This window comes from Bdellovibrio sp. 22V (assembly GCF_030169785.1).
Classification (GTDB): domain Bacteria; phylum Bdellovibrionota; class Bdellovibrionia; order Bdellovibrionales; family Bdellovibrionaceae; genus Bdellovibrio.
In genome coordinates this window covers 1830678-1888348 of sequence record NZ_CP125854.1, presented here as the reverse complement: position 1 = coordinate 1888348, position 57671 = coordinate 1830678, and the positions used below count along the sequence as shown (strand labels likewise).

Genomic DNA, 57671 nt, shown 5'->3' with positions numbered 1-57671 from the left:
CGCCATTGCTACTTGAATCAGCTCACGCGGATAGAGCCAAAGCACTGTCGACTTCACAGCCTTTGCATGGCACTGCACCGGTGCACCTTTAACCAACGCTTTATAACCAAAATACTCTCCGGGAGAGACCAATTTAGTTACATATTCATTTGTGGTAGTGCGTCCGCGGGCATGAGAACGATTCACTACAACTTTAACACAGCCAGATTGCACGTAATACAGACCCTTCGCTGGTTCACCTTCTTTGAAAATCATTTCCTCTTCTTTGAGGTGAATGACTTCATAGGGAACGTTTGAAGTATTCGGAATGTTTAGGTTTTGATTGCCCATAAAACCAAGGGAGTTTACTCCGCCGTTGAGTATCGTTTGAGATTCCATACTCTATTTCCTCCGAGCTTTCTTCTTTGGGTTAAATGTTTAGGCCAATCCTAATCTGGTATTATACAGCCGCCTAATTGAAATTTCGACATAACTCACTTGTAACGGCACCTGGTAAAAGAGCTAACAAGGTTTTGACTTGACTCACATAGACGAGTCTCCTAATTTCAGGCGCACATAATTCAGAGAATTTTTTTGTGAAATCAACTGCTTACTTCGTGCCAAAAAGCACCGAGTTTAGATGCTGCAAGGGGGCCCACCGATGGTGAAAAGTATCCTTACCACCCTGATATTGATGTCAATTAACACAGTTTCCTTCGCAAATACGCTAAAAGTCGGCCTGGTCCTCGATAAGGGCGGAAAAGACGATAAATCTTTTAACTCCGCTGCGTACCTCGGCGCTACGAAAGCGCAAAAAGATTTAAAGATTGATCTTAAATTCGTCGAAGCAACGGATACAAACGCCATCGAAAATCTTCATCGCTCGTTTGCGCGCAAAAATTTTGATCTTGTGATCGGTATCGGCTTTGCGCAAAAAGAAGCCGTTAAAAAAGTTTCTGCCCAATTCCCGCAAGTTAAGTTTGCCGTTGTTGACGCCGAAGTCACGGCGCCGAACGTTCGTTCGCTTTTATTTCAAGAACATGAAGGCTCTTTCTTAGTCGGCGCTTTGGCGGCGATGACTTCAAAAACAAACTCAGTGGGATTCGTCGGAGGCATGGACATTCCTCTCATCCGCCGTTTTGCAATGGGTTACATTGCCGGAGCGAAATACGTAAATCCAAAAATCAAAACAAGCGAAAACTATGTGGGCGTGACCGGAGAAGCTTGGAACAATCCGGCTAAGGCCAAAGAATTGGCGTTGTCACAATTTGCACAAGGAGCCGATGTGATCTTTGCTGCGGCAGGTGCGTCTAACACAGGTGTTTTCGATGCTGCTGAAGAAAAGAAAAAATTCGCCATTGGTTGCGACTCCAATCAAAACTGGATTAAGCCAGGCACTATTCTTACAAGCATGTTGAAGGCTGTCGATGTCGCGGTTTACGACACAATCAAGGAAACTCAGGAAGGCAAGTTTTCTCCAGGTATCGTACATTTCGGTTTAAAGAACAAAGGTGTCGACTACACTCTGGATCAGTATAATGAAAAACTCATCACTTCTGATATGAAAAAGAAAGTCGAAGAGATTAAAAAGAAAATCATCGCCGGTCAGATTCAAGTTCCTGATTACTATAAAAAGAAATAGTGATGACAGTTTCCGCGGTCGAGTTTAAAGGAGTCTCAAAATATTTTGGCGAAGTGCGCGCCAACTCCGATATTTCTTTTTCTGTCGCGCCAGGAACCATTCATGCCATCGTCGGCGAAAACGGTGCTGGCAAATCAACCGCGATGAAAATTCTTTTTGGGATGTACCGGCCCGACGGCGGTCAAATCCTCGTCCATGGAAAGCCGGTGGAGTTTCACTCTCCTATTGACGCGATGGCCGCGCAAATCGGAATGGTCCATCAGCATTTCATGCTGGCCGAACCACTTTCAGCTCTCGACAATATTCTGCTTCAGCAAAAAGGTTCGGCGTTTTCTTTACTTCCGCGAAAAGAGCAGAAACAAAGACTCAGTGAAATTGCGGAAAAATATGGTTTTCACTTGGATCTCGATGCCAAAGTTGAAGATCTTTCCGTTGGTGAACAACAACGTTTGGAAATTCTCAAGATCCTTTCGCAAAACTCCGAGATTCTGATTCTTGATGAACCTACGGCTGTTTTAACTCCGCAAGAAGTTCAAAATCTTTTTAAAAATCTCAATCGACTGCGTGATGAAGGAAAAACAATTCTTATCATCACTCACAAGCTTAAAGAAGTGATGGCTCTTACTGACGCCGTGACTGTGTTTCGTCAAGGCCGTGTCGTCGGCAATAAAGTTACGACTTACACAAATACTGCCGAATTGGCAGAGATGATGGTAGGCCATCGTCCGCAAACACCGCGTGAGCGTAGCACGTCCGTGGATACAGATCAGACGTTGCTTAAGTTCGCTAATGTCAGCGCGCGACTGGGCAATCATCAAATTCAGAACATCCATCTTGAGGTTCGTGCACGTGAAATCGTCGGCGTCGCCGGCGTTGAAGGCAACGGACAAGATGTTCTTATCCGCGCGCTTTTAGATCGTCACGCTCTAGAGAAAAAATCCTTCTCGGGGAGCATCACAGTCAAAGGCTCTTTAGGTTCGTTTCCCGAAGACCGATTGCGTTTTGGCGTCCTTCCTTCCCGCCCCGTTTATGAAAACTTCATTCTAGGACAACAGAAATCGGGATCCTTCGCACAGGGTATCTTTTTAAAACTTAAGAATATCGTATCTGCGACTCAGGATGTGATGAATACCTATGACATTCGTCCCCACAACCCGCATTTGCCTTTTGAAAAACTCTCGGGCGGTAATCAGCAAAAACTTGTCGTCGCACGGACTCTTTTACAAAAGCCTTCCGTCGTCATCGCCGCACAACCCACTCGTGGGGTGGATATCGGGGCGATCGAGTTTATTCATAATGAATTGCGCAAGACACGTGACGAAGGCTCCGGCATCTTATTAATTTCTTCCGAGCTCGACGAGCTGATGGCTCTTTCTGATCGCATCGTCGTTTTATATAAAGGCAGTATCGTCGCCGAGTTCACGCGCGCCGAGTTCAACGAGATTTCTTTGGGCTGTGCTATGGGAGGCGGACAGTGAAGCGCTTCTTGGGTTTTATCATCGGTTTAACTGTCGCACTTCTTTTGACGCTCATTGCGGGGGAAAACCCTTTGAACATTTTCATGATCCTTATGCGAAGCGCGTTTGGCTCTGTCTATGATCTGGGTTTGACTTTATCTTACACGACTCCTTTGATTTTTTGTGGTCTTTCCGTCGCAATCGGTTTTCACGCCGGTCTTTTCAACATCGGCGCGGAAGGACAGATGACGATGGCGGTGGTGACAGCGGCGGCGGTCGGCGTTCTTTTTCCGCAGATTCCTTTCCCTGTGGCACCTCTTGTTGCATTCGCGGCGGCTCTGATGATGGGCGGTTTTTGGGGGGCAATCGTAGGCTGGTTGCGGGCATATCGCGGCAGTCACGAAGTTATCATCACGATCATGCTGAATTTCATCGCGGCAGGGTTAGCAAGCTGGTTTACTCTTAAAATTATTCCGAATCCGCACTCGCAGAATCCAGAGACAGCGCTTGTTTCTAGCAACTACATGTTTAAAGATTACGATCTGATCGCGCGTTTCTTTCCGGATACTCCAGCGAATGCGTCTTTGGGATTCGCCATCGCGTTTGCAATTTTGTTGTGGATATTTCTCTGGAAAACCACGTGGGGCTTTCAATTGCGGGCGGTCGGCTCGAATCCGGAAGCGTCTCATCGCGCGGGTATTTCTGAAAAGAAAGTGCAAATTCTAGCTATGACTTTGGCGGGGGCCTTCGCCGGTTGTGTCGCACTTTCGGAAGTCTTAGGAAGCTCAGGACAGTATCGTATCGGTTTTTCGCCAGACTATGGCTTCATCGGTATCGCCGTGGCTCTTTTAGCAAATAACAATCCTATCGGGATTATTTTCGCGGCTTTCTTGATGGGAGCTCTTCATAAAGGCGCTTCCGATTTAGATCTCGAAACTTCCACAATCACCCGTGATTTTTCCCGCATCATTCAAGCATTGATTATCTTGGGTGTCGCAGCTCAGGGTTATTGGGAGTGGATGAAATCGAAAAGGAGAAAAAGCTAATGGATATGATGGCTCTCCTTTTATCTTTAAGCTTGGCAACACTTCGCTTAGCAACGCCGCTGATTTTCGCTTCAATGGGCGGACTTATGAGCGAACGCTCTGGTATCGTGAACGTCGCCCTTGAAGGCTTTATGCTCACCGGAGCTTTCGCCGGCGCGGTAGCAGGACAATACTTCGCCTCGGCGTGGATGGGTTGGGCCGCAGCTCTTTTTGCCGGACTCGTTATCGGCGCTTTGTATGCTTTGTTTGTCATTGAACTTAAAGCAGATCAAATCGTGACTGGTATGGCCTTCAATCTTTTAGCGATGGGCGTGATTCCATTTCTCACGAAGATTTTTTATAACTCTACGGGCTCGACCCCGGCATTGTTAGTCGAAGACCGTTTTGCTTTTGAACCTCTGTTGATGGCATTTGCCTTAGTCGCCTTGATTAGCTTTTGGCTCTATAAAACGCGCTCGGGGCTTTGGCTTCTGTTTGCCGGAGAACACCCGGAAGCTCTTGTCGCTAGCGGTGTCAGCGTCCGCAAAGTTCGCTGGAGTGCCGTTTGTGCCAGCGGTGCTTTCGCCGCATGGGGTGGAGCCAGCTTGTCTTTGTTTTTAGCTTCCTCTTATTCTCCCATGATGACAGGCGGTCGCGGCTTCATGGCGTTAGCGGCGCTGATCTTTGGAAAATGGAAGCCCGTTCCTGCTTTAGCCGCGTGCCTTCTTTTCGCTTTTGCCGATGCCCTGCAAATTCGTTTGCAAGGGGTTCGCATTGGCGACATGGAAGTTCCCGTTCAATTTGTTCAAATTTTACCTTACGTCGTTACCATTGTGGCTTTGGCTGGCTTTATCGGTAAAAGCCGTGCTCCGAAAGCTTTGGGACGAGAGTAAGAAACTAGTGTGAGGTTTTATGAAACATCTATTGATCAGTTTGATTCTTCTTTCTTCAAGCCAAGTCTTCGCTTGGGGCGGTCGCGGACACGATACCATCTGCAGAGTCGCTTCCTTTTTAGTGAAAGAACCAGGTCTTAAAGAATATCTTCAGCACAAACCTCAGATGATGGGTCATCTGTGCAACATGCCGGACTTCTACTGGAAAAGTTTGGGTGGAGACGCAAACAAGTTAGGAAATCCCACGCACTTTATTGATATCGAAGTGATCGGTCTTCCCGTCAAGGACATCCCAACGGACTACAAAAAGTTGATCGCGGATTTCACCGGCAAGCCTAACAAATTCAAAAACGATGGCTCGACAATCAAGTCTATCCCTACAGAATTCGGATCTTCCTGGTGGAGAGTCGATCAATTCATGCGCATCATTGAAAATTTGGGGCAGCAGCTTGCAAAAGCGACTTTGCCTGCAAATTTCAAAGAAGAACAAAACAACGAGCTTCCATATAACAAGCTTGCTTACGAGATGGTTGTCTCGATGGGTTTGATGGGACACTTCGTGGGTGACAATTCTCAACCGTTCCACACAACAGCGGATTACGATGGCTATGCGACCGGACATGGCGGCATCCACGCTTACTTTGAAGATGCGGTCGTGGGGCAATTCGACGGCGATCTTGATTATCTTGTTTTGAAAGAAGCGAGAGCGATGAAAAATCCTGAGTTTTTGAAACCTGCGACACCGATCGAAAAAATGAAAGTTTTGAGTGTTATCTCTAATACGGAAATCCCAAAAATTTTGAAAGTGGATCCTGTTACGAAAAAGTCCACTCTCGTAAAAGAAAAAGGTATGGAGATCAAAACGGCTGCCGAACGCAAACCTGCTTCCGAGGCTTTCAAGAAAATGAAACCTTTGATCGTGAAAGAAATGGCCCGCGGCTCTGTTTTGTTAGCAAATCTTTGGGACGAAGCCTACGCAAAAGCCGGCAAACCCAAGCTAGGTGCTTACAAATCTTATAAGTATCCGTTCACGGTGGACTTCGTGGCTCCCGATTATTACGACACGACCACTCCGGCAGAGAAAAAGTAAAAATCTGAAAAGGGCTTTCTTCTTGGAAAGCCCTCTCCCATCGCCCGTCTCATTCTGAGAATCGAGCGCCCCTCTTCGGCCTCTGTCTTATCTCTAAACACCCAGCTCTTCAAGACCTGCTCCTCGCGCGGGCATGGCTCTGGCATTTCAACGTCATTGAAACAAAGGAGAGAAAAATGAAAAAGTCACTAGCAATCGCTTTTGCAGCCCTTACTCTTATAAGTTCGGTTAACTCAATGGCTTATGATGAATTCGATTTGGAACACACAAGAATCAGTGCTGCACAAGCTAATCAAATTGAATTAATGATTAAAGATATGACTGAGCTTCAGGAAGAGGTTGGCTTAACGTCAGACGGAAGCACAAATCAAGTCGGCTCTCTCACAAAAATAATTGAAGAAGCTCAAATTATTTATGGAGGTTTATCCGACTCCGCAAGTGAAGACGAAATTGATGCTGCCTGGGCCCAAGTGAACACGCTCAAAAGAACTGCGTGCAAGATCGCCACTGGCCAAGCCAACTGCAAATAACTAAAAATATTTATGTTGAAGATAAAAGCTCCCATTACTTATGCAGTTCTGATCTCGTGCTTAAGCATGGGGGCTTGTTCTTTTAAAAAGAATGATGAAAAAGCAGATAAAATATTCCAGATTGCCGCATCAAAGAATGAAACGGCCCTATGCAAGGACTATCAAAAGAAGTTAGAAAAGGTAGATTTCATTTCACTTAGCACAAGTACAAAGGAAAATGACTTGTGTCTAGTTTGGTTAAGCCTAAAAGAACTTGAAAAAGAGAATGCTATACTTCCTGTTCATAAAGTCGCTTTCTCAAATTTGCTAAATTCCACTACTATCTACTCCGAACAAATTTCACCGGAACAAAAAAAACACTATTTTAAGAACTTTCTAAAATGGGCATCGTCATTTTCGAAGTCTCTGTCAGGACCACCCGATCAACAATTGATTAATTTAAATAATCTGACTGGCAATTACCTCTTAAACGAAATTATTATTTCGGAAGATTTTGTACAAAAAGGTATTTTCGCTCTGGCTAAAACCGATCACTTGTCTATAGACGACTTTGCCCAAGCAACTGAAATTTTGGTTCAAAAAATCACATTGCAAAATTTTTGTACTAATAAATCTCTAGGGCTCATCTTCAGCAGAAAGACCATCAACTCTCACACTTCATATTTGCTACAAATGTGCAGAGCTTCCTATGACCTGCATGATCTCTTACTAAAACGTGCTGCCTATATTGTGCCCATTGATCAAACGGAAGTTCTTACGCTGGAAAATGCTTTGAATACTTCTCTCATAAAAAGAACTGAAAACCTTTCTTGGAAATCGATTACCGCCGTAGTCTCGATGGCTGTCAAACGTACTGACGTCAACTTACTTAAGCTTGCAAAGCTAGCTTATCAAGACGAAGGACAATTGCTTCGAGGTTTGGCATACTCACAAAAGCTACAGTATGACTTAGAAAAGTTAATTTCGGCTTCTGGGCAGCATTTTCTAACGAGCCTGCTGAGCCCAAATGAAATCATCAATGCCTTAACCTTGGAAGAAAGTTCGCATCTTTTTGCTCTCTTCTCTAAGCTCGACGTTGTTCCCTCAGACGAAACAACCCTCATTACTCTAAAAAAGATTAAAGAAACTCGCTTAATTCAGCCTAATTTCTTCAATGAAAAAACTTTATCGGCATTTTTAGCCTTGATAAAAAGCAATACTATCACAGGATTTCAAAATCATTTTGCAACATTAGAACTAGAAAACTTCGAAAGAGCTCTTATTGTTCAAGGAAAAGGGTCGCAATTGATTTTGGATACCCTAACTGGAAACTCCGGAAAAAACCTGCTTATAAATATAAACCCTGGCGGTACAATCCAATTTCTCACAGAGAGAAATTTAGGAAACGCCGCAGACTTAACTTTCTTTGCGACCACTGAACTAATTTTCCGTAAATTATACTTTGATAAACAGATCGAGTTACCATCTTTCAATAAACATAATGCAATTATTTATTCAGTTCCTGGAAAGATGTACTCCATTGCTGCTGAAGCTCTATGGAACTCACTCTTAACTTCAACAATTTCGGCTGAAGATATAAAATGCACAAAAGTGGATCTCTTTCAAGATTGTGACACCATAGTTAATGACGGCATTCGATCTAAATTTGAGCAAGTTATCCGTGCAATAAAAAAGTCCCAGGCTAAAATTTAGTTTTCTAATTTAGATATCAAATGAAAGATTCTATTTACTTGTAGCGGTACTTCCTACGGAGGCGGCGATGATGCACGCGATGGCGGACCACTGAGTGAGTGTTAGATGCTCTTGCAAGAGCAGAATTCCCATGAATGTCGCTACGACCGGCTCTAGACTCATAAGAATACCGAATGTCTTTGCGGGCATATTGCGCATGGCTTTCATTTCCAGAGAATAAGGCAGAGCGCTTGAAAGAATCGCGATCAAGAGTCCCATCGGCCACAAACCGGGATTTTTAATTTGCTCGACATTAATGAAAACCCCCACCGGAAAACTTACCAGCGCTGCGAACGCCATACCCCAAGCTGTGATGACAAGGCTGCCTCCATTCTTCGCGGCCTTTTTTCCGAAGATGATATAGAGACCCCAGAAGACTCCGGCGATAAGAGCTAAAGCAACCCCGGTCATATCCAAGGTCGTATTGGTTTCTCCTATTGGAAGAACAAAATATATTCCGAGTCCCGCGAGCACAGCCCACACGATATCCAGTGCTCGCTTGCTTGAAAGAAGCGCTACGGACAACGGACCTACGAACTCGAGAGCCACGGCCAATCCCAAAGGAATTCTTTCCAAGGCAAAATAAAAAAGGAGATTCATTAAACCTAATGAGACTCCATACGCAGCGATGCTCGGAATGCTTTCGCGGGAAATCTTATGTTTCCAAACCCGGGCGGCAACAAGAAGAAGAACGGCTGACATCGAGACACGTAAAGCTGTTGTGCCCGCAGCCCCTGCTTGCGGGAACAGGTGTTTCGCAATGGATGCTCCAAATTGAATCGAAAACATCGCCAAGAGAATCCACACAATGGATGACAAGACTTGATTTCGCAACGACGTTTTCTCCTCGTTTGCTGTTAGAAAAGTAACAGGTGCGCGCGCTGTCGGGCACTTCTTGTTACTGCGATCTCATCATGAGAATCCATTTTGCTAAGCTATTGATTCGTGGTCGCAAGAATCTCAGAACAGAACGGAGAGCCAGGCACGCTCTTAGCATTAGGGATATGTATACCGCTTGTGACAAAGGAGTCAAAATGACAATCAAGAATATCATCGCAGCAGCAATCATCACGATCTCTTCTTCAGCTTCTTTGGCAGCTACTAAATGTGATCACAAAGGTGCCGGTGGTCTTTTCGCTCACACAAACCCACCTGCAGTAGCTAAAACACAAGTCGCTAAAGGTTCTACGACTACAAACGTAGGTACTCGCTAATCCGCAACCGACACAAATTGAAATGCCCCCAAAAGCCCAGGAAATCCCCCTTCCTGGGTTTTCCCTTTTTCCGGTTTATCGAAACTAATTTCATATAGTTCCGTCTTCTATGGCATCAAAGAATTTGCAAAGAAGATAGGCATGCCGAGTTCGCAACTCAGCCTGCGACCCATTAAAAAATCTGTCGCTTAAAAAATAAAAAAAGCCCAGGGGTTGCCTGGGCTTTTTAGTTTTCACCTTTTCAGGATCAATTACTTAGCGATATCGCCTACGTATTTGAAACCAACAGTGATCATGTTTTTAGTCATGTCTTCAGTATTAGCACCGAAAGCTGCACCAAAATCTCTGTCTTTGATTGAAGTGTAAGCTACATGGTAACGGAAAGCGTCTTCAGCTTTTGGAGTCAACTCAAGAGCCAATGCCCAAGCATCACGCTTGAAGTTGTCTTCGCCTTGAAGTTTGTCTGTAGACATTTCGTACTTCAAGATTGGAGTCCACATACCCATTTTGTAACGAGCTTCTAGGATTGTAGAAGTAGTCTCGTCTTTTTCATCTGTAAGAGCAGTCTTGTCAGAGTTAGCCAAGTACTCTAGGTCGATGTTCAAGTTTTCCATTGGAGCGATACGGAAACCCGCAGCGATGTATGACAACTCATGACCACCAGTCACTCTGTCATCACCAGCACCCATGTTGTAGCTCAAGTATGTTTGGAACATTTTCTCAGCAAAAGAACCCCAGTAAGCAACGCCATAAGAGTGACGTTTGTTTGTTGCAGTCAACAAATCAGAGTCACGGTTAACTTGGTTGTAAAGTTGAACTTCAACTTTGTGGTTCTCAGCAATTTTGTAAGCAGCAGAGATACCAGAAGAGTTTTCTGGAGTCAAAACTGAACCAGTCAAGAATGGATTGATAGTAGCTGCGCCACCGATTCCACCGTTAGCCAAAGAAGTAAGGTAAGTATCGCCATCGTAGAATGCACGACGTTCGAAACCACCAACATTCATCCACAACTTACCACCAGAGAAAGACCAGTCACCGTGATTTTTCGTGATGAACAAGTGCTCAACGAAAGTATCTACAGTCATAACTTTTTGACCAGCAGTATCTTTAGTTGGGTCAAAAGCAAGTTCGCTAGAGAAAGAGCGAAGGTTGAACGCAGAGTCAATAACTGCATCACCTACGTTACCAGAGAAGTACATACGTGCTACGTCTGGAACAAATACAGAAGTAGATTCTACTTCAGCACCTGCGTTGTTGTCGTAGTTACCAGTGTAAACATAGTCAGAACGAACAACGAGTTTTACACCCGCCATTGCCTGAGTTGCTGCAAGAGACATTACTGCCATTGCTAGAAGCTTTTTCATTGTTGCATCCTTTCGTTTCGTTGCAAATCTATGAAACTTTTAAATCCATTAAAAGCTGTAAGCGTATACATAAAAAATGCTAATGAGGTGCTAGTCTAAGATCAACAACAAAAATTTTTGGACCTTTTCCGTTCCACCAAAACCGCGTGGAAAAAATTCTTCTTGTGGTCGCAAAGCCACAGATCCAGTTGATGAATTTTTCGCTTCACTCATCGCATTTTTTTTAAATTTTTATGCCGACGAAATCCGCTCCTGTCGCGGTTTTCATAGAAACAGATCCTCATTTAGCATCGAGGCGTTTCGTGTTTTACTGATGTGGATTTCATACCGTTTTTTGGTCCAAGAAACTCATCAAATCTGACCATTGACGCGAAATTTCAAAATAGAGTGCGGACACTAGATCATGGTCTAGCTTTATACATTTTTTACGTTACACACCTAGACCAAGGTCATAATCTTAACCATACTTAACAACTCAAAACCAATATAAAGGAGTTTCGTTGTGAACGTTTCTAAAATTTTGGCGTCTGTCATCTTTCTTGTAAGTGCATCAGCAAGTGCTGCTGACATTGCAGGAATCACAGTTAACGCCGAGGCAGCTTTTGACTATAACTTTGTGTCCTCAAAAGGCACTCCTATGCTCTACACGGGAGGAGCGACAAACGAGAACTATCGTTTGAATTACGTGCAAGCTCTTCTTAAGAAAGAAACAGACAAGCTCTCTTTCCTGACTCGCCTTAACTACACAACAACTTCTTATACAGATGCAGCCGTTCAGAAGAAAGCCAACTTCGGCACTCTTGATCAGCTTGAGATATTCTACAAACCAGCAGCTAATCTATATATTGGTTTCGGTCGTTTCTTGACGACAATGGGTTATGAGTCGCTTATGAAGTACGAAAACGCGACTTATACTAATACGATTGCCTACCAATCTATCGTGCCTGGTTACGGCGAAGGTCTTCGTGCGAAGTACATCGCTGGCGACTGGCTCACAGCCACGGTGTCGACATATAATCAGACGACTTACGGTGCTTTTGGCGATGACTACACACCGACTAAAACGACAGAGGCTTCAATCACAGGCGTTTTTGCCGGCATCACATGGTTTGCAGGCTACCTTACAGGAACAGATTCAGCGGTAGCGCCAGCTACCGGCAAAGTAGACAAATCTTCTTCCAGCGTTTGGGCTTCTTACAAGTTCACAGATAATTTCGGTCTTGCGATCACTTATGATTCACGCACATTTAAACCTGATGGAGAACACAATCATTGGGCCGATTCAACAAGCGCAGTTTTAACATATGGCCTTGGAATCAATAACTTAGCACTTCGCTACGAGTACGTTCGTGGTGCCAGCGAGATTGGTTACGGCGCGGGAGCGGAAACAATCAACTCTTTCATCCTTGCTGACAAAATTGCTCTGACAGAGAACTTCAATCTTTATGTTGAATACAGAAATGACTCTGCCGATGAAGACGCTTTTGTCGACGCCGATGGAGCGGCAACTGGTTCAGCACACCTTGTAACACTGGGTGCTCTTGCTTATTTCTAAAAATTGACACAACAAAAATAAAAAAGGCCGCCTCACGCGGCCTTTTTTATTTCTTCAGTTACGTTCGCGCCATTTTAGGTCCTGTGCCAATTTTCTGTTTATGGATTTAAGTTCTTTTCCTTTCTTATGTTGTGATACTCTGAGAAAGATAAAGGAAGAACATCCTGACAATGCAAAAGAAAAGACTTCTCAACGGTACAATCAAAAGACATCCTGACGGCTTCGGCTTTTTTATTCCTGATGATATAGAACATCCTGATGTATATATTCCCCGCCATTCGATGGAAGGAATTATGACGAATGATAAAGTGTCCATCGAAGTCTTTCCCGAAAAAGGTACAGATCGCTTCCGCGGCGAGATCATTCGTGTTCTTTCACGCGGCACAAAAACTATCGTAGGCCGTTTTTATCGAATGAACGACCGCCTGGGCGCTATTCGCGACGAGGGCAAAGGCTGGGGTCAAGATCTTAAAATCAAAATTGAAGACTCCATGAACGCCAAGGACAAAGAGCTTGTCGCGGCAGAAATCACGTCCTATCCCGAAGAGGGAAAACCTTTCGCAGGTAAAGTGACAGAGATTATCGGAAACGCCCTGGATCCATTAACGGACATCAAACGCGTCATTCGCTCGAACAATATTCCGCTGGAATTTTCAAAAGAAACTCTTGAAGCGGCTAAACAGTTCGACGAGGTTCCCAACGAAAAAGATTTCAAAGGCCGTGTCGATCTTCGCGATAAAAATCTGATTACTATTGACGGAGCCACTGCGAAGGATTTTGACGACGCGGTTTATGTAGAAGTTCATAACGATGGATTTCTTCTTTACGTCGCGATCGCGGATGTCAGTCATTATGTTCGCGTGGGTTCAGCAATCGATAAAGATGCGTACGAGCGCGGGACGTCGGTTTATTTCCCTAACTATGTCGTGCCGATGCTTCCGGAAGTTCTTAGTAACGGACTTTGTTCGTTAAATCCTCATGTCCCTCGCCTCTGTGTTGTGGCCGAGATGCTTTTCGATTTTACCGGAGACCTCAAGAAATCCGACTTCTATGAAGCCGTCATGGAAAGCAAAGCCCGTGTCACATACGGAGAAGCGCAAGAAATCATCGACGGAAATGACATCGAGAAATTCAGTCACGTTAAAGAAAATATTCTAAGACTTTCCGATCTTGCCAAAATTCTAATGGCCAAAAGATTCAAAGAAGGTTCGCTCGATTTGGAAATCCCAGAAACAGAATTGGTTATTGACGGCGCCGGAGTCCCCGTCGACATTCAACGATCCGAGCGTTTATTCTCTCACCGTTTGATTGAAGAAATGATGCTTGCAGCGAACGTGGCCGTGGGTAAATTTCTTGCAAGCAGAAATATTCCGGCTTTGTACCGTATTCACGAACCGCCAAATGAGCAAGCCATCCGCCTTCTTGAAAAATATCTGGCGAACTTTGGCGGCAAAACAAAACTGGGACAGGGAAAATTACAAAAGAGACTGACAAAAGCTCTTGAAGAGTTTGAAAACCGTCCTGAAGCGCAAATCCTTAACATCCTGACCCTTCGTTCAATGAGCCAGGCGAAGTACAGTATGAACAACGTAGGTCACTTCGGCTTGGGATTTGAATTCTATACACACTTTACTTCGCCGATTCGCCGTTATCCTGACTTGATCGTGCATCGCCTTCTGAAAAATCAGGTGATGCCGAACTCGCAGTATCGCTTAATGAGCGAAGATGACCTTTCTTCGGCAGGAACAATTCTTTCCGCGGCAGAGCAAAGATCGGTCAAAGCGGAGCGCCAAGTTCAATCAATCAAAAAAGCCCGCTTCATGGAAAAATTTGTCGGGCAAGAGTTTGATGGAATGATCAGCTCTGTCGCTAAGTTCGGTGTTTTCGTTCTGCTACGTGAATACGACGTTGACGGACTTGTCCGTCTTGATGATCTTGGCAAAGAGCGCTTCGAGTATGACGAAGAAAATCTTCGTCTTGTTGCCAAACGTTCCGGCTTTGCTTACAGCATTGGCGACATGATTCGCATCCAAGTCGCCGCTGCAGATCCTGAACTAGGCCAGATCAACTTCGTTCTGTCCGGCGTTGAGAAAGAAGAAATGGACGAAGAGGATGATCGCACTGCTGCGGAAATTTCAGCAGAAAAGCTCCTCAAGAAACTTCACAAACAAGATCGTCCGCGCACTGGGGAAGGTCCTCGTAAAGAGGCCCGTCACGGCCGAGGCCGAGATCGAGACCGCGACAGGGAAGAGCGCGGCCCACGCCGTGAACGCGACCGTGATGGCGAACGCGAGCGTCGCGGTCCTGGCGGCGAAAAATCTTTTAAAGAAAAGTCTTTCAGAAAAGATCGCGATCAGAAATCCAAATTCTTCCGCGACTCTCGTCAGGACAAAGAAGGACAAGCGCAAAAGTTGCAAAAACTCGAGCGCCAAGCGAAGTTCAGTCCACCGGAATCTCGCGATGGCGAGCGCCGAGGACCTGACCAAAGCTTGCTTGATATGATCCTTGGTCCAGAGAAATATCGTCGAAGAGATGAAGACACCTCTTCTAAAGACAAGCCCAAGCTCAGTAAAAAATTGATGTTTGCCGAACAGTCTAAACTCCGAGATAATAACGACTATTCGGAGAAGAATAGTGACAGCCTTAAAGACCGGAAGCCAGATCGGAAAGACTCTCAAAAACGCGGGAAGACTGAGAACGATCGTCGGAGTGTTCGCAAAGCACGGGTTTCACCAGGTCGCGGAAAAGGTAAAGCTCGGTAAGTTCATTATTGAAAGACTTAACACGGCCTCTGACATCGAAAGACTTTCGATGCCAGAGCGTCTGCGTATCAGTTTTGAAGAGCTCGGTCCCACCTTCGTAAAACTTGGTCAGCTTCTCGCGTCCCGTCCCGATTTAGTTCCCGACGAATATGTCGCTGAATTCGAAAAACTTCATGATCGCGTGCAGCCTCTTTCATTTGAAGTTGTTGAATCCGTCTTAAGAGAAGAATTTGGCAATTCGCTTTACCAAAAGTTCGAAAGTATTGATCCGACTCCGCTAGGCTCTGCCAGCATCGCTCAAGTGCACAAAGCCCGCCTCGCAACGGGCGAAGACGTTGTCGTTAAAGTACAGCGTCCAGGAATTATTCAAACTATCAACGACGACTTAAATGTCCTTTACCTGCTCGCCGATCTGCTTGTGACGTACGTACCAGAGTCACGCCCGTACAATCCTACCGGCATCGTCGACGAATATTTTAGAACTTTAGAGCTGGAGACGAACTTCGTTGTCGAAGCGAATAATATCCGTCGCTTCCAAGAAAATTTCGCCGCAGACGAACACATCAAAATTCCTAAGGTCTATTTCGACTTAACGACAGAGCGAGTACTTGTGATGGAGCTGCTTCCCGGCATTCCCCTTTCGCAGGAAGGTTCTTTACGCCAAGAAAACATTGATCCTAGCGAAGTCATTCGCCGCAGTCTTCGTGCCTATCTAAAAATGGTCTTCGAAGACGGTCTTTTTCACGGGGATCTGCACGCTGGAAATTTCTTTGTTCTTCCCCAAAATCAAATTGGTTTGATTGATTTCGGCGTGGTAGGCCGTTTGAATGTGCGCACTCAATCCGCTATCGCCAATATGCTTTTAGCTCTATCCAAGGAAGATTACGAACGCTTGGCCTACGAGTACGTGGATCTTGCGCCTTTCACGGATCGGGTGAACGTCGACCTCTTTGCCAAAGATCTGCGCGAGTTGATTGCGCCTTATTTCGGATTAACTCTTAAAAACGTGAATCTTGGAAAAATCCTGATGAAGTCTTCAGGCATCGCGGCTCGACATCATTTGCATGTACCGACCGATTTGATGCTGTTCTTTAAATCCATCGTTTCCATTGAAGGTATGGGCCGCAAGATTCAAAAGGACTTCGATTTCCTGCAGTACTCTTTGGAATTCGCCGGAGATTTGGCCAAGACTCAATACGGCCCCCAGCGCGTGATGAACGACATGACACAAATGGCGCGAGAATCGAAAGCGTTTTTAAACTCTTTACCGCGCCAACTGAACTTCTTTCTTAGAAAAGTAAACAGTCCCGACCATGCCTTTCGATTAAAAGTCGGTGAAATTAAAGAACTGAAACGCTCTGTTGAAAGCTCCTCGAATTTACTTTTCTTAGGCGTCATTATCGCAGCTTTGATCCTTAGTTCTTCTTATATTTTTGTACACGATACCGTCAGCCATATTGCAGGCGTTCCGACAATCAGCTTTATCGGTTACGCCCTCGCCATTATTCTTGGCATGATCGCCTTCTTGAATTACATCCGAAAACCTTGAGCGTGGAGACTTGATGCAACAACTTTATTACGAACTCAGCGTCCTTGCTAAAGCCGTTCACTTTAAAAATCTTTCTGCAGCGGCCTTGCATGTCGGCCTCAGTCAACCGCAACTTTCCCGTATTATTGCCAAGATTGAAGATGAATTAAAAATCGTTCTCCTCGACCGCTCCGCAAAACGTAAATCGGGCTGGACGACAGTGGCGTTTCAACTTTCCGAGATCTTTGAAAAATCCACGCGTCGTTTGGAAACAGAACTGCAAGGTATCAGCAACAACCAAATGGTCGCCGAACTGCACATCGGAACTTTGGAAGGCCTTTCTGATTTCGCGCTCAACACTTCGAAACTGTGTTTTGAAGAGGTCGGCGTAAAAAAGATCACGCTCGATATCTTCGACCTTAACGAACTGGAAGCCAATTTCCTTTCCGGGAACTTGGATTTGATTTTCACGTCCAAACAGCCGGGACGTCAGAAATTTAAATATCTGACAGAGTTGGGATTCCAAAAACTTGAGAACATCGAAACGTCGAAGAAGTTCAATGTTCTCAGCACGTTTGAGTACGGACGTGCGAATAAGAAAGAACTCGAAACCTTCCCGCATCTTTTTATTTCTAACTCTTTGGCGATACGCCGCTCATGGTTTGACAAAATTGGCGGCACAGGACACTTGCCGACAGAAGCAAAAAAAGGAAAGGCGAAAGACGCGGAACCAGTTCTTATGATCGGCTCCGAACTTTTAAGCCCGGTCCTCTGGGAAAATATCACAGGAGCTTTGGACTAAAAAAGATGCCAGGCCCTATTTACGACTGGTAACATTGCAAGCTTCCGGCAAACGAGGCCAAGATCTTTTGGGGAATTCTGCGATTCTCGCCAGTCGCCCGGAAGACACCTGGGAGGCCGTAGCCCCCGAAATGAAACGAGCCGCCGAAGAGCAGCTCGGTGATAAATCCCGTCGCTAAAAAAAAAGCCCCACCATTTCTGGTAGGGGCTTATGCCGGTACATTCTAAATTAAGATATTAAACGGGAATGACTTCGATTTCGGGATTGAATTGATCTCTTAGAATTCCTTCAATCGCCATCAATGTGCCGGAAGTTGCGCTTGGGCAGGTACCGCACGCGCCTTGATAGAATACGTAAAGTTTATTGTCTTCGTATTTCACAACATCCAAGTCACCACCGTCGCCCTGCAAGCCAGGACGAACCGTGTGATCCAGGATTTCTTCGATCTGTTGCACTTCAGCAGGAAGATTTGCTCTGCGCATTTTCTTTTCGTCCATCTGTGTTTGATTCGGATTGTGCGCCGGCATGCGAGTTTGGATCACGGCACATACGTTTTTTTGAATTTCTTCCGGATCGTCATCAAAATTGTGCGTAATCGTAATAACGTTCTGGAAGAAATGCACTTGGCGCACGCCAGGAACCTGAAAAAGGGCTGAAGCCAAGAGCGATTGGTCCGCTTCTTTCGCATCGGCGTAAGTCGCTTTGCCTTCATTCAATACCGGACGATCAAGGACAAATTTCCATGCGTTCGGATTTGGCGTTGCTTGAATTCTGATAAGTACATCTTGGGTGCTCATAACAACATCTCCCGGGCCTTCACCACGGCTTTTACTAAACGATCAATATCTTCTTTATTATTATACACGGAAATAGACGCGCGCACTGTGCCTGTGATTCCGTAGCGGGCCATTAAAGGCTGGCAGCAGTGATGGCCCGCACGAACAGCCACACCTTCTTGATCCAAAATCTGACCAACGTCAGAATGGTGCGCACCCTGCAAGTTAAAGGAAATAATAGGGCCTTTATTCGCAGAGGTTCCGAAGATTCTCAAATCCGGAATCGCCTCAAGTTTGCTGGTTGCATACTCTAAAAGATTCGCTTCATAAGCATGAATATTTTCAAATCCAATTTTAGAAACAAAATCAATCGCCGTGTGCAGACCGATCGCTCCCTCAACATGTGGAGTGCCCGCTTCAAAGCGGTGAGGAACATCATTATAGGTCGTTTTCGCAAACGTTACCTTGGAGATCATCGCGCCGCCACCTTGATACGGAGGCATTTGATCTAAAACTTCACGCTTGCCGTAAACAACGCCGAAACCAAAAGGTCCAAAAAGTTTATGCGCAGAAAGCACAAAGAAATCACAATCGATAGCTTGCACGTCCACAGGAGTCTGAGAAACGATTTGCGCTCCATCGACAAGGACTTTCGCACCCACAGCATGCGCCCACGCCGTGATCGTTTTCATATCTGTATTTGTGCCCAATGTGTTTGAGCACGCCGTAAATGCAACCATCTTAACTTTGGAAGTCAGTTTCTTTTTCAGATCTTCCATATCAAGTTCGCCATTGTCATGAATCGACACAGCGACAACCTTCGCGCCCATTCTTTCGGCGATCATTTGCCAAGGAACGATGTTCGCGTGATGTTCCATTTCTGTCACAAGAATTTCATCACCGGCTTTGAGATTCGCCACCCCCCAGGAGTGAGCCACCAAGTTGATGCCCTCTGTTGTACCGCGAACAAAAATAATTTCTTCCGACTGCTTGGCATTTAAAAACTGTGCAATACGCAAACGTGCAGCTTCAAAATGTGAAGTCGCGAGGTCACTTAGATAGTGCGCTCCGCGATGCACATTCGAGGTCTCGAACGAGTAGAAGTGCGTGATACGGTCAATAACAGACTTGGGCTTCAAAGAGGAAGCCGCTGTATCAAGATACACAATATCTTTGCCGTGCGCTTTTTGCGTTAAAGCGGGAAATTCACTTCTGACTTTGGCAAAGAGTTCATTGAGTTTTTCCATAAACTCCTCCTAGCGAGATCCCGTGCTCAGTTGCGAAAACACTTCATCCAAATGGCGCTTCAACCATTTTTGAATGTCATCGTTCGAGATCTTTTCAATCACTTCCGCGAGATATCCATAACTCATCATATGGATGGCTTTCTTTTTAGGGATTGCACGCGAAAGCATATAAAATAATTCTTCTTCATCCAACTGACCCACAGTTGAACCGTGAGCCGCTTTAACGTCATCAGCATAGATTTCAAGAGCTGGACGGCTGTCTGCCTCGGCCTTTTTGCTCAAAAGAAGATTGTTATTCAATTGCGCCGAGTTCGCTTTTTGCGCGCCCTTTTGAATCAACACTTTACCGGTAAATGCAGCTCGTGACTCGCCATCAAGAATGCCTTTGTAAAGCTGATTGGTATTGCACTCGCCCACTTGGTGGTCGATCAAAGTCGTATTATCGACATGTTGTGAACCCCGGACGGCATAAACACCCAAAACCTCGGTAGAAGAACCTTCCCCTTTTAGAGAAACTTCTAAGGAGTGACGAGACAATCCCGCACCTGTTGCAAAAGCCAGGCTTTCCACGTTCGCGTTTTTTTCAATGCGCAATCGAGTGCGCCCGATGTTAATTGCATTGTCGGAATCGGCTTGAACGCGCACGTAAGAAACTTTTGCGCTTTCACCGACGTGCAGATCCAAAACAGAGTTTACGAAATAAGAAACGCCAGCGTTGCCATAGTGACTTTCAAGAATGCGAACAGAAGATCTTGCGCCTATGTCCAACGAGATACGTGGATGCACCATCAGCGCAGGCCCGCCTTCAACAGAAGTAAAGAAAACGAAATTCACAGGTTTTTCCACAGACGTTTCTTTAGCTAAAGCCGCAACAAACGGTTTAGACAAATAAGCGCTGTTCAAAGCATCAAAGGCATCATCAAAATGCGTTGGATATTCTGAAAGCTCGCGCAACGTAAAACCTGCAGGTAATTCGTCGGATAAAGTTTTATTCAAAACGCCGTTAAAGAAAACGACGTTACAGAAATCCGCATTAAGATGCTTACGGATTTCGGTCATTGTTTCATGACTTGGCTCCACGGGATTAAAAGCACTTGGCATGAAGTTCACTTCACCCAAAACTTTCACGCTGGTGTAGTGCCACTCTTCATCTTTACGAGTGGGAAGCCCCTTTTTAAGAGCATAGTCATATCCTGCCTGACGGAAGGAAGCCAAAGCCCCTTCTGCAGGCTGAACCTGACTGAATCTGTCGTAAGTAGATAACAAGTTCATTAGTTCACCAACCAGTCATAACCTTTTTCTTCAAGTTTCAATGCCAAGGAAGCGTCACCTGTTTCGATAATTCTTCCGTTCGCCAAAACGTGAACAAAGTCCGGCTTGATATAATCCAAAAGTCTTTGATAGTGCGTAACCAAAACAATCGCATTGTCCTTGCGACGAAGTTTGTTCACGCCGTCTGCGACGATTCTCAAAGCGTCGATGTCCAGTCCTGAATCCGTTTCATCAAGCAAAGCCAAACGCGGAGACAAAACCGCCATTTGCAAAATCTCATTACGTTTCTTTTCGCCGCCCGAGAACCCAACATTCACAGAGCGATCCAAGTATTCAGGCTTCATATTTACTAATTTCATTTTCTGATAAAGGAATTCTCTGAACTCCCCTTCAGGCATTGGCTCAGAGCCTTGGTGTTCCAGGATAGAGTTGAAAGCCGTGTGCAGGAATGTGAAATTGGAAACGCCCGGAACTTCAATCGGGTATTGGAAAGCCAGGAAGATGCCCTCTTTCGCTCTTTGATCCGGTTCAAGATCCAAAAGATTCTTCATTTGGAAGTTGATTTCGTAATTCACTTCACCGGAAGTCACTTCGTACGCCGGATGGCCCGCAAGAATCTTCGACAATGTCGATTTACCAGAACCGTTCGGTCCCATGATCGCATGCACTTCGCCTGCTTTCACAGTAAGATTCAAACCTTTAAGGATTTCTTTATCTTCAATTTTTGCGTGGAGGTTTTTTACTTCTAACATTTCTTTATCCTTAACCAACAGAATTTTCTAATTTCATTTCGATCAATTTCACGGCTTCAACGGCGAACTCTAGAGGAAGTTCTTTAAAAACTTCCTTACAGAAACCGTTCACCAGCATGGAAATGGTTTTTTCCATATCCATCCCGCGTGACTGCAAATAAAAGATCTGATCTTCACTGATGCGCGAAGTAGTCGCTTCGTGCTCAATCTGAGCCGTCTTATTTTTAACTTCAATATATGGATACGTGCTAGCACTGCACTTATCGCCGACAAGCATGGAGTCGCACTGAGAATAATTACGCGCGTTTTCCGCTGAAGGCATGATCTTCACCTGACCACGATAAGCATTCGAAGATTTATCTGTCGAAATACCTTTGGAAATAATCGTGCTCTTTGTGTTCTTACCGATATGGATCATTTTTGTTCCGGTATCGGCCTGCATAAGATCATGGGTCAAAGCGACAGAGTAGAAAGCGCCTTCAGAGTAATCCCCTTGCAAAATACAAGATGGATACTTCCAGGTAATCGCCGAGCCTGACTCCACTTGAGTCCAAGAAATCTTAGAGCGTTTTCCAGCCGCTTTCCCACGCTTCGTAACGAAATTGTAGATTCCGCCTTTACCTTCTTTATCGCCCGTGTACCAGTTCTGCACAGTCGAATATTTGATCTCGGCATCATCAAGAGCAATCAACTCTACAACAGCCGCGTGCAATTGGTTTTCGTCACGCTGAGGCGCTGTACAGCCCTCAAGATAATTCACGTAACCGCCCTCATCACAAACAAGAAGAGTTCTTTCAAACTGTCCTGTGTCCGCTGCATTGATACGGAAGTACGTTGAAAGATCAATCGGGCAACGAACTCCCTTAGGGATGTAACAGAAAGACCCATCTGTGAAGACGGCCGCATTCAAAGCCGCATAGAAATTATCTGTGTAAGGCACAACAGATCCCAAATACTTCTTCACAAGGTCAGGATGTTTCTGGATCGCTTCAGAAATCGAACAGAAAATCACGCCCGCTTTTTCCAAAGTTTCCGTATGAGTCGTACCCACAGAAACAGAGTCAAAAACCACATCGACGGCAATACCGGAAATACGTTTTTGCTCGGACAAAGGAATGCCCAGCTTTTCAAAAGTTTTAATCAACTCTGGATCTAAATCGTCCAAAGATTTTGGTTTGTCAGCTTCTGATTTTTTCTTCGGAGCTGAGTAATAACGAATATCTTGGAAGTCGATTTTAGGATACGAAACAGCCGCCCACGTTGGCTCAACCATTGTCAGCCAATGACGGAAAGCTTTAAGACGGTATTCCAACATCCATTCAGGTTCATTTTTCTTTTGCGAAATCAAACGAATGATATCTTCGTTCAAACCTTTTTGAACTTCATCTGTTTCGATATCCGTCGTGAAACCGTATTTGTATTCGTAGCTCTCTTCAAGAGGGCTATTGGAGGGCTTGTTATTATCCATGAGCCTCTACCTCCGCTGACTTCTTGCCAGTTGCTGATTTCTCCACAAGGAGTTCTTTCAAGCTTAAGCTCTTGTAGAAATCCGTGAGTCGATGATTGAGATGTGTAATAGGAGAAACAATGTTGCACGTTCCCTGAATTTCACAGGGAGCTTCTTTGTGCAGGCACTTCACTAAAGCCGTCGGGCCTTCGATAACCTCGACCAGATCGTGAATAGAAACTTTCGCAAGATCCTTCGTGATTTGATAACCACCGTTCGCGCCATATTCCGCGCGCAGAATCCCGCCTTTTTGTGCCATCTGTTGCATTACTCGAGCTGTCGCATCAAAAGGAGTATGAAATGCATCCGAAACTTCTTTTGCAGAAGTTAATTCACCGGGAATTTTTTGACTCATGTACTTTAAAGCCATGAGCGCGTATTCGAGTTTGCGGTTGATTTTATTCATAAATTCTCACTTCAGTGGGCGCTGCTTCAGTTCCGCGGCCCGCCGCTCCACTCTGCCGGCATCCGCCGATTCGTGCGTCCACACTGCGGGCTATCGCCCGTTTCTAAACGAAAGTGTAATGAAAAACAAGACGAAATACGCCTAATTTTAGCGTATTTAAGTCTATGACAGAAATCTTTGCTTAAGTTTTGAAAAAATGTGCTGATTTCAAAGCCTTAGAGTGCTATACGAAGGTCTTATGAGAATTCTTTTCATTACCATCGGCAGCTTCATTGTTCTTGGCGTTCTTATCTTGATGGCCCGTATTTGGGGCTTAAGTCAGAACTTTCCTGTTTATGACCACGCCTTTTTTACTGGCCCCACTCCATTGATTATTGTCAAAGTGGACACTCTGCCAAAAGCGCAAGAAGTGGTGAAAGCAAAGCCTGACGCGGTTTTGTGGGTGGATGTGCGTTTCTCTCGCGAGAAGGTTCCGTTCATTCTTCCGGCGTCTCGTGATCGTGAATTTCTGGATATGAAGCGTGAGCTTCAGGAAAAAAATCCATCCACGCCGATCCTGATTGGCGCAAAACTTTCCGAGTATCCTTGGGAGCAGATCAACGAGTTTTACAAAACGACTCCGGCTTTAAAAGAACTCTACGAACAGTTTCCGACAACTCGTTTTGTTCTAAATATCGTCGATAATGTTGCTGACGTGCACACGGAGCTAGTGAAAACCATTGAAGACTTTAAACCAAATGCACGCACTCTGATTCAGAGTGAAGCTCTGGTTATTCTGACGTCTGTCAAAGAGCTGAAGCCGGAGTGGGTTTACGGAACAAGCACACCCGATATCATGCGTCTTCTCACTTTTGATTCGCTTTATATTTTGCCTTCGACGCAGTTTATGGGCGACGTTTTTATTGCACCGTTCATTCTAAAAAAGAGACCGGCCATCAATGAGAACGTGATCGCAGAGATGCGTCGACGTAACAAAAGAATCTTCCTAGGCCCCATCGAAAATACAGCGCAACTTGCTGAGGCGAGTCGCTATAAGGCCGAAGGATATATCACAGAGAATCTTGGCGAATTGCAGCGCCTTCTCGACCAAGGCCCTGCTCAATAGGTTGAACTCATCTGCATTTGGGCATATCTTTTTACTCTAAGGATGCAACTGCGTCCTTCATCGGAGGTCAAAATATGTCCGCTCTAACATTTGTTAATGTGGCTCAGGCCGCACCCTCTGTGTCAGTGAATACAAGTTCCATTGATGCGATTTTTCAGGCCAGCCCCATTGTGCAATTGACGTTGATCATCTTGATCGCGCTTTCTGTTTTTTGTTGGGCTATCGGATACAGCAAATTCCAGACATTCAAAAAAATGAAAACGTCTGACGATCTTTTCCTGACGAAGTTTTGGAAAGTGAATTCCCTGGACACTCTTTTTGAAGATATCGATCAATATAAAGACTCTTCCATCGCACGCGTGTTCAAGGCGGCTTATCTTGAAATGAAAAAGATCTCTGAGTCTCCTCTTCTGGCAAAAACAGAAGGCGACAAACCGATCTTGTCGGGTCTTGATAATCTTGAGCGTATTTTGAATAAGGCCTCTGAAAATGAAATCGCCAAGTTAGAATCGCGCTTGACGGTTCTTGCAACGACGGGAAGCACTGGTCCTTTTATCGGTCTTTTCGGTACGGTTTGGGGGATCATGGGATCTTTCCATAAAATCGGCCAAACAGGTTCTGCAAGTTTGGCCGTCGTGGCTCCGGGTATTTCGGAAGCTTTGATCGCGACGGCGATCGGTCTTGCGGCTGCGATCCCAGCGGTTGTTCTTTACAACAGCTTCATCTCAAAAATTCGCAAGCAGGAAATTTCCATTAATAACTTCAACGCTGACTTCCTGAACATTGTTAAACGCAACTTCTTTCAAGGAAACTAAGCATGGGAATGAGTAATGGCGGCGGCGGAAAAAGCCGAGCGACATTAAGCGAGATCAACGTGACGCCTCTTGTGGACGTCATGCTTGTTTTGCTTATCATGTTCATGGTGACAACTCCTTTGATGCAACAAGGGATTGAAGTGGATCTTCCGAAGACCTCTTCTTCGGGAGTTGAACTTAACGAAGAGCCTTTTGTTCTTGTGATTGGGCCGGATCAAAAAATGACTATCGCAAAACAAAAAATTGCGATGGGGGACATCCGCACAAAGCTCAAAGCCATCTTCGAGCATAAAAAGAACAAACAGGTTTATATCCAAGCAGACCGCAAAGTGGATTATGGCTTCGTCGCGGAAGCCATGGCGGAAGTTCGTGCTGCTGGGATCTTTAATATCGGGCTAATCACGCAACCTAAAGACCAGTGAACTATATCGAGCAAGAACCAGAAAGAGATGAGCAACTTTTCCGCGGCGTAGGGGTTTCCTTCGCCGTGCATGCTCTTATTTTGTCTTTCTTTATCTTGAAGGCTGCGTTCTTTACTCCCGAAGCTATCGACTTTACGCAAGCGATCCGCGTCGACATGGTGGGCTTGCCTGATAAAGTTGCGCAACTGCCGCAAACACCTGCCAAAGAAGAAGCCAAACAAACTTTGCCGGATAAAGATCCCGTTCAGGAAAAACCTGTAGAGAAAACTCCGGAGAAGCCGCCGGAAAAAGTGGTCGAGAAAAAAGCTCCAGCACCAAAGCCTGAGCCCGTAAAGCCCGTCGCGAAAAAAGACGACGGTATTAATATTGAAAAAGTAAAATCGAAACAGCAAAGTGCTATTGAGAAATTAAAGGCCATGGCCGCTCTTGAAAAGATCAAAGAAGATGTCGCGGCAGAAAAAAAGAAGACTCCTCCCGGTAACGGTAAATCCGCAAATGGCGGACAAGTCGTAAAGGGAAATGTCCTTTCTCCCGGAACCTCGCTGACCGGCCTGACGAAACTTCAGCACGACAGCTACGCTGCTGATTTAGATCGCCATATCAAACAATCCTGGGCTTTACCTGAGTGGCTCGCGAAAAGAGACTTCAAAGCCCAAGCGAAAGTGTTTATTGATTCCCGTGGTAATATCCTTGGCAGAAAAATTGTTAAATCCAGTGGTAACCCCAGTTACGATGAAGAAGTTCTAGCGACAATTGATCGCGCCGCTCCTTATCCGGCACCTCCGGAAAAGTTCTTGGCGATTGTATCTGTCGATGGAATTCTAATCGGGTTCCCAGAATAAGGAGGACATCATGATGAAGCATTTAATGGCCTTGCTCCTCGTCCTTGGCCTTTCCCCGCTTTTTGCTCAAGCGCAAGAAAACGGTATCTATATTAAGCTTGGTGAAGCGCGCACGAAAAAAAGTATGTTGGCGTTTCCACCCTTGCAATATTTTGGTTCTCCCTCAACGGCTTCGAAATATCAGTCTGTCGGCGTTGAGCTTTTTAATACAATCACAAATGACTTAACGGTTTCTTCCTATTTTCAGTTCATCAGTCAAAGTGCTTTTCTTGAAGACACGGCAAAAACCGGTTTGATGCCGGCACCAGGCGCTCCGAACGGATTTAAGTTTCAAAGCTGGTCTGCGATCGGAACGGACTTCTTGATCCGTGCTGGATACTCGATCGTGGGCAATGAAGTGACTTTGGAAACTTACACGTATCACGTGCCACGCGCGAATTTGATTCTCGGCAAGAAATATAAAGGCCCTCTTTCCAGCGCTCGTCGTATCGCTCATACATTCACCAATGACGTGATGAAAGCATTGACCGGCAAAGAAGGACCCTTCCTTTCGCGCATCGTTGTTTCGAGCGATCGTTCGGGTGGCGTTTCCAAAGAAATTTTTGTTATGGACTGGGATAGCGCGAATATGGAACAGGTTTCCAGCCACCGTAGTATCTCGATTTCTCCAGCTTGGTCTCCTGACGGAAAGAAAATCGCATATACGTCTTACGTAAAACGTGTGGGCGCGAAATTTAGAAATGCCGATATGCTTTTGTTAGACTTGGCAACAGGCCGTCGCTCGCTTGTCTCTTATCGCCAAGGTATTAATTCAGGTGCTTCGTTTTCACCGGATGGCCGTCATATTTATTTGACGATCTCTCAAGGTAACAGCCCTGATATTTACAAAATGACTTTGGATGGAAATCTTGTCGGCAAAATCACGAATGGACCTGCCGGAGCTATGAACGTAGAGCCAAACATGTCGCAAGACGGAAAGCTGACGTTCTCTTCCGACCGTGCGGGCCGCCCGATGATTTATACGGCGAATGCAGACGGCTCGAACGTGAAACGTATCACTTTCGCGGGAGTCTTCAACTCGTCTCCTTCCTGGTCTCCTGATGGCAAGAAGATCGCTTTTGCTGGACAAAGCGAAGATCATTTCGACATCTTCGTGATGAATGCCGACGGCACAGGAATGATTCGCCTCACTTCTGCGAAAAAGCCGAACGGGCGCTGGGCTAGTAACGAAGACCCTTCATTCTCGCCTGACGGACGCTTCGTGATGTACACAAGCAATCGCACTGGAAAAAATCAGATTTATATTTCAACTGTGGATGGCACGGAAGAGCGTCGTGTGACTAACGACAACCACAACTACTTCAAACCAAAATGGTCTGCCAACCTTGACTAATCTTCCCTTCGAGGAACAGGTAAGAAACGAGCGCAACGAGATTTGGTCTCGCTGCGCTCTTGCCGCAAAAAACAATTCGCTCCCCCCTGACCAGATTTGCAAAGAGTGGAGCGCTTCTTCCGATCTCCTTTTACAAAAGGCTTTTCAACAGTGTTTTCCTCAAGAAGGCGTCGCGCTTTTCGCCCTAGGAAAGTTGGGTTCTGAGGAATTAAATCTCAGCTCCGATGTCGACCTCCTCTTTGTTTCCCAAAACGAAAATACTTCTTTGCTGTCATCTCTTCGTCGTTTTCAAAAAATATTGAACGACAGAACCGCGCAAGGTTTTGTTTTTCGTGTGGACTTTGATTTACGCCCCGGAGGCAAACAAGGCCCTCTGATCCCGACGCTGGATCAGTTCAAAGATTATTACGGTAATTATGGGGAAACTTGGGAGCGCCTTGCTTTCGTTCGCCTCCGCCCGCTCTGTGGCGATGCAAAGATTCAAAACGAGGTGGTTTCTTTTGCGAAAAAATTTTCATTTCGCAAACATCTTGATTTCACTCTGCTAGAAGATCTTAAGAGCCTTCGTTCAAAAATTCAGAATCACTATTGGACTCGCACGCAAGAAGATGTCGTTGATCTTAAACTTGGCATTGGCGGCATACGCGACGTCGAACTTTTCACGCACGCTTTACAGGTCATCCACGGAGGCAAAGATTCGTCTTTGCAAGTTCATGGGACTTCGGAAGCCCTGCTGCTTTTAGAAGGTAAAAATATTCTTCCCTCTGAGGAAGCGCAATTTTTAAGAGACCACTATTGGAATCTGCGCCGTCTGGAAAACTACGTTCAAGCTTTGCATGACGAACAAACACACCTGCTCAAAACTCAAGACTCGCATCCCGGCTTTGTAACGGCTGCGATGACGAAGTTAAATGCGGAAATGAATCGCTGCGATCAGATCGTCAAATCTTTGTTAGGCGAAGCTCCAGAAGAGGTTTCTCTTGAGGAGGAACTGCAAAAAACGGGAATTTCCGAAGCGGATTTAGAAGAACTGTGGCAAGAAATTTTAGATCAACAAGTTCTGTCGCGGAATAAAGGACGGGATGAAGCGGCTCGCAAAGCTTTTCTTTCGGCTTTTCTTGAAACCTTGCAGGAACAAAAAGGCGATATCCGCCGTGGTCTTTTGCTGCTCAAAGATTTTATTCGTGGGACACGCGCGAAGGCGACGTTCTTTTCATTGCTTTTACGTGAAAAAGCTCTGCTTGAAGAACTTGCATGGCTGTTCGGTCACTCCCCTTATTTGTCACGCATACTCTGCAACCGCCCGGAGCTGCTTGATAGCTTTGTCTATCGCGCTCAAGACAAACCGGCGGAAGATTTAGGCACTCTTTTAGAAGAGCTTGCGGAAAAGCGTCTTCTCTCTGAAGTCATTAACGGTAGTGCTTATTTGGAAGATAAAGATTTATCTTCCCTTGTAACGAATCTAACTTCCACCGCCGACGCTATTGTCGAATCATTATTAAACGCTCTGAAGAAAGACTATCCGTCTGAAATTCGTATTCTTGCTTTAGGCAAGTGGGGCGGCCAGGAACTGGGTTTTCGTTCTGACCTGGATTTTATTTTTGTCGTTCCTGACGAGCCCTCTGAAAATGATTTTAAGATTTCCAAACGATTTATTACGCGGCTAACGGAGGCGCATCGAGGCGGTAACATCTATAATATTGATATGCGCTTACGTCCTTCGGGAAAAGCAGGCCCCATCGTTATCTCTGAAAAAGATCTGCGTGAGTATTTAGCGACTGAAGCCGGCGCTTGGGAACGACAGGCTTACCTCAAAGCTCGTTGGATCGGAAACTCTTCGCACCCGATGATGGATTCTTTTATCTCTCGTGGACTTTCAACGGAAGAGCTTCAAGAGTTGGAAAAAATCCGTCTCCAACTTATCTCGACTTCTTCGGCGATGAATTTAAAGTTCAGTGAAGGGGGATTAGTGGATATCGAATTGGCGGCGCAAACCTTTGTGCTTTTCAATAAGGTTCGTCCGTTATCGTCTTCCACGCGAGATCTTATTGATTGTTTGGGGCACAAAGCCTCTGCCTTAAAGCACAACTATGAACGTCTGCGTCAGATTGAACAGATGCTTCAACTTGTAGCGTCAGAATCCTTGCTCGAACTGCAGTTAAAACATGAGTCCTTTCAGGCGCTTGCCTTAGCGCTTCATTTGACTCCTTCTGCTCTTCAAAATGAAGTCGCCGAGCTTCTTGCGGCCAATATCACTCTATTGAAGGAACTTGACCCTCGCAGGCAGCCTCACTAATAGTGAAAGGGTTGCACAAAAGTCAGGAGAAAAAATGTCGAAGAATATCGATATTAAAAAGGTATTTTGGATCTACCTTTTTGCATTCTTGTTAGCGGCTTTCAGTTTCCGCGCAGATGCAAAGACCGAAACAAAAGCGACTAAGAAGGGAAATAAAGAGATGTTCGCAATTTTCGAAACTTCAAAAGGCAATTTCAAAGTTAAATTCTTCAACGAGACAGCTCCAAAAACTGTCGAAAACTTCGTAGGCCTTGCAGAAGGTACAAAAGAATGGACAGACCCAAAAACTGGCCAAAAAGTTAAGAAGCCTTTCTATGACGGTTTGACTTTCCACCGCGTTATCAAAGATTTCATGATCCAAGGTGGTTGCCCACTAGGAAATGGTACTGGCGGCCCTGGTTTCCGTTTCGAAGACGAGTTTGCTCCAAATGCTCCGAAACATTCTAAGCCTGGCATCTTGTCTATGGCGAATGCGGGTCCAAACACTAACGGATCTCAATTCTTTGTTACAACTGTTCCAACTCCTTGGTTGGATGGCCGTCACACTGTTTTCGGTGAAGTTGTAGAGGGGATGGATGTCGTTCACTCTATCGAGAATTCTAAAACAGGTCCTATGGATCGCCCAGCTGAAACTGTTGTGATCAAACACGTTAAAATCGTGAAGTAGTTTTTAGTCCAAGTTTAAAACTAAAAAGCCCGCTGTCTCCAGCGGGCTTTTTTTATTTCGAAAACTTATTTTTTACAGAACTGATCCGCCTTGATCCAATACGCCGGGGAACAGTAATCATCCAACCACTCGTTGTTCTTGTTCGTTGAATATGCGTAATACCAAATCAATGCGTCTGTTTGCTTTCCGAAGTTCACTTTGTGAGGCATCTCGGCAGGTTGCTTTCCATTCACTGTATAACACCAGCCATAAGCTCTGAGTTCCGTATCAGAAACAACTTCTACAGAATCAATTCCTGTCGGAGTGCTGATAATAGAATTAAAACCTTCCGCTGAACCGATATAAGGGATTTTATTCGCCTCAAGGATTTGCACAGTGATGTCACCCACGGATTTGGCGAGGTCGATGGCAACCTCACCTTGCACTACCGGTTTATCATCGCAGGGACCGTATACTTTCCAAGTAATGGCGTTTGCCGAAAGAGCTAGAAATATTGAAAAAAGAAAGACAGTCGTTTTCATACCGACTGTCTAACCGATCTCTTCTGAAAGAGAAATCAGAAAAATAGAATAGAAGAATTTACTCTGGATTTTCGCGTCGAACTTGTTCCATATCGACTTCTTTGGCTTTCGTCACAATCTCTTCTAGAACATCCTCTGGGAGTGCTCCAGGCTGTGCGAAGATAATATGGCCCTCTTTAATGACCATCAAAGTCGGAATCGACATAATTTCAAAATTCGCGGCAAGTTCTTGCTGAGCTTCGGTATCTACTTTTGCAAACACTACATCAGAATGCTTGTTCGCAACAGCATCGAAGATCGGCGCAAAACGTTTACAAGGACCGCACCATTCAGCCCAGAAATCGATAATGACCAATTGGTTTTTCTCGACAGTGTCTTTGATATTTTCCTTGGTCATTTCCATGACAGCCATGGTGAGTCTCCTTGCAGAAGTTTACTTATCTCTTCTTTTAGCAACTTCCTCTTCCCTTAGCAAAGGGAGCTTTTCGATAAGAGTAAACTCTGCGCCGACGTAATCACGTTTTTTAGTTTTAAACGTCTTTAAGTCGAGATTGATGCCGGCCGCCTTGTGCAGGGCCTCCGGAGTCACAACATTCGGCCCTACGCCAGGCTCTTTGATGATGACTATTTCGAAAGTGTCAGAGCTTTCATCATAGAAATCGACGTCGATCTTTGTATCTTTGGCAATGCTCAAGCTTTCATCGACAGCTTGTTTTTTATCCGCGGCTTTTTCGGCTGCGAAAGCATTCACTGACAAAAGAACTGAAAGAATAATTGCGAATTTCATTATCGGCTTCCTCTGTTATCTGATTCACTACCACCGCTGCCACCGTAACTGCCGCCGCCACCGCTTTTTGTGCGGTAGTTGTATTTAGCACGACCGCCGCTGGCTTGTGCTGCCGCATTAACCGCTAACGGTTCTGGATCACAGCGAGGTTCGAAACCTGAGTTGTCACTGCAATTGCGGCTCGGAGTATCTCCGAAATAGTTATACACAAGAGAGCCCACGCCAAGAAGTTCTTTGAGATCTTGGAACTCACTGAATGGAACGCCTGTGCATCCCCATGAGCTCGCCGTACCTGGGTTTGCAGCTCCATGAATCAGGATACCACGATCCCCTAGACTGTTTTGCCCGCAAAGGCCCGCAAGTCCGATCGAGTTGTTGTCATTATATCTCGATCCGTAAAGGTGGCGAGCTGTGATATGAAAACCTGGTGGCGTCTTTTTGGAATTGTCAGTGCTACACGCTTCCATTCTGCCGGAGCGGTCACTGCCAACACCCCAAGAAATTGGCATTGCGCGAATGCACTTTCCCTCTTGGTTGAAGACATACATTCTTGGCGGGCCATCGCCAGAATAATCGTTAATGGCGATTCTTTTTCCCGGCGCCAGGCGCGCCGTCGCACAGGTATTCGTAAAGTGCTGTGCTTCGGAAAAAGCTTTCTTCACTTGGCTTGGCAAAGGACCGCAATCCCCTGCTCCCAACTGAAAGAAACTCGAAACAGGAGTGGCAGGGACGGATGTCGCCTGGGCCATCTTGACCTGGTTTGAGTCGTCGTTTGCATCAATGGTTTTAACTCTTCGAGTGAAGGCGAACGCATCGCCTGCAATCAGGATCGATAGAATAAGGATTAGTTTCTTCATATTTATTTAAGTCTATCGGCTTCAAAACCATTTTGGGAAATTTCTTCGGAGAAAGATGAACAATTCGTTCGCTTAAGTTACAGGAGTCGCTTTTATTTTAGACAGGGCGGTGACCATCTACGTCTTTGTCTCATTCTGAGATGCATACCAGTCCAGTTAATTGGACCTGAGGGGCCCAAAGCTTGCTTCTATTCACCATGAGACGAAGTCGTCTTGAGGAGTTAACCATGAAATGGTTCAAGCTTTTTCGCACTATTTTAGCCTTTACTGCGACCTTTAATATGGTGGTTTCGCCGGTCTTGGCAGCGGAATGGACTGAGCAAGAGAAAGCGAAGCTTGCACAGTATCGCGATTACCTTGAGCCTCTTGGCTATCGTTTAACTTTGGATGAAAACTCCAAGAAAGCCCTGGTTTACGATAAAGCCACAAACAAACTGGCGATGGAAATCCCTTTCGCCGAACAATCAACTTTAAGAAAATTTTCTCCAAAATCATTGAATAAAATGATGATGGACGAAATGATGCGCGTGAAAGCGGCGAACAAAGCTTCCTGGTCCCACGCAGTTAGAAATCTTCCCGCGGAATCAGCGATCTTTTTCGTAGCCATGGGTGCCGTGGTCGCAGGTCAGTTGATCACAAACTACTCGCAAAACCCGCTCGCTATGCAACAACACATCGATCACTCCCTTTCTCCGTTGGGAGTTTTTGGATTCTTCACCTTCATGTATTCTCAAGGCGTAACGTCCAACGTTCTTGCCATGTACATGAAAAATCCGAAGTTCCACCACATGATTCCATATCTTGGAATGACGGTGGGAGCGTTCTTGCAAACATATCTTTCGCAAGTGGCTTCTGATCCGAACGTTATGGCGTGTGCAAAAACAATGATCGGAAAACAGCTCACTGAAAAAGACAAAGCCACCGGCATCGACGAAGATCCTTGTTCAAAGGCTTACGAATATCTTGTTCTTCATAAGAAGATCTGGGAATTCGCGCCAGGTATCGTTTCAATGTTGATTTCATCAGGCTTGGCCGGTGTCGCACAATCCGTTGTAACAAAAACAGTATTGCGCGTTACAGGCGTTGATATCGCCTTGTGGTTGGTACCAGGCACGATGCACTTGAAAGGCATCCGTCTTCTTCTTGTAAAAGGTCTGCAAATCACAGCTTTCGTTGCAATTGACATGTGGTTGAACCGTCATGTCGTCTATGCCTGGAAAAACATGTATGACGGCGCTGAGTTTTATGATCTGAATGACCGTCTGAATGAGCAGATGAATAAGCTTAAGAAAGCTCAATGGAATGCTGACGACAAAGATTTACAGGCCGAGCTGAAGCTCTTCAGAAAGAAAATGACTGAATGGCGTATGATGAATATGTCCGAGGTTTACGAAGCTCACCAAAATTGGTCGACGGCCTTGCAACAGCTTACAAGTATGTTTAATACGAGCTACTCCTTCTATGACTTCATGGTGGGCGAAATCCGCAATGCTCGCTTTGAACAATCCACACCAAGCCCGTTGCTTACGACAGATCCATTAAGTGGCATCAAGGCAAAAGATTTGGCTCCGGGCAAAGAAGACCTTTATTTCACTCAGCCACAGTTTGTGGAAAGCATGCAGATTGATACAGTGAATGATGCTATGGCACTTGCCGACCAGCTTATCGCGGGAGACGGCAAATATCTTTATGCGCCTGAAAAGAAGAAAATTGCAGAGATTTTAGGTAAAATTCGCTCGGGCGATAAAAATAAAATCGGTGAAGGCATCCGTGAGTTGATTGCTGCAAAGAAAACAGCGGCCATGAGCCCGGCTTCCTCTCACAACTACTTCCAAATTCTTAACAAGATTCACGCTGCCATGGGAAATCCAGAACCGGCTGCGGGTCCTGGACAAGGCTTCCTGAATGCTTATGCGAAAGCTCCGTCAAATGCGGAGACGTTGAACGGCGTGAACTACTACCGCAAAGTAGGTCTATTCTATACTCCGAAAATCACGGATTACTTGCTCTTGCAAATGATCTGCGGACCTGACGTGGAGAACGGCGAAAAGGTTGTTAAAAAATCTTCGGGATTCCCGTCTGTATTCTTGCCACCACAAATCAAAAATGGCCAAGACGAGTTCAGCGAATGTGATGGCGTGACTGCCGCGGCGACTGTAGATCGTTTCTATAACTGGCCGGTAAAAACAGCCACCAAAAAACAATACAATGGCTTTGTAACTTATCTTGTAAATGAAGCACGCTCTTCTGTGGTTGGAAACGCAGACAACTCGAATTTCCAACAATGGTGGACAACAAAAACTGAAGCCCAAATGCAAAAGGCTTTTGCAGAATACGCAAAAAGTTATGACGAGATCGTCACGAAGCTTGTAAAAGCGGTTTACTATCCAGGCCGCAGTTTCTTTAACGGCCGTCCTATCGTAAACAGCCCGTGGAAGACAATTAAACTTTACATCTCTTCTGAGGCGCGTGAGCGTTATGCCAACGGCGGTCCGATTTACAACGGTGGCATGAATTCCGCTTTCCAAGAAGAGCGTGTTTACCTTGCCTTGTTGGGTGAACTTTTGAAGCCTTCGAAAGATTTCAAAGTCGATATGGCAAAGATTCTTGAACAATCTCCGACTCTTCCGATTTTGAAAGAAGTTGAGAATCAATTTTCGATTCTTAATGGCTTGATGAAACGAATCAAAGTAACAGAAGTAGAAGGCCGCGATGTTGTTCAGTCTGATCTTGAAAACTATCAGCTTGAGGAGCAACTGCAAAATATCCAGGCGGCGCTTACAAAAGTATCGACGGCATTGGGTGTAGGCGATGCTCAAGAAGGCGCCGTTGTGAAGTTGAACAAACAACAGCGTGACCTGGCTGTAACCGCTCTTGAACAGCTTCAATCCTTGGCTTCGGAAGTTATGATGTACGGAAGTATGGCAAACGCTGTTAGCTGGGAAAAGATCCGCAACTTGAAACAGGTCAGTATGCAAGAGCAGAAGTTTAACAACGAAATCCAAGCGAAATTAGCTGCGATGAGAGGTCTCTCCGTCATGGGGAAACAATAAATGTTTCAATGTGAAACACCTCTTATAGGCGCTAACAATTTTTGCCTTCTCAACAGTTCTTATACAGATGCGGAGGCTAAAAACGCATTAGTTAAATCCGGAGTTGGTAAGGCCTTTGCTCTGTTTGTCTATGTCGAGATTTATTAATTAGGGAGATTATATGAAAAAGATCTTTGTTGTTGGAATGGTTGTTTTAAGTGCTTCTTTTGCTTCTGCCGCAGGCGTTGCAAAGTCGCCTCGTGAATTGCTTGTTGATTACACGAAACAAGCTAAAGAACATGTTTACGGGACTGCCGGCTCCGCAAAAGGTTTGAACGGTTCGGCTCTTAACAGCACCAAAGAAACGCTTTTAAAGCATCTCGAAATGCCCGCTATGACCGGCAAACTCCGCCCGGCATTGAGCGGTAAATCCGGCGCTGAGCGCATGGACAGCCTCGTTACTATTATCGCTGCCAAAAAAATGAGTGTTGAAATCGGAAAGAAAGACGCGGCCGAAGGCCAATCTATCGAATCCGCTGCAAACGCGAGCGTTAAATTGATCGCAAACGCAGACACTGTCGGCGCGAAGGCAAGTAAAGATCTTTCTAAAGAAGAAGCTTCTCTTGTCGGCGAAGCTTTGACGAAAGCAGAAGCTCTTCCAACAAGAATTCTAACGGAGTTCTCTAAAGCGGAAAGAGATTCTTATACTCAAGTTATCGAAAAATACGACCAATTGAACCAATCTGGCTCAAGCAAGTCTGCGGAAGACAACTTCGTCCAAGCAATTATGGAAGTGAAAAAAGTAGACCGCACGAAAGCTTTGGAAATCGCACGCAAACTTAAAGAGTGCGTATAGTTCGATCGATTCCTAATTAAATCTCCAAATTAAAAAAGCCGGGTTCCGCCCGGCTTTTTATATTTCAACCTTCTTGTCGTCGGTGACTATAAAAATCTCTATCCGCCGATTCATCGCGCGATGATCTTCATTATCGTTAGGAACAATCGGCTTTTGATCTCCGTAAGAAAGAGCGACAAATCTTTTCGGATCCAGTTTGTGATACTTCACAAAGTAGCGAACGACCGCCGTGGCCCTGCCGCCGGCAAGCTCCCAGTTGCTTGGAAACATCGGATCGGCAATGGGGATATCATCCGTGTGGCCTTCAATAATAATGCGTTTTTTATTGCTCTTAAGAACTTCTGCGACCTTGTCTAAAGAATCCAATGCCGACATTTTCAGCTTGGCAGAGCCTTCCGGGAAAAAAGTGGACGCCGCTAAGGCGATGCGAACTCCGACAGCATCATGATAAATATCTTGAATTGCTTTTTTCTTTTGCTCTCCGTCCATCGACTTATCCAGGGATCTTTCCACATAGTCTTCAACTTCTTGTGGTCCACCCTTTTTTGGATAGTTTCCTACGGGCATCGTCAATTCCATGATGGCATCTTCTAAAGCGTTTGTTTCGCCACCTGAACCCTGGCCTCTGCCTGTCAGATGCAGTTCCAGTTTAATAGAGTCTTCAAATTCTTTTTGTTTTTCCTCGTTTTCCGTGGAGGTCGCGTACATCACGACAAAGAATGCAAAGAGCAACGTAATGAAGTCGGCATAAGATACCAGCCAACGTTCATGATTTTCGTGCTCCTCATGTTTCTTGTGTTTCTTTGCCATGAAGAGTTGTTCCTACTTTTGATCCGGGGCGAGAAAAGCATGCAGCTTTTGTTCAAGAACAACAGGATTCATTCCGCTGGCAATAAGAAGTCCGCCTTCCAAGATCATTTGTTTTTCGCGAGAAACAGACTGCGCATAACGCTTGAGCTTATTTCCCATAGGAAGGAACAGAAGATTGGCCGAGCTTACGCCATAAACAGTCGCAACGAACGCAACGGCAATACCCGCACCCAGTTTACTTGTGTCCGTCAAATTTCCCATTACGTGAATCAAACCCAACACGGCACCTATGATTCCAATAGTGGGTGCGAAGCCTCCCGCATCGGTCCAAATTTTTGCACCAGCAAGAAGTTCTTCCTCTTCCGTTTGAATCTGTGTTTCAAAAATATCGCGGATCGTTTCAACTTCAACACCATCTACGACGTTTCTTAAGACACCCTTAAAAAGAGGGTCGTTGATGCGGTTGATTCTTGGTTCCAAAGACAAAAGAGATTCTTTCTTCGCGATACGCGCGCAATCGACGATCTCTTGAATTTGATTTTTAATTGGAGTTTTTTCGCTCTTAAAAGCTTTTTTCGCAAGCTGCAGACCCGTCTTTAAGTCTTTTTCGGAACTGGAAACCATCACGGCTCCGATTGTTCCTGCCATTACGATGATGAACGCCGTGAGCTGCATCAAGGAACTCATATGGCCGCCTTCTAAAAGATTGCCAAGAAGAATTCCACCAAAGCCCACGAGGAGCCCTAACACTGTTGCTTTATCCATAAACAAAATGATGCCACAGCGAATAGTCGTCTGACACTTGGACCTTATGAAGACCTAGACTTTTTGCGAGCGTAAAATTAAGGTAAAGTACCGATGATGCTCGATTTTATTCTTAGTCTCGACAAGAGCCTTTTTATCCTCGTGAATTCTCAATGGACTGCGCCTTGGGCCGACCAGTTTTTTCCGTTTATTACGGATTTACACAAGACCCCTTTTTTCAAAGCTATTATCGTTCCTTTGGTGCTGGGTCTTTTCGTTTGGCGCCGGGGCTTAAAAAAAGGACTTCTGATTTTCTTTTTTTGCATCCTATCCGTTTTAATCTCTGACGGTATTGGCAACTGGGCTTTCAAAAAAACAGTTGAACGGCCGAGGCCTGCCAACACTGCAAATCTCACAGTTCAAGTTCGCGCGCCTTTTGGCGGCTACAGTTTTGTCTCGAATCACGCGACCAATATGTTCAGTTTTGCGGGCTACACCAGCGCGATGTTTCCGCCAGCGGCGGTTCCCCTTTATACTCTCGCGACGCTTGTCGCCTATAGCCGCGTTTACAACGGGGTGCATTTCCCGACGGACGTTATTTGCGGAGGCCTCTTAGGCCTGATTGTCGGAGTCTTCTTTGCCCGGCTCTGCCAACGACTCATTCGAAAAATGGAATCAGAAGGGACAGCAACAACATGAAGATACTCGTTACTGGCGCTAATGGTTTTTTAGGAAGCTGGGTTACTCGCGCCCTTGTTAATGAAGGTCATCACGTCTATGCCTTGGTCCGTCCTAAAAGCGATATCTCTGAACTTTCCGGCGTAAATTGCAAATACGTTCATGGCGATGTGACAGACGTTCATTCGTTATTAGAAGCTTTTAAAGGTGTAGACACCGTTTTCCATTTGGCAGGAGTCATCGCCTACAAAAAATCAGAGCGGGCCCTTATGGATAAAGTAAACGTTCAAGGGACAGCGAACGTCGTCTCTGTTTGCCGGGAACATAAAGTCCGCCGTCTTGTTTATTTGTCATCTGTCGTGGCTATCGGCGCGGGATACACCCCCCAAGACGTTATGAACGAAGACTCCCCTTACAATATTTCTGATCTCAACTTAGGTTACTTCGAAACCAAACACGAAGCCGAGATTCTTGTAAAAAAAGCCTGCGATAAAGGCGAAATCGACGCTGTTATTTTGAATCCCTCTACAATTTACGGAGCTGGCGACGCCAAAAAAGGCAGCCGCAAAATGCAGGTGAAGGTCGCGCAAGGAAAGTTCAAATTTTATACTTCCGGCGGGGTTAACGTTGTCGCCGTTGAAGACGTTGTTCAGGGTATTTTGAGCGCCTGGAAGAAAGGTCGTAAGGGAGAACGCTACATCCTTGCGGGTGAAAATATTCTCATCAAAGACCTTTTCGCTATGATCGCCGCCGAAGCTGGAGTAAAAGCTCCTTCACATCAATTGCCAGATAGTTTTTTACACCTGCTAGGTGCAACAGGCGATTTGATGGATAAGATGGGACTAAAAGGTCCGATCAGCCGCGAGAACGCTTACACCTCCACTATGTATCATTGGTTTGATTCTAGTAAGGCGCAAAGAGAGTTGGACTTTAAACCTCGGCCTGCGCGTGAAGCTATTCACAACAGCGTTCAGTGGATGAAAGATCATCACTTGCTTTCGTAGGACTGAATGAAGAGCGTTGTATTTTTCTTTTTAGGCGTTTTTACTTTGATGGCACTGGCCGCTTCTGCGGTTTTGACGTGGTTGCCTTCGCAAAAAGATATTAAAGGATGTCTTGTTACAAAGATGTATCAAGTTCACCTTTGTCCTACCTCCAAAGATTATGTGCCGCTTCGTCAGATCTCTCCTTACCTGCAAAAGACCATCATCCTGACCGAGGATTCGAATTTCTGGAATCACAAAGGTTTTGATTGGGACGCGATCGAAAAAAACGCGCGCGAAGGCTGGGAAACCGGTGTTTTTAAGCGCGGCGGCTCGACGATCACGCAACAGCTTGCAAAGAACATGTTCCTTACTAAGGATCGCACCTTTATTCGCAAGGGCTTGGAAGCAATTATCACCGATCGCATTGAAAACACTCTCACGAAAAAAGAAATTCTAGAGCGTTATCTGAACGTCGTTGAGTTCGGCAAAGACATCTACGGTATTAAAGCAGCAGCGAAATATTACTTTAAGAAATCTCCCGCGGACCTCGATGTTGTCGAAAGTGCTTTTCTAGCCATGGTTCTTCCGAATCCTGTTAAATACTCTAAATCATATTACCGTAAAGAGCTGACTCCTTTCGCTGCCAAACGCATGAGCCGCATCGTCGAAGACATGTATCGCTATCATCGCATTTCCGAAGATGAATACATAACAGCGAGCTCTCAAGTGTCGTATTTCTTCCAACCAGAACCTCCTCCAGAAGAGATTGCGTCCCCGGATGAGCCGACTTTGACTTTGGAAGATTTAGAACAGGCCGAGATTGAGGGAAGCGAAGAATGAAGATCGTCTCTGCATGTCTTTCAGGAGTTCATTGTCGTTACGACTGCAAAGCGCAAGCGCGAACCCCTATTGAAGAGATGGTTCAAAAAGGCGAAGCCATTCCTGTTTGCCCCGAGCAAATGGGTGGGCTTTCAACTCCCCGTCCTCCGGCAGAAAGAATTGGCGATAAAGTCTTAACAAAAACGGGTGCTGATGTAACCGAGCAGTATCTTCGAGGTGCCGAGGAAGCCCTGAAGATCGCCAAGCTCTGCGGCGCTACGGAAGCTTTGCTGAAGTCAAAGTCCCCCATGTGTGGAGCTGATAAAATCTACGACGGCACATTTTCGGGAGCTCTGAAAGATGGCGATGGCATCTTTGCCGAACTCCTCAAAAAACACGGCATCAAAGTGACCGTTATCGACTGAATTATTTCAGAAGTTTTTTTCGAATGCGATAGAACGACACGTTCATACAAATCCACGTCGCAATTAAAAGAACCAAAACGTGTAAGGCCACCCACAACGTCGGTCCATGGTGCAAGACAGTTCTTACCGCAGCGACAGCGTGAGTGAGCGGAAACAGATACGCCACGTAACGAAGACCCGCAGGCAATTGCTCCAGGGGAAAATAAGTTCCACTCAAAAGACTCATCGGAACAATCAAGCCTGACGTTGAATAAATGAACGAGTCATAGTTTCTTGCGAAAGATGTAAAGATCATTCCGATGCAGGAAAACAAGGCCGACAATAAAAACAGAATCGGCAAAGCCAAAAGAATTCTATACGAATCAATCAAACCAAAGAAGAGGGCGACGACCGTCACACCCATAACACCGAAGAAACCTTTGCTCGCCGCCCACAAAAGCTCGCCGCCGACGATCTCTTCGGGTCCGATTCGGGTTAACATGATTGTGGCGTACGTTTTTTGATGTGTCAGCTTCGTATAGTTTCCGTAGGTCCCTTCAAAAAAAGCCACCATCATCGCAGTACTAGAAAGAAGAGCCGGAAAGAAAAACTCGATATACGACATTCCGCCCATGTTATTTACAAAGGCGCCTAATCCAAAACCGATGGCACCCAGATAAATAACCGGTTCAAGCACGATCCAGAAAAGAGAAACCAGCCACGTCTTCTTGAAATATAGAAAATTTCGCGACCATACTTGCATCGCACCGCTGTTCACTTTGGGGACAGAGAAATATTCTTTGAACTTCATTTTACTCATCCCTCAATTGATGTCCCGCCAATTTCAAGAACACATCGTTCAAGGTCGGTTTACGAATAAAAATCTTATCGCTGGCAATAAGATCCACAACACGACGGCCTTCCTGATTTTCTTTAACCAAAACAGACACGGTGTCTTTAATAACTTGATATGCAAAGCCTTCGGCGCGCAAACGGCCCAGGTAATAATTCAAATCCACTGGATTCGTATCAAACTCCACAACTTCTTTGCCGATCAACTCACGAATGAGATCCTTCGGTTTACCGACGGTAAGAATGCGACCATTATCGATAATCGCCACCCGATCGCACATCTGTTCGGCTTCTTCCATATAGTGAGTTGTCAGAACAAGAGTGCTTTTTTCAGATTTAAGATGCTTAAAGAAATCCCAGATCCAGATACGCGCCTGAGGATCCAAACCTGTTGTCGGCTCATCTAGGAAAATCACCTCTGGAGAGTTAATCAGTCCACGCGCAATAGCTAAACGGCGCTTCATGCCGCCGCTTAATGTTTCCACAGAGCGATCCTGGTATTCTTCAAGCTTCATCAAGCGCAAAAGAGCTTGAGCGCGAAGATCGGCTTCGGCCTTTGGAATATTATGAAAGCTGGCATAGACGAGAAGATTTTCAAGAACGGTGAAGTCGGGATCAAGGCCGTCCTCTTGCGGGACGACCCCTATGCGAGTTTTAATCTCGCGGTAATTTTTCTTAACATTCAAGCCGAGAACGTAAAGTTCCCCGCTTGTGACGAGGGCTGAGCAATACATCATTTTCATGGTTGTAGATTTGCCAGCCCCGTTTGGACCAAGAAGTCCGAAACATTCGCCTTTGTAAATTTCCAGATTTATTCCATCGACAGCGACTTTATCGTCGTATTTTTTGGTCAAATCTTTGATCTCAATGGCGACATTCGTACTCATTATTCCTTCGCTGCTCTCGCACGTTTATGCGGGTCTAGTTCACGGAGGCGAAGACGGATTGTCTTCGGAGTGACTTCAATCAACTCAGAATCCTTAATCCATTCCATCGCTCTTTCCAACGTCATCTTCTTCACAGGAACAAGACGGATAGCTTCATCAGAACCCGAAGCACGTACGTTCGTCAATTTTTTCTCACGAGTGATGTTCACTTCAAGGTCATTGTCCTTAGCGTGTTCACCCACGATCATACCTTCGTACACATCGTCACCGTGCTCAACCATCATGATCCCGCGCTCTTGCAAGTTCCAGATAGCGTAAGCTGTTGCCATACCTTTACGGTCAGAGATCATCGCACCATTCATACGGTGTTCGATCTCGCCACGGTAGTCATCCCAGCCGTCGAATTGCGTATTCAAAAGACCTGTACCGCGAGTATCAGTCAAGAATTCAGAACGGTAACCGATCAAACCGCGAGAAGGAATGCGGAACTCAAGACGTGTACGACCAGATCCTTTTTGAACCATGTTCGTCATGACACCCTTACGTTTACCAAGTTTTTCAGTCACAGCACCAACGAATTGGTCTTCGATATCGATAACCGCGATCTCCATTGGTTCTTTCTTTTTGCCGTCTTCTTCTTTGAAGACAACCGTCGGTTTAGAAACAAGAAGCTCGAAATTTTCACGGCGCATTTGCTCGATCAAAACGCCCAACTGCAACTCACCACGACCGATAACTTTGAACGCATCAGTGCTCTCAGTTTTTTCTACGCGGATCGCAACGTTGTACAAAAGTTCTCTTTCAAGACGCTCGATGATTTTACGGGAAGTTACGTTCTTACCATCCAAACCTGCGAACGGTCCGTTATTTACAGAGAACACCATTCCCACAGTGGGCTCTTCAACGCGGATACGTGGAAGAGGACGAGGATCTACAGCGGAAGTGATAGTGTCACCGATAGTGAAGTCTTCCATACCTGCGATAACGACGATGTCACCCGCACCAACTTCTTGTGCAGGAACTTGTGAATTCACTTTGTACTGGAACAATGCTGATACTTTTACTTTTTTCTGAGCATTCGCTTGAACGCAAAGAACTTCGTCACCAACTTTAATAGTACCGGCTTTCATACGACCGATCGCCAAACGACCTACGTAATCATTGTATGAAATGTTAGAAACCATAACTTGAAGCGGATGGTTTTCTTCGATTTGCGGAGGAGGAACCAAGTTTACGATAGCATCGTAAAGAACTTCCAAAGAACCTGTGTTTACGTTCGGATCCAAAGTCGCCATACCTTCACGCGCAATCGCGTAAACAGTGTGGAAGTCACATTGTTCTTCAGTTGCATCAAGGTCGATGAACAAATCGAAAAGTTCGTTATGAACTTCTTGAATACGCGCATCTGAACGGTCGATTTTATTGATACAAACGATAACTTTTTTGCCGCCCTCAAGAGCTTTCTTCAATACGAAACGTGTTTGAGGAAGTGGACCTTCGGAAGCGTCACAAAGAAGGATACAACCATCAACCATGTTCAAGATACGCTCAACTTCACCGCCGAAGTCACTATGGCCCGGAGTATCTACGATATTAACTTTAATATCTTTGTACATGAAAGAAGCGTTCTTCGCCGCGATCGTGATACCGCGTTCTTTTTCAAGATCCATGGAGTCCATCAAACGTTCTTCGACGTGTTCGTTGTCACGGAAAGTACCTGCTTGCTTAATCAAGTGGTCAACAAGCGTCGTCTTTCCGTGGTCGACGTGTGCGATGATAGCAATATTTCTAATTTTCTTTGGATCTTGAATCATATTTACCCTTCGTTATTTTTCAAAAACTTCAAAACACTAAATCTAAATTTCAAATTTCGCACTACAGGTTTCCGTTAGGCTCACAGCTACCCGTGACCACCCATGAGGAATTCTTCTTGGCTGGTGTCTTCTTGCTCAACATCGCCGATACTTGCGAAGAATTCATTCGCGAGGGCCATAATCTCTTCGTTGCTTTTGGATTGGAAAAGATTCTTTCTGAATTGTGCCGCTCCAGCATAACCTGTCGAGAACCACGCTGCAAACTTTCTGAGTTGGATGCCCGTGATGTGCTCATCACAATGCGCAACAATCTCAGTTTTCAAGTTGTTAAATAGACTCACATAGTCCCGTTTTACGTCTTTTAAGGATTCTCCACGCCACAAAGACAAGGCATCCATAAAAATAAACGGATTTTTAAGGCAACCTCGACCAATCATGACGCCATCACAGCCGGATTGTTCTAGTCGAAGGTTGGCCTGGCGAGGTGTGAGAATGTCTCCGTTTCCTAAAAGAGGAATTTTGGTTTTCGACTTCACATCGGCAATGAAATCCCAATCCGCAAGACCTGAATAACCTTGTGCGCGAGTACGACCATGGATCGCGACCCACTCCACACCTTCATTGTAAGCTATGTTGCAAATTTCAACAGCGTTGCGAGTGTTCGCGTCCCAGCCCGTGCGGATTTTGATTGTCAGAGGAATTTTGATCGCCGCCTTCACAGTGGAAACCATTTTTTGCACGGCCGCAGGATCTTTCAAAATCGCCGAACCCGCGCCTTTTTTAACAACCTTTGGAACGGGACAACCGAAGTTCAGATCCACAAAGTCACAGCCTTCCGCTTCAGCCACTTGTGCAGCGCGAGCGACAACTTCCGGCTCTTCACCAAAAAGTTGAATTCCGATAGGTCGTTGCGACTCATCGAAACTCATCAACTTCATCGTACGTTCTGATTTGTATTCAATACCGTTGGCACTCACAAGTTCCGTGACGACAACACTCGTATCAAGCTTCTTCATGAAAGTACGAAAAGCGTGATCCGTAATCCCTGCCATAGGAGCAAGGACAAAGGGATTTGTCTTAAGGGCTTGAACTGGATTCATAGGCAAACGGGTATAACAAAATCGTAATAAAAAAGGTACCCCTGTTTGCTAAAAAGGCCCTTTTTTCATGGGTTTAGGTACTTATAACGAATGTATTCGATCTGAGCCCCGGCCTTAGAGCCAGGTCACTCGGCCTTCTGTTTGCCGAGGGGCTTTGGGCGGATTGTGATCTGGATAACCGCACACCATCGCACAAAGAAGCTCGAGCTCGCCCCTTTGATATTCCGGAAGTTTGTCGACACCTAAAAACTTATCGACTTCTTCTTTGATCTCAAGCGGAGCTCCCATAGTGCAAGAGCCTAAGCCTTCCACAAGACATGCGAGGTTCATGTTTTCCACAGCCATATACACCGAGCCGATGCTCGTGTGATAGCGCTCTTCATTATCATTGTGCGAATACGCGAAGATAATGACAGGCGCATCGCCTAAAGTATAAAAAAATCTTTCCGTGAATTGGTACAACGAAGGCTTCAATCTTTGCGAAAGGATATCTTTAATCCCCAGCCACGATTTTTGCGAATACTTCAGATACTCATCGCGCTTAGCTCCTGTGACGACAAAGAACCTCCAGTTCTGACGATTCTTGCCTGAAGGCGCGTGCATTCCTGCCATAAGAATTTTTTCAATGATTTCTTTCGGCACAGCATCGGGTTTGTATTTACGAATGGATTTGCGCGATTCGATGAGCTGATAAAACTGTTCTTTTTCCATCTTTGGAACTCCTGTAGGAAAAAGGTACCTGGTACCTTTTTCTTTTTAGCCCATTTCTGCGGGGCCGGCTTCGATGAAACTTTCATGCAAGCGACGAATCGCTTCTGCACCGTGATCTTCATTCACAAGAAAGCAGAAATTGTGTTTGCTGGCACCCAAACAGATCATTCGCACGTTAATGTCAGAGATGACTTCGAAAATCTGTTTCCCCAATCCCGGCGTGTGATTGATGTTGTTGCCGATCAGCGAAATCAAAGAAAGATTTTCTTCGACTTGGACATCGGCGATCTGCGAAAGATCCGCGATTAATTTCCTGTTCAAAAGTGTCGAATCATCCAATGTCACGCTGACCGAAATTTCAGAAGTCGTGATGGCATCAATACTGACTTTATGATCGTTGAAAATTTTAAAAATCTGGAACAAGAAACCGTGCGCGTGCAACATTTCGGGCGTCGAGAGCGTGACGAGAACTTGTTTTTTACGCAAGGCCATCGCGCGAATCAGCGGATGGTCTTCAACATCCTTACGAACCCATGTGCCTTTGGCTTCAGGGTCGAAACTGGAGCCGACAAAAACCGGAATGTTCTTGCGAATCGCAGGAAGCAACGTCGCCGGGTGCAGAATCTTGGCGCCGAACGTTGCTAGTTCTGACGCTTCTTTAAAGGAAATTTCGCTAATGGGTTTGGCTTTTGAACATAAACGAGGATCCGTCGTCGCAATACCCGCTACATCCGTCCAAATTTCAAGAATATCGGCGGAAACTCCCTCTGCAAGAATGGCTGCAGAATAATCACTTCCTCCGCGACCCAACGTCGTAGTCATACCGTCTTCGGTCATCCCGATGTAACCTTGAGTGACTACAACTTTTTTTCCGTCGCGCAAGAAACCTAAGTGTTTTGCGCACAAAGACGCCACTTCAGAAGTGATAGGCTTTGCTTTCCCGAAGGATTCATCCGTACGAAGAACCGTTCTGACATCGAAAAGCTCGCTTGTTTTCTGCGAACCGTGCTTGCGCAAAACCTGGGTCATAGCTTCTGTGAATAAAACGGAAGACATTCTTTCACCGAGGCTCATCAGAGTATCCATGGCTTTCACAGAACAATCCTTAAGAAGATGAACACCTTTTGCTAAAGAGTTCATTTCTTCGAAAAGAACTTCCAGACGAGTCTGCGCTTCCGAGGAAATTTTTAGATCCTCCGCAATCTTCACATGCCTCGTATGAATCTTCGCAAGGATCTTTTCGGCTTCAGGCCATGCTTGTGCTTCTGCTGTTTTACCCAAAGAGATCAAATCATTCGTCGTTCCAGACGTCGCGGACACGGCAATGAGACTGGAACCTTGGCGAAAACTCACTTCAGCACTGCGAAGCATGCACTCAGCATCGCCCATGGACGTTCCACCAAATTTCGAAACGATCAACTTAGACACAAAATCTCCTCGGTCAAAGGCCTGACTTCTCTGAGATCTTATGCCTTTTCTGCTTTTTCATTCAATGACTTTTGTGGCAGACTTTGAACATGGTAACGACAGAATCTACTTTTAAGAAAAAGGAATTGGCCCTCATGGGTGTGCTAGCGCTAGTAGCAATGGCTCTAGTCACAGTGGCCGTGGTTCCTTCGCTGCGTATGAAGATCAAAGACGTTTTCTGGAGTTCTGATCGTGAAATCCTTGCGAAAGTAAACGGGAATATTGGCCCCCACGGCCCACAAATCACTGTTCTTAAGATAAAATCAAAAGCGGCACTCAGCTTGGAAGTTTATTCCAGTGACGGCGAAACCGGCCTGACTTTAATCGCTAAACTTCCGCTTTTTGAAACTCGTGATGGTTATTTTTTGCTTCAAGGAAATGCCACAAATCTGGCGTTAACGGATGTCGATAAGGATGGGACTTTGGAAATCGTCGCGCCCACCTATGATGAGCAAATGGTTCCGAGATTGAATATCTTCAGATACAATCCCGCGACAAAATCCTTCGATCGCGCCACCGCTCCCGAAGGATTTGAGCCTTAATTCTTAGTCGGACTGATAGCTTTCTTCTTAAGGTCTCGCCAAGACTTTCCTTCGCGAGCTTTGCTGTCGAGCTGGAACTTCTTTACGGCTTTCTGATGTCCCAGATAGTCTTCTGAAAACACGTGAGTACCGTCGTTTTGACTGACAAAGAACAGATAGCTGCTTTCTTGCGGTTTCATCGCCGCCAAGAGCGCTTCGCGGCCCGGATTCGCAATAGGTCCCGGTGGAAGCCCGTAAATCACGTAAGTGTTATAGCGAGTCGGCGTCAGCAAATCGTTTCTTGTGATATTAATTTCGATCTTTCCGGATTTTTCAGCCTTTCCATAAATGACTGTCGGATCCGTCTGAAGTCGCATTCTTTTTGCCAAACGATTGTGGAAGACTGAAGAAATCAAGGGTCTTTCTTCAGGAGCGCCGGTTTCTTTTTCAATGATGCTCGCCAAAGTCACAACTTGATGGCGGTCTAAACCCTGGATGACCCCCATGGGTTTCACCTCGTTGTACACGTACAAAAATCTTTTCACCATATTAGAGATCAAAGTTTTCGTGTCCGTGAATTTCGTCAGCATGTAAGTCTCTGGGAATAAATAACCCTCCAGAGTCTCGCGAGGTTCACCCAAAAGGGTTTGAATCAACTGCTGATCGCGAATCAATTGCATGAATTCCGTCGCAGTTCCAAAACCTTGTTTCTCGTAAAGATCGGCGATCTCGTAAGTGCTAAGACCTTCGCTCACAGTAAAGCTGCGAGCGACACTTTTTCCGGAAGTGATTGTGTCAAGAACCTCGGCTGGCACCATGTTCGTGCGCAAAAGATATTCGCCGACTTTTAATTTCGAGCGATCTCCTTTAAGACGCGCATACATGGAAAAAAAGAAGGCGTTTTTGATCAAGCCCTTTTGCTCAAGCTCGGTGGCAATGGAATTAAAGCCTTTTCCTGGGGTCACCTCGTAAATCACATCCTGAGCCACATCGCTAGGACGTGAATGCAAGAACTCATAACCCACGAAAGCGATGCTTCCGCCGATAGCGAGTCCCAAAGCAATAATTCCAAGAACAAAAACGACAACTGTCTTTTTCATTATTTCATATCCAAATTCATACCCGGCAAAATTTTTGTCGGATCAAAAGGTGTTGGATCTTCCAAGCTCGCTACAGGCACCGTGCAATACTGAATTGCAAAGTGCGCCGACGGACGATCATTACCCGATTTACCCATTCCACCAAATGGCAAACGTGAGCTTGCTCCGTTCGTCGTGCGGTTCCAGTTCAATAGACCCACGCGCGCCTTAAACAAAGCATCTTCATAAAGAGCCTTGTCTTTAGAAAAGAGCGCCATCACCAGTCCATATCCTGTGGAGTTTACAATTTCCATGGCGTGATCCCAATCGTCGGTTTGGTAAATCGCGACGTTAGGCCCGAAGATCTCGGATTTCTGATAAACGCTGTTTGGATCGAATTTTTTCACCAAATGAATTGAAGGAGTAACGTAGTAACCTTTGTGCTTCAAATCCAAAGCTTTACCGCGCATCAAACTTTCACAATTCTCACGATTCGCAATTTCTTGGAAGCGGATGTACTTTTCAACAGCCGCCGCGTTGATCAGCGTACCCATGAAAGTATTCTCGCTCCAGTGCCCGATCGTGAGTTTTTTCGCAGCTTGATAGAATCTTTCCGTGAATTCCTCGGCAATTTTCGGATGAAGAATAATACGGCTTGTTCCCGAGCAGCGCTGACCTGAAGTCATGTACGCGCCCACCAAACTTTCGTAAACAGCTTTATCTAAATCCGCATCATGCCATACCACCGTCGCGTTCTTGCCACCCATTTCAAGTGCAAGAATTTTCCAGTAGTGCGTGAGTGTCTCTTGTTTGATTTTAAGACCTACTTCGTAAGAACCCGTGAAGAGAATTCCATCCACGTGTTCATTGGCCACCAAGCGACCGCCTGCAGCTCCATCCCCTTGAACAAGATTGAAAACACCTTGGGGGAATTGAGCTTTTTCAAAAAGCTCCGCCATAAATTGGCCGACAGCGGGAGTTTGTTCAGAAGGTTTGAAGACAATCGTATTACCCGCAATCAAAGCTGGAATAATATGTCCGTTAGGAAGATGCGCCGGGAAGTTGAAAGGTCCAACAACTGCCATAACACCGCGAGAACGATGGCGAATCACACCTTCCACTTGCGGAAGAGCATTTGGAATTCTTTCGTCAGCAATCAGTTTAATGGACTGATTCAGAGTGATATCGATTTTTGCGCCCAAAGCTTTCGCTTCAGTCATCGCTTCCCAAGAAGGCTTTCCCGTATCACGAGAAATAATTTGCGCCATCTGCTCTGCATTCGCGTCAAAAAGTTCTTTCAGGCGCATCAAATAATTTTTGCGTTCGTCCATCGAAAGCATCGCCCAGGCAGGGTAAGCTTTCTTTGCAGCGACGCAAGCTTCGTCGATATGCTCGTGCTTAAACGGCACTGTCATAACCACGTCGTTAAGATCCGACGGACTGATGTCTTTAAATTCTCCATCTCCTTTGGAAACGGGAACAAAACGTCCGTTGATAAAGTCACCTTTGTATTTTACTTCGAAAATTTGGGTGGTGCTCATTCTTACTTCCCTCTGTTGTAATTAAATGGAGATAAATAAACTTCTTCGCCGGTTTCCACGCCCAAAAGCTGTCGAACTTTTGCCGGAATCGCCACCTCAGTGCCGCGAATATCCGCTGCACCCAAGGACACTTTAAATTCTTCGCCAGTTGTTGCGATAAGAAACTGCTCTTTGAAAGAGGCTTCTTTTGTCTCGACAACTTTCAAGCGTTTTCCGTATTTAATTGGCAGGATGTCTTCGACATTGGCGCCGTAATGAGGTCCGCCATCGAAAGGATCTACTTCATCTAAATAAGAAAAACCAATGCTCTCTAAAAGATGTTGCGCCGGCTTCGTCGCCTCACCAACCCGGCCCAGAACCAAGCGCGCCTTTGAATCCAACAAGCACAAATAAATATCATCCTGCGGGAAAAGGCTTTCGATAAATTCTTTGTGCGATTGACTGAGCAAATCCGCTTCCTGATAAGGCAATCCTGTAAAGCGGCGGCCCAAGGCCTCCCAGAATTCCGAGCGGCCCTCATCGGTCAATGGCGGAGTCAGCTCACACAGCACGCGGTTTTCAAACTTCTCTGGGTACAAACCCATGTAAAGAAAACGCGACAAGCTGATTTGTTTTCCCAATTTTTCCGGACGCCGACGATATGATTTATCAACCAAAAGACCGCCGATCTCTGTCGGTCCGTCGAAATCCAACTGGAAACGCAAAACTTGATGAATAAAACCGATTCCCAGATCTTCAGAGAAATGATCGCGCTTGAAGATTTTAAAAAAGCTGTGAGGAACTTCTTCGTTGCCGTGCTTAGCCAGCACCAAGGAACTTCCTACAACCATTTTTTCTTCGATATCTTCAACAACGAATAAATACTCTGCTTTGTCTTTAGGTAGTTTTCCGGCGAACGAAGCTTCGCTGCGTTCGATTTTCTCGCCGATGACTTTTTTATCGCCTGGCAAATTCAAAAGATTGAATTGCTTGGCGAGATCCACCAACTGACCTAAATCATCGTATTGAACTGAGCGTACTATAAAACTCATAAGCAAAACCTTTCGATGATTCTTTTGTAAAACTCAATGGCTTTTTCTAAATCCGCCAAAGACACATGCTCTTGCGGAGTGTGTACATTTCCTTCCCTTTTTCCGGGACCGAAACACACACATTCAACTCCGATGCGAGAAAAAATACTCGCCTCGTTCGTGGAAGCTTGCGTGATAGGCTTGTCATTCAGGCCCATCGAACGCAATTCATCCAAACAACCTTTCACCAGGATCGAATTCATTTCCGTGCGGAAAGGTTTTTTGTAATCGTTCACGCGGAAACTTGCGCCGTTTTCTTCGCACACCTGGCGCAGACGATCCATCCAGCCTTCATAAATCTCGTGCGTAATAACCGGAGGAATACGGCATGTTCCCGAAATTTGAATGTCATCTTCATTCGTTCTTACCAAACCAATATTCAAAGTCGGAGTGCTGGGATAGAAGTCGTTGTCTTTGAAATCCAAAAAATCCAACTCCAACGCTTTCACCGCGCGATAAATATTAGCGATCTTCTTAGAAATCGGATTGTCGATCATCGACACCATATCAATTTCTAAAAAGGCGTTGCTCGGCACGGTGTTAAAATTAATACCGCCATCCATCTCCATGATATTCACCGTATCCGGCAACATCATCAAATACTCGAGCATCTTAATAACGGCGCTCTCCCCTAAATGCGGAGTGGATGAATGAGCCGCTTTTCCGCGGAAGAGTTTTGATTGCGTGGACGTACTCTCGCGCAGATTGTGTTCTTGTCGATACAGCATTTCTTCATCCGAGAAAGGCACGCGAATCTCAACGCTCGCGAACCCTTTTGCCGCATTGATCACTTGTAAATCCGAAGGCTCACCAATCAGAGCCATCTTCGCCGATACTTTGTTTTTACGAATCAGCTTCAAAGCTCCTTGCATTCCCGATTCTTCGCCGAAAGTTCCGACAAGAACCGGCGGCAATCGCCAATCACGTCCGTCGCCAAAAGAAGACAAAGCTTCGAGCTTGCAAAGAAAATCCAACTTTACGTCCGCGGCACCCAGGCCATAAATCTTTCCGTCGATGATATGCGCATCAAACGGATTCGATCCCGTTTCCGTCCAAAGAGAAAACGGACCGGGGTCCACGGTGTCGAGGTGCGTTTGCAAAAGCAACTCTGCGGTCGGTCTTGCGTCGGTAGGTCGCGCGATGATGTTTGCTTGCGCAAGATCACCGACGATTTCTTCCTGTTCCTCTACATAAAGACCTTTTTGACGGCAAAAGGCCGCCACCCACTTTGCAATCTCGCGATTACCGTTCGTGGGTGTGCTATCAATCGCTATTAATTGGCGGCAGGCCTCGACAAAATCCAACTAAACCCCTTCGAGCAAAGTCTTTTCAATCGCTTTCAAAGCGATGTCGATGTCAGCGTCTTGAATAATCGCCGGCACCAAGAAGCGTGCGCGCACAGGATCTTTACCGCAAGGGAATGCAATCACGCCGTTATGGAAAAGTTTATTCAAGAACGCATTCACGCTCTCTTTTTTGCCATCAAGCGGAGTGAAAGCAATCATTAAGCCCATACCACCCGCGTCTTGTGCGATACCTTTGCAAGTTGTTTCATTCAAACGGTTGATGCCGTCGATGAAACGTCTATGGATTTGCATGATGCGACCGTTGGCGCCCAAGTAACCTTCGGACAACATGTCGAGCATTTCCATACCCGCCGTCAAAGAAGGTGTCGAACCCGAGAAAGTTCCCGCAATCAAACCTGGTTTTGGATTGTATTCTTCCGTGTAAAGAGTTGCGCCCACTTGAGCTGTCTTCGCGATCGTGCAGATGTCGACGTATTGACCGATATCCAAGGTCTCAAACGCGAAGTATTCGCCTGTGCGAGTGAAGGTTTGCACTTCATCCGCCCACACCGCGATGTTTTTAGATTTACAGAACTCGAGAAGAGGAACAAAGAACTCGCGCGGAGCGGCTTGATAACCGCCTTCACCCAACATCGGCTCAAAACCGAAGACGGAAATATTGCCTTCGTGTTTTGCGACGTGCTCTTTCATCACCGTCAAAGCTTTTTCGCCAGAACGAGGATCACGTTTGTCAAAGAAAGGAACGCGCAAAACTTCGTGATATTCTGGCAGACCTTGTTTGTAAGCCGGATTGTCAGTCACTTCCGCCATCATCGTTGAACGACCCGCAAAAGCGTCTTTGAAACCCATCACAAATCTTGCAGGAGAATTTTTTTGACGAGAAAGTTTCAAAGCATTTTCATTCGCCATTGTTCCGCACGTCGCGATCCACGCGTATTTCATACGGCTCTTCTTGCTTGCAAGTTTGACGATTTTTTCTGTGAACAAACGATATTCGTTATTTGGCTGAAGATTTCCTTGAGTCAAAATATCAGCAAGAGATCCGCGCACAGCAGCTGCAATCACACGTGGGTGAGAGTGACCCATCAAATGAATACCGATACCGTTGATCAAATCCAATTTAATAGAACCGTCTTCAAGTTCTACGTAAGGTCCGCGACCTGCGCCCGTGCCCATGTAAGGATAGTGAAGAGGACGGCCACGAAACTGACCCGCAAGATCGATTTTTTGTTTGCCAGCGTCTTTGAACTCATCAAGAGGCGCGCGAATTCCAGAGATTTGCGAGTTGATGTTCGTCACTTCTCCAACCAGAGATTCGACGAGCGATTTAATTTTTTCGGATTGCTGTATTTGATGACCTACAAGAGAACCCATAATACCTTTCGCGGGTCCCTCATACGTCTGATTTCCATGGACCCATTGTTATATGAAATGCCCGTCTAGTTTACTCCTGGGCCCCGACTAAGACAAGACACGTGGTAGACACGGAAAGACTTTTATCTGTAAACTTAAGTGGCTATGTCGAAGCTAAAATTACTCTGTGTGTTCTTTATGTCTCTTCTTTTGCCCACTCTGCTTGTGGCGCAAACGCAAACTTCTTCCCCTGCGGATTTATTTGCCAAAGGAACGCAACTCTACCTTGCAAAAGACTACGAAAAAGCGCGCGATCTTTTCACGCAATCCCTGGACAAAGATCCACATAACGCGACGACATTGACGAACCTCGCCCTGACGCAATTTCAGTTGGGAAAACATGCGGTTGCAATTGGCCTTCTGCGCAAGGCTCTCACTTCGGACCCTGAAAATTCAACGGCGCAAAGTGCTTTGAAATTTGTTTTGTCGCAAGCGCCCGTTAAAGAAGTGCCCCACCAGATTCAAACTTATGAATCCGTTCGCACCAAGCTCATTCAACCTGTTCCTTTGGCCGCTTACTTTGTTCTTTCCGCGCTCTGTCTTTTTGCGGCGGGTTGGATTTTGATCTCTTATGGTGGGCGTCGAAAACAGGCTTTGGAACAAGAAAAATCACTCCCTGGATTTCCCGTTATCGGCGCGGTTTTGAGTGTCGCATTTGTGATATTTACAGGGCTTTTGGCTCTGAAACTCTATGATTCCACGATTTTACGAGGAACTATCACGGAAGAAAAAGTCTCTTTGCAAACAGCTCCTGGGGACAATCAAGTGTCTATTCTTGATCTTTATGCCGGAATGGAAGTGATTGCGCATGAAACTCAGGGCGAATGGGTGCAAGTTACCTATCCAGGATCACTCACGGGATGGATTAAAAAATCCGCTCTGTTGATGACGCGTTGACAGCAGGTCCTGGACCTTAATATGATTTGTTTCTATGCTAAAAACGCTCCGAGTCATAACTATCGTCGCGGCCCTAGGTCTTTTGGTCTCTGGCTGTTCCTCAATCGAAAAAAACGCCAACACTCCTGAGGGCGCTTTCGCTATCGCTGAAGAGTACGATCAAGGTGAGCGTTACGAAGAAGCGATTCGTCGTTATACCGAAGTAAAAAATAAATTCCCGTACAGCAACTTCGCGACAAAAGCGGAATTGGCGATCGCCGATGTTTATTTCAAGCAAGAGTCCTACGCAGAGGCGCAAGTCTCTTATCAAATGTTCAAAGAGTTGCATCCGACAGTGCCTAACGCCGATTACGTCCAATTTCGCATCGGCATGAGTTACTACAACCAGTTGCCTTCGACGATTGATAGAGATTTATCTCTTGCGAACGACACAATCCTCAATCTTACTGAACTTATTAAGAAATATCCGAACTCTCAGTATGCAGCGGAAGCCAAAGAAAAGCGCAGTGCCGCGATCAAAATGCTGGCAGAGAAAGAAGAATACATCGCAGATTTCTATTTTAAGCGTAAGATTTTTGAAAGCGCTTTGAACCGCTATGAAGGCCTGTACTCCAACTATCGCGGTTTGGGTTTTGACGCGAAAGCCTTGTCTCGTGCAGCGATTTGCGCACAGAAAATCGGCGACTCTTCAAAAGCAAAAAAATACCAAGAACTTTTGGCTCGTGACTTCCCTGGAAGTAAAGAACTTCGCGATGCTGAGAAGGAGATCGAATAATGAACGCTCTTCATGACGATATGCTTTCCGAGGCCCGCGGTTATTTCATCAACGGCAATTATAAAATGGCCGAGCCGATTTTGAATCAAATGCTTTTGCAGAACACGCGCAATCCTGAAGTTTATCAGATGCTCGCGACGATCTTTTACGACAAAGGTCAGTTCAGCAAAGCGATTAAAACGTTCAAACGCGCTCTTGAAATTGATCCCACTTACACGGATGCCAGCGTCGGTCTTTCGATTATTTTGAACGACCTTGGAAAATACGATGAGGGCAAACAAGTTTTTCTCGATGCGCAAGTACAGCTCGAGAAAAAATCTGGCAAACAAGATCCTTTCGTCGATGAAAAACTTGCTTCTAAGCATGAAGAGCTTGCGGACTTGTATTACCAATACAAACGCTACAACGAAGCTTTAGAGCAACTTCTTAAAGCACAAAAACTTTCAAGCCGCAAAGCCGAGGTGACTCTGCGAATTGCAGAGGTTTATGTGCAATTGGGTCAAACTGAGCGCGCAATTAAAGATCTGAAAGCTTTGATTCGTGAGTACCCGCACCTTATCCCAGCTCGCCTAAAGCTTGGGGCTATCTATTACAACTCAAACAATATTGCCGAGGCCACAGAACAATGGGAGAATATTCTCATTCGGGATCCACAACATCCCGAGGCTTTG

At 45.6% G+C, this 57671-nt stretch carries 55 protein-coding genes (2 of these 55 cut by a window edge); 29 read left to right on the top strand and 26 right to left on the bottom strand.

Features of this window, described 5'->3' with window-relative positions:
• Window positions 1–378: the 5' portion of a Crp/Fnr family transcriptional regulator gene (locus tag QJS83_RS09055; RefSeq protein ID WP_284604183.1), read on the bottom strand. It extends 339 nt beyond the left edge of the window; only the first 378 of its 717 coding nucleotides appear in the window; it begins with the start codon at window positions 376–378; the stop codon falls past the left edge of the window.
• Between the two features lie 262 nt (window positions 379–640).
• On the opposite strand from QJS83_RS09055, the gene QJS83_RS09050 reads away from it, so the two are divergent.
• From QJS83_RS09050 to QJS83_RS09020, 7 genes are all read left to right on the top strand, one after another.
• A complete protein-coding gene (locus QJS83_RS09050; RefSeq protein ID WP_284604182.1) occupies window positions 641–1621 on the top strand; it encodes a BMP family lipoprotein in 981 nt (326 codons plus the stop codon).
• Between the two features lie 2 nt (window positions 1622–1623).
• Window positions 1624–3099, top strand: a complete 1476-nt coding sequence (locus QJS83_RS09045) for an ABC transporter ATP-binding protein (RefSeq protein WP_284608794.1) — start codon at window positions 1624–1626, stop codon at window positions 3097–3099.
• Entirely contained in the window at window positions 3096–4124 is a 1029-nt protein-coding gene (locus QJS83_RS09040) for an ABC transporter permease (protein ID WP_284604181.1), read from the top strand. Before QJS83_RS09045 ends, QJS83_RS09040 begins: the two co-directional genes overlap by 4 nt.
• The gene (locus tag QJS83_RS09035) at window positions 4124–4996 is read left to right on the top strand and encodes an ABC transporter permease (protein WP_284604180.1); all 873 of its coding nucleotides are present in this window, start codon (window positions 4124–4126) and stop codon (window positions 4994–4996) included. The genes QJS83_RS09040 and QJS83_RS09035 overlap by 1 nt, the downstream gene beginning before the upstream one ends.
• Window positions 4997–5015: 19 nt before the next feature.
• Window positions 5016–6086 carry a phospholipase C/P1 nuclease family protein gene (locus QJS83_RS09030; RefSeq protein WP_284604179.1) on the top strand — a complete coding sequence of 357 codons (1071 nt, stop codon included), beginning with the start codon at window positions 5016–5018 and terminating at the stop codon, window positions 6084–6086.
• A gap of 176 nt (window positions 6087–6262) precedes the next feature.
• Window positions 6263–6616: a hypothetical protein gene (locus QJS83_RS09025; RefSeq protein WP_284604177.1), complete on the top strand. Its 354-nt coding sequence runs from the start codon at window positions 6263–6265 to the stop codon at window positions 6614–6616.
• A gap of 12 nt (window positions 6617–6628) precedes the next feature.
• Window positions 6629–8308: a hypothetical protein gene (locus tag QJS83_RS09020; protein WP_284604175.1), complete on the top strand. Its 1680-nt coding sequence runs from the start codon at window positions 6629–6631 to the stop codon at window positions 8306–8308.
• A gap of 30 nt (window positions 8309–8338) precedes the next feature.
• Here QJS83_RS09020 and QJS83_RS09015 read toward each other — a convergent pair whose 3' ends face one another.
• Complete coding sequence (locus tag QJS83_RS09015) at window positions 8339–9136, bottom strand: EamA family transporter (protein WP_470287794.1); 798 nt, start codon at window positions 9134–9136, stop codon at window positions 8339–8341.
• Between the two features lie 245 nt (window positions 9137–9381).
• On the opposite strand from QJS83_RS09015, the gene QJS83_RS09010 reads away from it, so the two are divergent.
• Entirely contained in the window at window positions 9382–9561 is a 180-nt protein-coding gene (locus QJS83_RS09010) for a hypothetical protein (protein ID WP_284604173.1), read from the top strand.
• A 251-nt stretch (window positions 9562–9812) separates the two neighbouring features.
• On the opposite strand, the gene QJS83_RS09005 is transcribed toward QJS83_RS09010, so the two are convergent.
• Window positions 9813–10925, bottom strand: coding sequence for a hypothetical protein (locus tag QJS83_RS09005; RefSeq protein ID WP_284604172.1), 1113 nt, complete (start codon window positions 10923–10925; stop codon window positions 9813–9815).
• 502 nt (window positions 10926–11427) lie between these two features.
• Between QJS83_RS09005 and QJS83_RS09000 the strand changes: the two genes are divergently transcribed.
• The 4 genes from QJS83_RS09000 to QJS83_RS08985 all read left to right on the top strand — a co-directional run bounded on the left by QJS83_RS09000 (window position 11428) and on the right by QJS83_RS08985 (window position 17572).
• A complete protein-coding gene (locus QJS83_RS09000; protein WP_284604171.1) occupies window positions 11428–12480 on the top strand; it encodes an outer membrane beta-barrel protein in 1053 nt (350 codons plus the stop codon).
• Window positions 12481–12650: 170 nt separating this feature from the next.
• Complete coding sequence (rnr, locus tag QJS83_RS08995) at window positions 12651–15242, top strand: ribonuclease R (protein ID WP_284604170.1); 2592 nt, start codon at window positions 12651–12653, stop codon at window positions 15240–15242.
• Window positions 15190–16791 carry an ABC1 kinase family protein gene (locus QJS83_RS08990; protein ID WP_284604169.1) on the top strand — a complete coding sequence of 534 codons (1602 nt, stop codon included), beginning with the start codon at window positions 15190–15192 and terminating at the stop codon, window positions 16789–16791. The genes rnr and QJS83_RS08990 overlap by 53 nt, the downstream gene beginning before the upstream one ends.
• Before the next feature lie 13 nt (window positions 16792–16804).
• Window positions 16805–17572 carry a LysR family transcriptional regulator gene (locus QJS83_RS08985; RefSeq protein ID WP_284604168.1) on the top strand — a complete coding sequence of 256 codons (768 nt, stop codon included), beginning with the start codon at window positions 16805–16807 and terminating at the stop codon, window positions 17570–17572.
• Window positions 17573–17808: 236 nt separating this feature from the next.
• Here QJS83_RS08985 and QJS83_RS08980 read toward each other — a convergent pair whose 3' ends face one another.
• Genes QJS83_RS08980 through QJS83_RS08955 form a run of 6 tightly spaced genes read right to left on the bottom strand, consistent with a single transcriptional unit; the run spans window position 17809 to window position 23532 of the window.
• The gene (locus QJS83_RS08980) at window positions 17809–18369 is read right to left on the bottom strand and encodes a NifU family protein (RefSeq protein WP_284604167.1); all 561 of its coding nucleotides are present in this window, start codon (window positions 18367–18369) and stop codon (window positions 17809–17811) included.
• A complete protein-coding gene (locus QJS83_RS08975) occupies window positions 18366–19595 on the bottom strand; it encodes an aminotransferase class V-fold PLP-dependent enzyme (protein WP_284604166.1) in 1230 nt (409 codons plus the stop codon). The genes QJS83_RS08980 and QJS83_RS08975 overlap by 4 nt, the downstream gene beginning before the upstream one ends.
• A gap of 9 nt (window positions 19596–19604) precedes the next feature.
• The gene (sufD, locus tag QJS83_RS08970; protein ID WP_284604165.1) at window positions 19605–20867 is read right to left on the bottom strand and encodes a Fe-S cluster assembly protein SufD; all 1263 of its coding nucleotides are present in this window, start codon (window positions 20865–20867) and stop codon (window positions 19605–19607) included.
• Window positions 20867–21619, bottom strand: coding sequence for a Fe-S cluster assembly ATPase SufC (gene sufC / locus QJS83_RS08965; RefSeq protein WP_284604164.1), 753 nt, complete (start codon window positions 21617–21619; stop codon window positions 20867–20869). Before sufC ends, sufD begins: the two co-directional genes overlap by 1 nt.
• A gap of 10 nt (window positions 21620–21629) precedes the next feature.
• The gene (gene sufB, locus QJS83_RS08960; protein WP_284604163.1) at window positions 21630–23087 is read right to left on the bottom strand and encodes a Fe-S cluster assembly protein SufB; all 1458 of its coding nucleotides are present in this window, start codon (window positions 23085–23087) and stop codon (window positions 21630–21632) included.
• Entirely contained in the window at window positions 23080–23532 is a 453-nt protein-coding gene (locus QJS83_RS08955) for an RrF2 family transcriptional regulator (RefSeq protein WP_284604162.1), read from the bottom strand. The genes sufB and QJS83_RS08955 overlap by 8 nt, the downstream gene beginning before the upstream one ends.
• Before the next feature lie 238 nt (window positions 23533–23770).
• On the opposite strand from QJS83_RS08955, the gene QJS83_RS08950 reads away from it, so the two are divergent.
• From QJS83_RS08950 to QJS83_RS08920, 7 genes are all read left to right on the top strand, one after another.
• Window positions 23771–24637: a hypothetical protein gene (locus QJS83_RS08950; protein WP_284604161.1), complete on the top strand. Its 867-nt coding sequence runs from the start codon at window positions 23771–23773 to the stop codon at window positions 24635–24637.
• Window positions 24638–24711: 74 nt separating this feature from the next.
• Window positions 24712–25452, top strand: a complete 741-nt coding sequence (tolQ, locus tag QJS83_RS08945; RefSeq protein ID WP_284604160.1) for a protein TolQ — start codon at window positions 24712–24714, stop codon at window positions 25450–25452.
• Window positions 25453–25454: 2 nt separating this feature from the next.
• Window positions 25455–25874 (top strand): ExbD/TolR family protein, encoded by a 420-nt coding sequence (locus tag QJS83_RS08940; protein WP_284604159.1) that lies wholly within the window; start codon window positions 25455–25457, stop codon window positions 25872–25874.
• A complete protein-coding gene (locus QJS83_RS08935) occupies window positions 25871–26716 on the top strand; it encodes a TonB family protein (protein WP_284604158.1) in 846 nt (281 codons plus the stop codon). Before QJS83_RS08940 ends, QJS83_RS08935 begins: the two co-directional genes overlap by 4 nt.
• A 10-nt stretch (window positions 26717–26726) precedes the next feature.
• Window positions 26727–28109, top strand: coding sequence for a translocation protein TolB (locus QJS83_RS08930; protein ID WP_284604157.1), 1383 nt, complete (start codon window positions 26727–26729; stop codon window positions 28107–28109).
• The gene (locus QJS83_RS08925; RefSeq protein WP_284604156.1) at window positions 28102–30405 is read left to right on the top strand and encodes a [protein-PII] uridylyltransferase family protein; all 2304 of its coding nucleotides are present in this window, start codon (window positions 28102–28104) and stop codon (window positions 30403–30405) included. Before QJS83_RS08930 ends, QJS83_RS08925 begins: the two co-directional genes overlap by 8 nt.
• 34 nt (window positions 30406–30439) lie before the next feature.
• A complete protein-coding gene (locus tag QJS83_RS08920) occupies window positions 30440–31072 on the top strand; it encodes a peptidylprolyl isomerase (RefSeq protein WP_284604155.1) in 633 nt (210 codons plus the stop codon).
• Between the two features lie 65 nt (window positions 31073–31137).
• On the opposite strand, the gene QJS83_RS08915 is transcribed toward QJS83_RS08920, so the two are convergent.
• Genes QJS83_RS08915 through QJS83_RS08900 form a run of 4 tightly spaced genes read right to left on the bottom strand, consistent with a single transcriptional unit; the run spans window position 31138 to window position 33237 of the window.
• Entirely contained in the window at window positions 31138–31593 is a 456-nt protein-coding gene (locus QJS83_RS08915) for a DUF4430 domain-containing protein (RefSeq protein ID WP_284604154.1), read from the bottom strand.
• Between the two features lie 58 nt (window positions 31594–31651).
• Window positions 31652–32005: a thioredoxin gene (gene trxA, locus QJS83_RS08910; protein WP_284604153.1), complete on the bottom strand. Its 354-nt coding sequence runs from the start codon at window positions 32003–32005 to the stop codon at window positions 31652–31654.
• Window positions 32006–32026: 21 nt separating this feature from the next.
• Window positions 32027–32380 carry a hypothetical protein gene (locus QJS83_RS08905; protein WP_284604152.1) on the bottom strand — a complete coding sequence of 118 codons (354 nt, stop codon included), beginning with the start codon at window positions 32378–32380 and terminating at the stop codon, window positions 32027–32029.
• Window positions 32380–33237, bottom strand: coding sequence for a L,D-transpeptidase (locus QJS83_RS08900; RefSeq protein ID WP_284604151.1), 858 nt, complete (start codon window positions 33235–33237; stop codon window positions 32380–32382). The genes QJS83_RS08905 and QJS83_RS08900 overlap by 1 nt, the downstream gene beginning before the upstream one ends.
• A 227-nt stretch (window positions 33238–33464) precedes the next feature.
• Here QJS83_RS08900 and QJS83_RS08895 point away from each other — a divergent pair, with 227 nt between their 5' ends.
• Both QJS83_RS08895 and QJS83_RS08890 read left to right on the top strand, forming a co-directional pair.
• Window positions 33465–36290 carry a hypothetical protein gene (locus QJS83_RS08895; protein WP_284604150.1) on the top strand — a complete coding sequence of 942 codons (2826 nt, stop codon included), beginning with the start codon at window positions 33465–33467 and terminating at the stop codon, window positions 36288–36290.
• A 160-nt stretch (window positions 36291–36450) separates the two neighbouring features.
• Window positions 36451–37125, top strand: a complete 675-nt coding sequence (locus QJS83_RS08890; RefSeq protein WP_284604148.1) for a hypothetical protein — start codon at window positions 36451–36453, stop codon at window positions 37123–37125.
• Between the two features lie 57 nt (window positions 37126–37182).
• Here the strand turns inward: QJS83_RS08890 and QJS83_RS08885 are convergent, their stop codons facing one another.
• Window positions 37183–37935: a flagellar motor protein MotB gene (locus QJS83_RS08885; protein WP_284604147.1), complete on the bottom strand. Its 753-nt coding sequence runs from the start codon at window positions 37933–37935 to the stop codon at window positions 37183–37185.
• 12 nt (window positions 37936–37947) lie between these two features.
• Window positions 37948–38700: a flagellar motor protein gene (locus QJS83_RS08880; RefSeq protein WP_284604146.1), complete on the bottom strand. Its 753-nt coding sequence runs from the start codon at window positions 38698–38700 to the stop codon at window positions 37948–37950.
• 93 nt (window positions 38701–38793) lie between these two features.
• Between QJS83_RS08880 and QJS83_RS08875 the strand changes: the two genes are divergently transcribed.
• From QJS83_RS08875 to QJS83_RS08860, 4 genes are read left to right on the top strand one after another with little or no spacing between them, the layout of a single operon-like run.
• Window positions 38794–39378, top strand: a complete 585-nt coding sequence (locus QJS83_RS08875) for a phosphatase PAP2 family protein (protein WP_284604145.1) — start codon at window positions 38794–38796, stop codon at window positions 39376–39378.
• Window positions 39375–40361, top strand: coding sequence for an NAD-dependent epimerase/dehydratase family protein (locus QJS83_RS08870; RefSeq protein ID WP_284604144.1), 987 nt, complete (start codon window positions 39375–39377; stop codon window positions 40359–40361). Before QJS83_RS08875 ends, QJS83_RS08870 begins: the two co-directional genes overlap by 4 nt.
• 6 nt (window positions 40362–40367) lie before the next feature.
• Window positions 40368–41183, top strand: a complete 816-nt coding sequence (gene mtgA, locus QJS83_RS08865; protein ID WP_284604143.1) for a monofunctional biosynthetic peptidoglycan transglycosylase — start codon at window positions 40368–40370, stop codon at window positions 41181–41183.
• Window positions 41180–41587: a 2-thiouracil desulfurase family protein gene (locus QJS83_RS08860; protein ID WP_284604142.1), complete on the top strand. Its 408-nt coding sequence runs from the start codon at window positions 41180–41182 to the stop codon at window positions 41585–41587. The genes mtgA and QJS83_RS08860 overlap by 4 nt, the downstream gene beginning before the upstream one ends.
• 1 nt (window position 41588) lies before the next feature.
• Here QJS83_RS08860 and QJS83_RS08855 read toward each other — a convergent pair whose 3' ends face one another.
• From QJS83_RS08855 to lysC, 6 genes are all read right to left on the bottom strand, one after another.
• Window positions 41589–42377 (bottom strand): ABC transporter permease, encoded by a 789-nt coding sequence (locus tag QJS83_RS08855; protein ID WP_284604141.1) that lies wholly within the window; start codon window positions 42375–42377, stop codon window positions 41589–41591.
• Between the two features lies 1 nt (window position 42378).
• Window positions 42379–43305: an ABC transporter ATP-binding protein gene (locus tag QJS83_RS08850; protein ID WP_284604140.1), complete on the bottom strand. Its 927-nt coding sequence runs from the start codon at window positions 43303–43305 to the stop codon at window positions 42379–42381.
• Complete coding sequence (typA, locus tag QJS83_RS08845; RefSeq protein ID WP_284604139.1) at window positions 43305–45119, bottom strand: translational GTPase TypA; 1815 nt, start codon at window positions 45117–45119, stop codon at window positions 43305–43307. Before typA ends, QJS83_RS08850 begins: the two co-directional genes overlap by 1 nt.
• 86 nt (window positions 45120–45205) lie before the next feature.
• Window positions 45206–46219, bottom strand: coding sequence for a tRNA dihydrouridine synthase DusB (dusB, locus tag QJS83_RS08840; protein ID WP_284604138.1), 1014 nt, complete (start codon window positions 46217–46219; stop codon window positions 45206–45208).
• A 114-nt stretch (window positions 46220–46333) separates the two neighbouring features.
• Entirely contained in the window at window positions 46334–46930 is a 597-nt protein-coding gene (locus QJS83_RS08835; RefSeq protein ID WP_284604137.1) for a nitroreductase family protein, read from the bottom strand.
• Window positions 46931–46975: 45 nt separating this feature from the next.
• Window positions 46976–48358 carry a lysine-sensitive aspartokinase 3 gene (gene lysC / locus QJS83_RS08830; RefSeq protein WP_284604136.1) on the bottom strand — a complete coding sequence of 461 codons (1383 nt, stop codon included), beginning with the start codon at window positions 48356–48358 and terminating at the stop codon, window positions 46976–46978.
• An 89-nt stretch (window positions 48359–48447) separates the two neighbouring features.
• Here lysC and QJS83_RS08825 point away from each other — a divergent pair, with 89 nt between their 5' ends.
• A complete protein-coding gene (locus QJS83_RS08825) occupies window positions 48448–48939 on the top strand; it encodes a hypothetical protein (RefSeq protein WP_284604135.1) in 492 nt (163 codons plus the stop codon).
• On the opposite strand, the gene mltG is transcribed toward QJS83_RS08825, so the two are convergent.
• The 5 genes from mltG to QJS83_RS08800 are packed head-to-tail and all read right to left on the bottom strand — an operon-like array spanning window position 48936 to window position 55289.
• A complete protein-coding gene (gene mltG / locus QJS83_RS08820; RefSeq protein ID WP_284604134.1) occupies window positions 48936–50018 on the bottom strand; it encodes an endolytic transglycosylase MltG in 1083 nt (360 codons plus the stop codon). The genes QJS83_RS08825 and mltG overlap by 4 nt on opposite strands.
• On the bottom strand, window positions 50018–51538 hold the full coding sequence (locus QJS83_RS08815; protein ID WP_284604133.1) for a succinylglutamate-semialdehyde dehydrogenase: 1521 nt from the start codon (window positions 51536–51538) through the stop codon (window positions 50018–50020). Before QJS83_RS08815 ends, mltG begins: the two co-directional genes overlap by 1 nt.
• A 2-nt stretch (window positions 51539–51540) precedes the next feature.
• Window positions 51541–52569 (bottom strand): arginine N-succinyltransferase, encoded by a 1029-nt coding sequence (locus QJS83_RS08810; protein WP_284604132.1) that lies wholly within the window; start codon window positions 52567–52569, stop codon window positions 51541–51543.
• Window positions 52566–53912 carry a M20/M25/M40 family metallo-hydrolase gene (locus tag QJS83_RS08805; RefSeq protein ID WP_284604131.1) on the bottom strand — a complete coding sequence of 449 codons (1347 nt, stop codon included), beginning with the start codon at window positions 53910–53912 and terminating at the stop codon, window positions 52566–52568. The genes QJS83_RS08810 and QJS83_RS08805 overlap by 4 nt, the downstream gene beginning before the upstream one ends.
• Window positions 53913–55289, bottom strand: coding sequence for an aminotransferase class III-fold pyridoxal phosphate-dependent enzyme (locus QJS83_RS08800; protein WP_284604130.1), 1377 nt, complete (start codon window positions 55287–55289; stop codon window positions 53913–53915).
• A 144-nt stretch (window positions 55290–55433) separates the two neighbouring features.
• On the opposite strand from QJS83_RS08800, the gene QJS83_RS08795 reads away from it, so the two are divergent.
• The 3 genes in view from QJS83_RS08795 to QJS83_RS08785 are tightly spaced (at most 34 nt apart) and all read left to right on the top strand, a layout consistent with a single transcriptional unit that may run on beyond the window.
• Entirely contained in the window at window positions 55434–56225 is a 792-nt protein-coding gene (locus QJS83_RS08795) for a tetratricopeptide repeat protein (RefSeq protein WP_284604129.1), read from the top strand.
• Between the two features lie 34 nt (window positions 56226–56259).
• Window positions 56260–57000 carry an outer membrane protein assembly factor BamD gene (locus QJS83_RS08790; RefSeq protein ID WP_284604128.1) on the top strand — a complete coding sequence of 247 codons (741 nt, stop codon included), beginning with the start codon at window positions 56260–56262 and terminating at the stop codon, window positions 56998–57000.
• Window positions 57000–57671 carry the 5' portion of a tetratricopeptide repeat protein gene (locus QJS83_RS08785; RefSeq protein WP_284604127.1) on the top strand. The gene runs 51 nt beyond the window's last position, so only the first 672 of its 723 coding nucleotides appear in the window; it begins with the start codon at window positions 57000–57002; the stop codon falls past the right edge of the window. The genes QJS83_RS08790 and QJS83_RS08785 overlap by 1 nt, the downstream gene beginning before the upstream one ends.

Excerpts from the sequence above, each read along its gene's own strand:
- QJS83_RS09015 (WP_470287794.1), bottom strand. The coding sequence starts at position 9,136 with ATGTTTTCGATTCAATTTGGAGCATCCATTGCGAAACACCTGTTCCCG.
- QJS83_RS08985 (WP_284604168.1), top strand. The coding sequence starts at position 16,805 with ATGCAACAACTTTATTACGAACTCAGCGTCCTTGCTAAAGCCGTTCAC.
- QJS83_RS09005 (WP_284604172.1), bottom strand. The coding sequence starts at position 10,925 with ATGAAAAAGCTTCTAGCAATGGCAGTAATGTCTCTTGCAGCAACTCAG.
- QJS83_RS08800 (WP_284604130.1), bottom strand. The coding sequence starts at position 55,289 with ATGGGTTCTCTTGTAGGTCATCAAATACAGCAATCCGAAAAAATTAAA.
- sufC (WP_284604164.1), bottom strand. The coding sequence starts at position 21,619 with ATGTTAGAAGTAAAAAACCTCCACGCAAAAATTGAAGATAAAGAAATC.
- QJS83_RS09045 (WP_284608794.1), top strand. The coding sequence starts at position 1,624 with ATGACAGTTTCCGCGGTCGAGTTTAAAGGAGTCTCAAAATATTTTGGC.
- QJS83_RS08860 (WP_284604142.1), top strand. The coding sequence starts at position 41,180 with ATGAAGATCGTCTCTGCATGTCTTTCAGGAGTTCATTGTCGTTACGAC.
- QJS83_RS08835 (WP_284604137.1), bottom strand. The coding sequence starts at position 46,930 with ATGGAAAAAGAACAGTTTTATCAGCTCATCGAATCGCGCAAATCCATT.
- QJS83_RS08940 (WP_284604159.1), top strand. The coding sequence starts at position 25,455 with ATGGGAATGAGTAATGGCGGCGGCGGAAAAAGCCGAGCGACATTAAGC.
- QJS83_RS08900 (WP_284604151.1), bottom strand. The coding sequence starts at position 33,237 with ATGAAGAAACTAATCCTTATTCTATCGATCCTGATTGCAGGCGATGCG.
- QJS83_RS08790 (WP_284604128.1), top strand. The coding sequence starts at position 56,260 with ATGCTAAAAACGCTCCGAGTCATAACTATCGTCGCGGCCCTAGGTCTT.
- mltG (WP_284604134.1), bottom strand. The coding sequence starts at position 50,018 with ATGAAAAAGACAGTTGTCGTTTTTGTTCTTGGAATTATTGCTTTGGGA.
- QJS83_RS08795 (WP_284604129.1), top strand. The coding sequence starts at position 55,434 with ATGTCGAAGCTAAAATTACTCTGTGTGTTCTTTATGTCTCTTCTTTTG.
- mtgA (WP_284604143.1), top strand. The coding sequence starts at position 40,368 with ATGAAGAGCGTTGTATTTTTCTTTTTAGGCGTTTTTACTTTGATGGCA.
- sufB (WP_284604163.1), bottom strand. The coding sequence starts at position 23,087 with ATGGATAATAACAAGCCCTCCAATAGCCCTCTTGAAGAGAGCTACGAA.
- QJS83_RS09025 (WP_284604177.1), top strand. The coding sequence starts at position 6,263 with ATGAAAAAGTCACTAGCAATCGCTTTTGCAGCCCTTACTCTTATAAGT.
- QJS83_RS08825 (WP_284604135.1), top strand. The coding sequence starts at position 48,448 with ATGGTAACGACAGAATCTACTTTTAAGAAAAAGGAATTGGCCCTCATG.
- QJS83_RS08870 (WP_284604144.1), top strand. The coding sequence starts at position 39,375 with ATGAAGATACTCGTTACTGGCGCTAATGGTTTTTTAGGAAGCTGGGTT.
- QJS83_RS08895 (WP_284604150.1), top strand. The coding sequence starts at position 33,465 with ATGAAATGGTTCAAGCTTTTTCGCACTATTTTAGCCTTTACTGCGACC.
- QJS83_RS08890 (WP_284604148.1), top strand. The coding sequence starts at position 36,451 with ATGAAAAAGATCTTTGTTGTTGGAATGGTTGTTTTAAGTGCTTCTTTT.
- QJS83_RS08875 (WP_284604145.1), top strand. The coding sequence starts at position 38,794 with ATGATGCTCGATTTTATTCTTAGTCTCGACAAGAGCCTTTTTATCCTC.
- QJS83_RS09030 (WP_284604179.1), top strand. The coding sequence starts at position 5,016 with ATGAAACATCTATTGATCAGTTTGATTCTTCTTTCTTCAAGCCAAGTC.
- QJS83_RS08815 (WP_284604133.1), bottom strand. The coding sequence starts at position 51,538 with ATGAGCACCACCCAAATTTTCGAAGTAAAATACAAAGGTGACTTTATC.
- QJS83_RS08920 (WP_284604155.1), top strand. The coding sequence starts at position 30,440 with ATGTCGAAGAATATCGATATTAAAAAGGTATTTTGGATCTACCTTTTT.
- dusB (WP_284604138.1), bottom strand. The coding sequence starts at position 46,219 with ATGAATCCAGTTCAAGCCCTTAAGACAAATCCCTTTGTCCTTGCTCCT.
- QJS83_RS08980 (WP_284604167.1), bottom strand. The coding sequence starts at position 18,369 with ATGAGCACCCAAGATGTACTTATCAGAATTCAAGCAACGCCAAATCCG.
- QJS83_RS08885 (WP_284604147.1), bottom strand. The coding sequence starts at position 37,935 with ATGGCAAAGAAACACAAGAAACATGAGGAGCACGAAAATCATGAACGT.
- rnr (WP_284604170.1), top strand. The coding sequence starts at position 12,651 with ATGCAAAAGAAAAGACTTCTCAACGGTACAATCAAAAGACATCCTGAC.
- QJS83_RS08915 (WP_284604154.1), bottom strand. The coding sequence starts at position 31,593 with ATGAAAACGACTGTCTTTCTTTTTTCAATATTTCTAGCTCTTTCGGCA.
- sufD (WP_284604165.1), bottom strand. The coding sequence starts at position 20,867 with ATGAACTTGTTATCTACTTACGACAGATTCAGTCAGGTTCAGCCTGCA.
- QJS83_RS09035 (WP_284604180.1), top strand. The coding sequence starts at position 4,124 with ATGGATATGATGGCTCTCCTTTTATCTTTAAGCTTGGCAACACTTCGC.
- QJS83_RS08950 (WP_284604161.1), top strand. The coding sequence starts at position 23,771 with ATGAGAATTCTTTTCATTACCATCGGCAGCTTCATTGTTCTTGGCGTT.
- QJS83_RS08850 (WP_284604140.1), bottom strand. The coding sequence starts at position 43,305 with ATGAGTACGAATGTCGCCATTGAGATCAAAGATTTGACCAAAAAATAC.
- typA (WP_284604139.1), bottom strand. The coding sequence starts at position 45,119 with ATGATTCAAGATCCAAAGAAAATTAGAAATATTGCTATCATCGCACAC.
- trxA (WP_284604153.1), bottom strand. The coding sequence starts at position 32,005 with ATGGCTGTCATGGAAATGACCAAGGAAAATATCAAAGACACTGTCGAG.
- QJS83_RS08930 (WP_284604157.1), top strand. The coding sequence starts at position 26,727 with ATGATGAAGCATTTAATGGCCTTGCTCCTCGTCCTTGGCCTTTCCCCG.
- QJS83_RS08905 (WP_284604152.1), bottom strand. The coding sequence starts at position 32,380 with ATGAAATTCGCAATTATTCTTTCAGTTCTTTTGTCAGTGAATGCTTTC.
- QJS83_RS09010 (WP_284604173.1), top strand. The coding sequence starts at position 9,382 with ATGACAATCAAGAATATCATCGCAGCAGCAATCATCACGATCTCTTCT.
- QJS83_RS08855 (WP_284604141.1), bottom strand. The coding sequence starts at position 42,377 with ATGAAGTTCAAAGAATATTTCTCTGTCCCCAAAGTGAACAGCGGTGCG.
- QJS83_RS08810 (WP_284604132.1), bottom strand. The coding sequence starts at position 52,569 with ATGAGTTTTATAGTACGCTCAGTTCAATACGATGATTTAGGTCAGTTG.
- QJS83_RS08975 (WP_284604166.1), bottom strand. The coding sequence starts at position 19,595 with ATGGAAAAACTCAATGAACTCTTTGCCAAAGTCAGAAGTGAATTTCCC.
- QJS83_RS08955 (WP_284604162.1), bottom strand. The coding sequence starts at position 23,532 with ATGAATAAAATCAACCGCAAACTCGAATACGCGCTCATGGCTTTAAAG.
- QJS83_RS09020 (WP_284604175.1), top strand. The coding sequence starts at position 6,629 with ATGTTGAAGATAAAAGCTCCCATTACTTATGCAGTTCTGATCTCGTGC.
- QJS83_RS08880 (WP_284604146.1), bottom strand. The coding sequence starts at position 38,700 with ATGGATAAAGCAACAGTGTTAGGGCTCCTCGTGGGCTTTGGTGGAATT.
- QJS83_RS09050 (WP_284604182.1), top strand. The coding sequence starts at position 641 with ATGGTGAAAAGTATCCTTACCACCCTGATATTGATGTCAATTAACACA.
- tolQ (WP_284604160.1), top strand. The coding sequence starts at position 24,712 with ATGTCCGCTCTAACATTTGTTAATGTGGCTCAGGCCGCACCCTCTGTG.